Source organism: Metabacillus indicus LMG 22858 (assembly GCF_000708755.2).
GTDB classification, from domain to species: domain Bacteria; phylum Bacillota; class Bacilli; order Bacillales; family Bacillaceae; genus Bacillus_P; species Bacillus_P indicus.
Genome location: NZ_JGVU02000005.1, coordinates 173,015 through 230,685, shown reverse-complemented (window position 1 = coordinate 230,685; position 57,671 = coordinate 173,015). Strand labels below are relative to the sequence as shown.

Genomic DNA, 57,671 nt, shown 5'->3' with positions numbered 1-57,671 from the left:
CACGGCTTTCTTCCTGTTTTCTCAAGCTTCAATTCCGGCAAAAGCCGACGGCATTCCGCAGCTTATCATCATCAACAAAAGCACCAATAAACTGGCCTTTTTTGACAATGGAAAGCTCATACGCGTCTTTCATGTCGCTACCGGCAGAGACAATTCCTTTACGCCGGAAGGGACCTTTCCAATTGTCAATAAGATCAAAAACCGCCCTTACTACAAAGAGAACATTCCAGGAGGAGACAGCCGCAATCCTTTAGGCGACAGGTGGCTCGGCCTCAGGGCACTTGGGACGGAGGGCACCACTTACGCCATTCACGGCAATAACAACGCAAACTCCATCGGAACCTATGCCAGTGCAGGCTGCATCCGCATGCACAATGAAGAAATCCGTTATCTCTTTGACCAGGTTCAAACCGGCACATCTGTTATTATTCTGCACTCCACTCACTCCTTTGAAGCAATCGCCGCAGCAAACAACTATCCAAATTCCCTGCCTGCAGATTCACCTCCTGCAGATGATGAAAAGGCGCCGGCTGAGAAACCTGTGCCAAAACCGAAGCCTGCTCCAAAGCCGGAGCCAAAACCGGAACCAAAACCCGAGCCTGCCCCCGAAGACCCTCTCTCATGCATCAAAAGCAAGCTGCAGGGCCGCATATACTTCCCTGACATTCATGTAAAAATGGATGTATCATGTTCTGCTCAAGCCGGCGGGTCCTAATCGCCGGCTTTTTGCATGGAGAAATGACAGACACGCTTACAGCCATTCCTCCAACATGGCTAACCTTTTTTGAAATTGTTATAATAGGAGAGAAGATACGCTTAATCACCCGGATGGAGGTACACATACTTATGACAATGAAAAAAGCCCTAACGTTCGCCGGATCAGACAGCAGCGGCGGTGCCGGCATTCAGGCAGATTTAAAAACCTTTCAGGAGCGCGGCGTTTACGGAATGACAGCGTTGACCGTAGTAGTTGCGATGGACCCTGCAAACGAGTGGCATCACCAGGTATTCCCTGTGGAGCTTGAAACCATTAAAGCTCAGGCAGCCACAATTGTGGAAGGCATCGGCGTTGACGCCATGAAAACCGGCATGCTCCCTACAGTTGATATTATCAAGCTTGCGGCCGATACGATAAAGAAATACGATGTGCAAAATGTTGTTGTGGATCCTGTTATGGTCTGCAAAGGAGCAGACGAAGTGCTTTATCCTGACCTGGCGGATGCCCTCAGAGAGATTCTGACTCCGCTTGCGACAGTCGTCACGCCAAATTTATTTGAAGCAGGACAACTGAGCGGAATTGGTACAATTACAACTGTTGATCAAATGAAAGAAGCAGCTGTAAAGATTTTTGACCTGGGCCCGAAATTCGTCCTTGTAAAAGGCGGCGGCAAACTGGATCATGAAAAAGCAGTGGACGTGCTCTACGACGGAAAAGAATTTCAGATTCTTGAAGGCGAGCGCATTGACACATCTTACACGCACGGAGCAGGCTGCACATACTCGGCAGCGATTGCGGCTGAACTTGCAAAAGGAGCTTCCGTTAAAGAAGCCATCTACACAGCAAAAGAGTTCATCACGGCAGCCATCCGTCATTCCTTCCCTCTGAATGAATACGTAGGACCGACAAATCATGCTGCATTGCGTTTGCATGGAGATAAGTAATTTATGAAAAAATCACCCGGCGGATGCCGGGTGATTTTGTTTTGGACGTTGTGCTGTCCTCTGTGCCGCCAGCGCGACTTTGTTATGCCCTTTATCTCAGCCGTGCTTTATTATAGGGTTCCATTTTTACTTTTTGGTGCACCATATTTCAGCTGCATCACTTTATAGGGCACCATTTTCACCTTTTGCTACTCCATATTTCAGCCGCACAAATTATAGGGAACCATTTTTACTTTTTGCTGCCCCATATTTCAGCTGTGCCACTTTATAGGGCACCATTTTTACTTTTTGCTGCCCCATATTTCAGCTGCGCCACTTTACAGGGCACCATTTTCCTTTTTTGCTGCCCCATAACCCAGCCGCACCTGATTACAGGGCTCCAATTCCATCAAAAACCTGTCACCCGAGTTCATCACAGCTCCCACTTCTTCAAATCAAAAGCCGCCTCTCCCTCTGCAGAGACCACGATGCTTTTTTCATCCGGTTCCGGGAAAAATCTTGCTGTGAACACTTCTTCTCCGTCATTGATAAAGACTTCAATGGATGAGGTGTCAACAAATACATGAATGTTAGATAGGTGCTCCAGCCGGCACTGTCTTGATTCCGGCTGTCCGTCAGCATAGCTTGTGCGGGTCAGCGTAAAGACTTTCTCCTCACTGGAATAGTGAAGAGTCGCATTGTTCTTAATGGAAACGGAAAGGCCGGATCTGACTTCCAGGTTCTCAAGCTTCAGTTCAAAAACAGTTCCAGCCGTCTGGTGCTTCTCTCCCGCCTGCAGCCTGATGCCAGGCACTGACTCTTCTGTTTTCCTCAATGCCTCCAGCTCTTCGACCGGCTGCTGAACAAGTTTCTCTCCACGCATCGACAATTTCCTCGGAAATGTCATGTTGTGTATCCACTTATGCGGGATGGTTGGATGTTTGTCTTCCGCTTGATCCGGCACGCTCATCCAGGCGAACAGCAGGCGTCTGCCTTTCTCGTCTTCTGTTGTTTGCGGTGCATAGAAGTCAAAGCCTCTGTCAAGCTCGGCGAAGTCACCGTGCGTCAGTTTTGCCGATTCATAATCCATTTCCCCGGAGAAGTAGCCGGACTGGTAAACATTCTGATACAGCATTCCCTGCGGCTTAAGGCCTTGAGGCGAGACGATGAGAATGTCTTTGCCGTCAAGATGAAACAGGTCGGGGCATTCCCACATATAGCCGAATTCACCCAGCTGCTCTGTATGAGAACCCGCCACGTCGCCTAAATAGGTCCACTTCATAAGATCCTCAGAAGAGAAGATGGCTGTACGGCCTTTGAGTTCAGTTGTCTGGGCACCGACAACCATGTACCACTTTCCATCATGCTCCCACACTTTTGGATCGCGGAAATGAGCGGTATAGCCTTCAGGAAGCTCAGCTACAACGCCTTTTTTCTCAAAATGAAGACCATCCTCAGATACGGCCAGGCATTGATAGGTCTCTCGCTCCCCGTTCTCATCCTTTACATTTCCTGTATAAAAAAGATGCATTTTATCGAAAGCGTCCACTGCACTGCCTGAATAGCAGCCGTTCTTTTCATACCATTCACTCGGAGCGAGTGCAATCGGTTCGTGCTTCCAGTTCACAAGATCCTGAGATGTGTAATGTCCCCAGAATTTAGCACCATGCCCTGTCTTAAACGGCATCCACTGATAAAAAAGATGATAGACACCCTTCCACTGTATGAAGCCGTTCGGATCATTCAGCAGACCGACCGGCGGCATAATGTGGTGCTTAAGGCGATACGGATCGCTTTCAACCATTTCTCTATTCATTTCCGCTTCCAAATAGGCGGCTTCTTTCAGTTCAGCGTCCCGCTTTGTCATATCGCTTCAGCTCCTTATCTCTTTTTCAGAATGTTTTCCACTTCGCCAAGAGTCGGCAAAGCGGTCATAGCACCTTTTACAGATGCAGCAAGGCCGCCCGATACACTGGCAAATCGGCCGATTCGCTTCAGTTCATCCGCAGCCAGCTCACCCGGATGCGTTTCAAGCTCGTGCAGCTGATAAAGGATGCCCGATACGAAGGCGTCTCCTGCACCTGTCGTATCGACTGCATTCACCCTCATCGCGTCGATTTTGACTGCCCCATTCTTTGTAAATGCATAGCTGCCTTCGCTTCCCATAGTGATAAACAGCAGCGGAATGTTATAAGCAGCCAGTTTCTCTACACCTTTTTCAATGTCAGATTCACCTGTCAAAAATTCAAGTTCTTCCTCTGATATTTTGATCAGATCCGCCTTGCCGAACATAGATAAAATCGTTTCTTTGGCTGTCTCTCCGTTTTCCCACAGGCTGAGCCTCAGATTGGGATCGTAGGAAACAATCATTCCGTTCTCCCGTGCAAGTTCGACCGCCTTGACTGTCGCACTTTTTGAAGGCCCGCTTATCATCGAAATCGATCCGTAGTGAAGAATTTTGCTTTCAGCAAACAGGGACACATCTAAATTCTCTTCATGCAAAAACCGGTCTGCGCTCGGATCAATGTAGAAATCGAAGGACCGCTCGCCACCTTCTGCGAGCGTAATGAAGACAGCCCCCGTTTTCGCTTCTTTTGTCAGAAACATATGGTCTGTATTCACACCCAATGACTGAAGCGTTTCCTTTAAAAAAGTTCCAAGCACATCATCCCCGACTTTGCCGAGGAAAGAGGAAGGCGCACCCAGTCTTGCAAGTCCGACTGCTACATTTGCCGGAGCACCTCCTGGGCTTTTCTGATACACAAGGTTTTCAGAATCAACCGGTATAAAATCAATCAGCGCTTCTCCAAGACTGATTATTCCTTTTTTCATCGCACTCAAACCTTTCTGTTTTGAAAGGAAAAACAGGCAAGGTTACGGACCCTGCCTGATTTTCTTTTCCTTACTCATTCTTCTTTTAAACCCAAAATCCTACTTCTTCTCTTCCTCTTTTATGCCAAGAAGCATCGTGGCAATAAAGGCACCTGCAACCGCAATGGCAAAACCGATGAGGTAGTTCACGACGGCAGCCGTTCCAAACGGCGCCACAATGGCAATCATCGGGATTCCTGTGAGTCCGTAAGCATTTGCTGCCACATTCGTGAAAACAACATAAGCACCGCCAAGTGCTCCGCCGATCATTCCCCCGATGAATGGATTGCGGTAGCGCAGATTCACCCCGAATATAACAGGCTCTGTAATGCCAAGGAAGGAAGAAAAGGCACCTGGAAGGGCAATTTCTTTCGTTTTCGCTCTCTTCGTCATGAAGAAAACAGCAAGACCCGCTCCTCCCTGCGCTACGTTCGCCATCGACCAGATCGGGAGCAGGTAGTTTTTGCCGAGGTCAGCAAGCAAACCTGCTTCTATAGCATGGAAGCTGTGATGAACGCCCGTTAAAACAATGAGAGAATACGTTCCGCCAAAAATCAGTCCGGCAAGGAAGCCTGCCGTGTCATACACATATGTGAGAGCTGCTGTAATCCCTGACCCCAGCCCGCGTCCAAGAGGGCCGATGGCAATCAGTGCGATAAAACCTGTCGAAATGATGGTAAGGAACGGAGTGATAAGCAAATCAATTGAGTTTGGCACCACTTTTCGCAGTCCTTTTTCAATTTTGCTCATCACGTAAACAGCCAGCAGGATAGGAATAACAGTTCCCTGGTACCCGAGCATCGCAATGTCCATGCCTGCAAAATTCAAGTAATCTGGTTTAGCTTCTGCAAGTCCCCACGGATTTAATAGTGACGGGTGAGTCAAAATCCCGCCGATTACGGCCCCAAGGTACGGATTTGCCCCAAACTCTTTTGAAGCACTTACACCGATCAGGATTGGCAGAATGATGAAGGCTGCACTCGAGAACATATCAAGAAGCACAATGAAGGCACTGTCAGCGCTCACCCATTCGAACGCTTTCATCATGCCAAGAAGCCCCATTAACAGACCGCTTGCGACAATCGCCGGAATAATCGGCACGAAGATATTTGAAAGGGTTTTGGCAAACCGGGCAAAAGGATTCATCTTCTGTTTAACAGCATCGGAATGCGAGACATTCTCTGTTTCCTGAACGCCTAAATGCGGCTGAAGCTGTTCGTACACCTTGTTGACATTGCCTGTTCCAAAGATAATCTGAAATTGTCCGGAGCTTGCAAATGCTCCTTTTACTCCTTCAAGCTCTTCAATTTCCCCTTTATCAGCCTTGCTGTCATCCTGCAGGACCAGACGAAGACGTGTCGCACAGTGTGTTGCACTGATAATATTGTCTTTCCCGCCAAGGAGCGGAACCAACTTTTCAGCAGTATCTTTATAATTCATACCTTTCTCCTCCTTTTTTAAATAGAAAAAGACCTAAAACTTATAAAGGTATCATAGACAGAGTGTCTCCAATGATCTCTTTACAAATTTTAGGTCTTGCCTGCATAACCAGTCACAATCCCGGATATGAAGTTAAGTAATACGCTTTCATTGTAGGGGATGAAAACGCTCCGGTCAAGAAAAAACTATTCGCTCAGCCTCTGAATATGGAGAGTAATATATCCCATTTCAGATTCTGGAAACTGCATGCCGTATTCCTTTTTCAAATAGTCCGCTATTTTCTCAGAACATGCATAGGCGAAGCTGTAGGTTTTCTGAATCATCTGCAGCATCTCCCGGTCCATCACGTGGAAATCTTCGTTCTGCTCAAGCCGGTTTAAAGCAAATCTCAAATGCGTCAGCAGGCGCTGATAAGATATGGAATCCTTGCTCAAGCTCACACCAAAGTGGCGTTCAATCATATCAATTGATTCCTGGATAATGGCCGTATGCCTGATTGTCACTTTCATGTCTGCAGCGTCCAGTTTGGCTGTATGAATGTGGAGTGCTATGTGGCCCGCTTCATCCTCAGGGAGGGAGATTCCAAGCTTTTCTTCTGCCCGTTTAATCGCCCACTGTCCGATTTCAAATTCATTTCTATACAGCACTTTAATTTCGCTCAGCAGCTTATTCTGAATGGCATAGCCATTTTGAATCCGTTCGACTGCAAATGATAAGTGGTCCGTCAGGGCAATGTGGATATGATTGCTCAGCGGAGACATCAATCGGCCTTCTGCGTAGCTGATAATCTCTTCGGCAAGCTCGATGTGCTCTTCCGGAACCATCTGCAGCAGCTGCTGGAACTTTTCATTTTCTTCCTTCATCACAAAGATCTTCTCCACTTTGCTTTTTGGAATGATGTCATTTTTCTTTTTTTGAAAAGCTATTCCCGGTCCCATGACAATTTTCTCCTGGTCCCCGTCCCGGACGACAGCAGCATTATTGTTCAAAACTTTGTAGATTCTCACGTGACACGACCCTCTCCTGCTAATAGTCTCTTTATCATGACAAAAATGACGAAAAATCTCAAATTTCATCATTCTGTGTAAATATCTTGTAAACGTTTTTAAAATATTTGTCAAATTATAAGATATTCACACGATCTTCCACACTTCGACACAAGTTATCAACAGAAGTTATCAACATATCCACAATTTCTATCCACATTTTGTGTGGGTACAACTGTTCGCCACTATATATATAGAGTCCCAAACTTTATTCACAGGGGTGTTGATAACCTAAATTACTATTGTGAATGATTTAAAATTGATGCAAATCAGAGCTGTTTGTGCACATCTCTCAAAATCCAAAAAGGCACAAAAAAAGGGGCTCCTATGACAGGAATACCCCTCCGTACACAAGCGCACCTGCAATCACGTAAGCAGGATGCACCTTCCATTTTTCCAAAAGCAGCAGGCTGATGATAAACAGAAAAAGCGTATGCCAAATGCCAGATCCTTTCGCAGAGTTATCCAAAAACTGATACGTCATCACTCCAAGCATGACGGCGATGACAGGTCTGACAACCGCTGAAAGACGCTTTACCTGAGGAGATTCTTTGTATTTCATCAGGATGTTTAAAAGGAACAGCATAAGAATCAGCGAAGGGGCAATGGTGGCAAACAGCCCGACTGCTGCACCAAGCCATCCTCCCTGCTGATAACCGATCAGGCCGGCCATTTTTGTGGCAATGGGACCGGGCAGCGCATTGCCGATCGCCAGTGTTTCACTGAATTCATTCACCGATTGCCATTCGTAGCGGTCGACCACTTCCTTTTCTATTAACGGAATGGAAGCAGGGCCCCCGCCGTATCCGAGGATGCCGGGCAGGAAGAAGGCAAGAAAGATGTGAACATAAATCATGATGGCATCCCCTTTTGATCCGATTTCCGCCGGGGTTTATATAAAACCGCCCAAAGAAGAAGCGCACCGATAATGATACCTGGATGAATATGAAGAAATTCCATGAGGATCAAAGCTGACCCCATAAGCAGAATGGTCTTAAACATCCCGAATGACTGGGAGGATTTTTTTGAAAAGTCCCAAGTAAGTGTCAGGAGCATCACAGCTACAACCGGCAAAACGGCCTGCGACATTCCCCTCACCCACGCCTCTTCTTTATAGGCGTTCAGTGTTGAAAGCAGGAGTATCATCAATATAACTGTCGGCAGGGCTGTGGCAAGGACCGCATTCAGCATGCCGGCCACCCCTCCGACACGGTACCCGATATAACCGGCCATTTTCGTGGCAATCGGTCCGGGAAGTGTGTTGCCGAGGGCCAGAACATCTGAAAACTCGTCGTCATCCATCCATTTAAATGTACTGACCACTTCCTTGTGAACAAGCGGAATTGTGGATGGGCCTCCGCCAAATCCGAGCATGCCGGACCTGAAGAAGGCGATAAATAAATTCCGCTGCAGGATCAGCGGCGTCTCTTTTACCACGATGCAACGACCCCGTCTGCTCTGGATTCTGTTCCGCCGGACAGCACGCCCGTTTCAGGATCTCTCCATATAATCTGTCCGCGCCCAAAAGCTCCTTTATCAACAGCAACCTGGATTTGGTGGCCTTTTCTCGTGAGAGCCTGCGCAAGATGGGAAGGAAAATGCGGCTCTACAAGCACCTTTTTCCCCTCCATCCACTGCCAGCGCGGTGCATCAAGTGCAGCCTGCGGATGAAGACCAAAGTCGATTGTATTCATGACAACCTGCATATGCCCCTGCGGCTGCATATAGCCCCCCATTACACCAAAGGGACCAACCGCGTCATTCCCTTTCGTCAAAAACCCTGGAATAATCGTATGATACGTCTTTTTACCCGGCTTCAGGGCATTTGGGTGTGTTTCATCAAGGGAAAAATCATGCCCGCGGTTCTGCATTGAAATGCCGGTCCCCGGAATGACCACTCCTGAGCCGAATCCCATATAGTTGCTCTGAATAAACGAGACCATGTTTCCTTCTCCGTCTGCAGCGGCCAAATAAACGGTTCCGCCTTTGACAGGCTCATAGGCGGAAGGCTCCACAGCATGCTCTTTGATCTCGGCTCGGCGCTGCTCTCCGTAAGCATCACTGAGCAGTTCTTCTGTCGTGATTTTCATCTCTTTCGGGTCGGTTATGTATGCTTTTCCATCTGTAAACGCAAGCTTCATGGCCTCTATTTGTTTATGATAGGTTTCAAGGCTGTCTTTTTCGCGAATATCAAATCCTTTTACAATATTTAAACCAAGGAGCGCGACAAGACCCTGTCCGTTAGGCGGGATTTCCCAGACATCATAGCCCTTGTAGCGGACGGAAATCGGATCTACCCACTCAGCTTCATAGGAAGCGAGATCCTCTTTTGACAAGTATCCGCCCTGCTCCCCAATAAACGAACTGATTTTATCCGCCAGATTTCCCCGGTAAAAGCTTTCTCCTTCTGTTTCGGCTATTTCCTTCAGTGTGGCAGCATGCCCAGGCGAGCGCCATACTTCTCCAATTTTCGGAGCACGGTGATCAGGTGCAAACGTCTCGAACCACGCTTCAAATTCGGGACCGGAAAGGGTACGCTTGAATTTCTCATAAGCCAGTGACCAGTATTTCCCGAGAATCGGTGTGAGCGGATATCCTTCTTCCGCATAGCTGATTGCAGGTGCCAGCACTTCCTGCAAGGGCAGTCTTCCAAATCTCTTTGACAGCTTCGCCCAGGCGGACGGGGCACCGGGAACGGTAATCGGGGTCACCCCATAGACAGGCATTTCAGTATGTCCCTTTGCTTTAACGGCTTTGATGGAGAGGGAAGAAGGCGCAGGACCGCTTGCGTTTAACCCGTACAAACTGCCATTCGTCCAGACAAGAGCGAAGGCATCTCCGCCAATCCCGTTTGATGTCGGTTCAAGGACCGTGAGTGCTGCCGCTGTCGCAATAGCCGCGTCAATGGCATTTCCTCCTTTTTTCAATATATCGAGCCCGGCCTGTGCAGCAAGAGGCTGCGAAGTGGCAACCATGCCTTTTTTTGAAAAAACCGTTTGCCTTTCAGACGGGTATGGATGATACAGATAATCAAACTGCATAAGTAACCTCTCCTTATTTGACATTGCATATTATGTCGTTTCTCTAAAGTATATCTGAAAACGTCAAATATTCAATCTATTAAGCCTTTCCGTACCATCCACTATAATTCGTTTTTAAGTTCCATTTTCTGCGTTTCACGTGAAACAATCTTCAGCAAAATGATCCTTTTTTACACATAAAAATCCGGCAGGAATCTGCCGGATTTGATTATTTCGATAGTATTTTTACAAATTCTTTCGCTGTGTTGACGCTTGACTGCGGATTTTGTCCGGTCACAAGCTTGCCGTCTACTTCTGTATGGTCTGTGAATTTCGGTGCTCTGATAAATTCGGCTCCAAGATCAACTAATTTTGATTCAAGCAAAAAGGGCATATACTGATCGAGCTTTGTGTCTACTTCTTCCTCGTCTGTAAATCCTGTCAGCCGCTTTCCTTCTACTAAAGGCTTTCCGTTTGAAAGAACGGGTCCGACAAGTCCTGCAGGTCCGTGGCATACGGCACCGATTGCTTTATCAGATTCAGCAAAATGCACCAGGAGCTCCTGCAGTTTTTTGTTATCCGGGAAATCAAACATCGTACCATGGCCTCCAGGGAGGAAAATCCCGTCATACTCTTCGCCGTTTACTTCATCGAGATGGACCGTTTGCTTCAAAATCTGTCTTGCTTCCTGCCACTGATCCTCATTCACGCCCTCTAAGCTGTTCGGGTCAAGCGGAACGTTCCCGCCTTTCGGACTCGCCGCTGTCACTTCATATCCGTTTGAAGTAAACTCTTCATACGGCTCTGCAAATTCAGAAAGCCAAAGGCCTGTTTTATGATCATCGGTTATTTTATCTGCTGTTGTCACGACTGTAAGAATTTTTTTTGCCATATTTACCGCTCCTTTTAAAAGTGTCATTCGCAGTAAGTTTTCCCGGCTTATCTTTTATTAAACCCTTTTGTTTCCGTAAACTCTTTCATGTACATTCTCGTCGGCTTGGAAAGCATGGAAGCCATTTGACCTGTCCATGTATCGCTGCGCTTGCCCGAAGTCCGCTCGCGGTAATACTCCGAAATAAGCTCGTTATACTCTTTGAGCTCTTTTTTATAGACAGCTTCATCCGTTTCATACACATCTTCATGATAAACATGCTCAAAGTGAATTCTCGGTTTTTTGTCCGGATTTTGAGCCGGATATCCCACAGCGACTCCAAATAGCGGCATCACTCTTTCAGGGGTTTTGAGGAGCTCCGACACTTCCCTGAGGCTGTTTCTCAAGCCTCCGATGTAGACGGCTCCAAGCCCCATCGACTCAGCAGCGATGACGGCATTTTGAGCTGCAAGAGCGGCATCAATGACAGCGACCATGAACTTTTCTGTACTTTCAAGGGATTCGTCAATAGTGACGCCTTCCATTTCAGCAAGCACATCATGCCGGTGTAAATCCGCGCAAAAGACAAAGAAATGTCCGTTCTCTTCCACATATGGCTGATTGCCCGCAAGCTCTGCAAGCTTTTTCTTCATTTCCGGATTTTTGACCCCAATAATAGAATAAGCCTGGATGAAGCTTGATGTGGATGCAGCCTGAGCGCTTTCAACAATCATCCGGATCTGTTCGCGGCTTAACGCTCTGTCTTCAAATTTTCTGATTGACCTGTGTGACAGCAGGGTTTCAATGGTCTGGTTCATTGTATCCCTCTCCTTTTTGTTCGTTTTTCTTATCTTACCTAAGTTTCACCTTTTTTGCAGATATTAGGCTTAATGAGTACTTTTAAAGGGTAAAAAAAGGAGAAAATACAGGAAATTTGCTGAAAGGCATTGGCTTTTCTGCCTGTTTGCATTAAAATAACACAGGTTACATAAATATGTACTTTTACGTAAGGAGCATCCAAATTGACTTCACAGACAAAAAACAACCTTAAATTCATTCTTCCTTCCCTGTTGGGAATTCTTTTATTTATGGTACCGATCAGCTATAAAGGCGAAGTAACCATTCCAATAGCCATTTTCTCTGGCATGCTGCAGAAGGCGCTTGGCCCTTCGCTTCCGGCCATTATGACCGTCATCATCATTCTTACACTTATTGGGACACTTGCAGCCAAATGGATGAAACCGGACTTTGTTGCAAAGAGCCCGTTCTTTACAGCCTTGTTTGATGTCCCGGTTATCTGGGTGATTGCACGCGTACTTGGCGCCATTTTCGCCGTGCTTACGCTCTTTAAGGCAGGCCCGGAATGGATCTGGTCTGAAAATACCGGAGGCCTTCTGCTGAATGATCTGCTTCCGATTTTGTTTTCCGTTTTCTTTTTTGCAGGGTTGCTTCTGCCTTTGCTGTTAAACTTCGGGCTGCTTGAACTTTTCGGTTCATTGCTCGCTAAATTTATGAGACCTGTTTTTAAGCTTCCCGGCAGATCTTCTGTCGATTGTGTTGCTTCCTGGCTTGGAGACGGAACCATCGGCGTTCTGCTGACAAGCAAGCAGTATGAAGAAGGCTTTTACACAAAGCGGGAAGCCGCTGTCATCGGGACGAGCTTTTCAGTTGTTTCCATTACATTCAGCCTTGTCGTCATTTCGCAGGTTAACCTTGGCCATCTGTTTGTGCCCTTTTATTTGACTGTAACTTTAGCAGGCGTGATTGCCGCTCTTGTACTTCCGAGAATACCTCCGCTTTCTTTAAAAGCAGATACGTATTACCACGGACAGGAGGAGCAAATTTCAGAAGCGGTGCCTGAGGGCTATACGCCATTCAGCTGGGGCTATAAACAAGCTTTGAAAAGGGCTGAAAAAAACACAAGTACAGCTTCTTTTTTCCAGGACGGGGCAAAAAACATTCTGGATATGTGGATGGGTGTAGCACCGATTGTTATGGCTCTTGGCACCGTTGCGCTGGTCGTTGCTGAATATACGCCTGTTTTTGACTGGCTTGGCATGCCGTTTATCCCGCTGCTCGAACTGATGCAGATCCCTGAAGCACAGGAAGCATCCAAAACACTTGTTGTCGGATTTGCCGACATGTTCCTTCCAACTGTTCTTGCTGCCGATATCACTAGTGAGATGACTCGTTTCATTATTGCCTGTGTATCTGTCACACAGCTTATCTATATGTCGGAAGTGGGCGGGCTGCTGCTCGGATCTAAAATTCCGGTTTCCTTCAAGGATCTCGTGATTATCTTCCTGCTTCGAACACTGATTACATTGCCGGTGATTGTGGGTATTGCTCATATTTTATTTTAAAAACGTTAAAAGACCGTCTGGGATCTCCAGACGGTCTTTTGCTGTTTATCAGCCATCTTATACAGTCAGCGCCATTTTCTCAAGCTCCGCCTTCAGCACCTTCGCAATTTCAAGCATGCCGTATCTGCCGGCCTCTGCCTCTGCGTCTCCATTGTAATTTGTGTTGGTATTAATATCATACGTGTAGATCTCGCCGTCTGCATCGCGGATGAATTCAATGCCTGCCACTTTAACGTTATTTGCTTTCAGCATCGATTCATATTTAGATATGATTTCTTCATTCACGTCATCAACAATCTGGAACTTTGGTTTGGCAGGCGCTTCCTCTCCGACCGGGCAGAAAAGATCTCCAATCTGGCAGGCGTCCGCCGGGCAAAGCTCAAAGCCTTCTGACGTGTCTACACGCACAGCATACAGGAATTTGCCGTTTACAAATTCACAGCGGGTAATATACGGATCAGGCGCCTGAATGTATTCCTGTATAAGAGTAATGCCATCAACCGGCTCCTCGAAATCCGGGCCATTTACATACTGCTTTAGTCCTTCAATGGAATGGAAAAGCTGAACACCAAGACCTTTGCCTGCCCGGTTATGCTTCGTAATGAAAGGTTTTCCCTCAAGTTGGGCCGCTGCGTCTAAGACAGCCTCTTTCCCAACGGCAGCTGTTGTTTTTGGCGTTTTAATGCCGTGTTCATTTAAGGTCATATACTGTGCAACCTTGCTTACTTCAAGCTGGATAGCCCGGCTGCCGTTATAGACTTTGCGGCCATGACGCTCAAGCCAGTACAGAACAGAAGCTGCAAGTTCCGGTGCATACCTGTGCCCTCTTGTGTGTGAAGAGGCGCTCATACGATTATAGAAGATCCCTTCAGGCGGTGCTTCAGACAGGTTCACAAGCCCCTGATCGAGGTGCCATTCCTCATATGGAACATTCAGTTCGTTAAGTCTTTTCGTCAAATGATCTGTCCACTCTGTATTTTCATGAATAATATACACTTTGCTCATTACACATATCCCCCATCCTGATGCACTTAAATTAGCCTAATCCTACTATATCCATCAATTATCTGTCAATTTAAAATACCCTGTCAGTTACTGGCATGGACAAAGAACAGGTTCTTATGCGGGCCGTCCAAAATAGAATAAGAGTAAGATCTTTAATTTTTGAAAATTTAATTAAAAGAAATAGTTAGAAACACTGGAATTTTAACCCTGATGTGATATACTAATTGTAACAAAACGTTCACAAAGTATTTTCTTGTTTGTCACATTTTCAAATATGTAAGCGTTGACAATAATCTAAAACGGGAGTTGTTAAACATGGATGTATTCTTCGTCTATTTGCTCATTGTAAGTGCTACGCCGCTCTTCTTGTGGGATCAGCGAAAAAGCCTGGCGCTCCTTCATATACCGTTCATCTTAATGCTGTGGGTTTACTTCGGAATGTTTGCCACAATGGAGCTTGCCATGCCGCTTCACATTATCGGGGGTTCCCTCTTCCTGGTTAACCTGGTGTTCGCCCATGTTGCAGCCTACTTGATTTACGCTAAGCCGATCTTAAAGCGCAAAGCCGATCCTAAAAGCAATTTGGATATCATCAAATAAAAAATCCCGGACACCAAAGTCCGGGATTTTTTCTGTTTATTAATGATCGTTCATTACCCATACAGATCCAAGAACTGTTACAACGGCAACAAAGATCGCGAATGCTGTATTGACAACCTGTACGTTTCCGCTTTCTGATTCCGTCATGTGCATGAACATGAAGAGCTGAATGCCAGCTTGAAGGAATGCGAGAGTGAAAACAACAGCTATTTTAATAGATAATGAAAAGTCAGTATATAATCCAATCCAAAGTGCGACGATTGTCAGTACAATCGAGGAGATAAACCCAATCACGTGACTCCACGGAAAGTGGTTATGATCCCCTGCTGTTTTTTGCTGATTAGTGGCCATGCGGACTTAATCCTCCCATCATAAGGAGCAGGTATACTCCCGAAAAGATGAAAATCCAGACAACATCAAGGAAATGCCAGTAAAGACTTGAGATGAACAGCTTGGCTGACGTTTGAGGAGTTAATCCTCTTTTCTTTACTTGCATCAAGATGAAACTGATCCAGAATATCCCGATGGTGACGTGAAGTCCATGGGTTCCTGCAAGAACAAAGAATGCTGACCACATTGCACTTGACTGCAATGTAGCACCATGGTGAACATACTCTACAAACTCATATATTTCGTAACCGACAAATCCAAGTCCAAGGGCCAATGTGATGATTGTCCACATGATGACGCCTTTTTGGTTGTGGCGGCGCAACTCGTGAATTGCAAGGCCACATGTGAAACTGCTTGTAAGCAACAGGAACGTCATGATCAAGACGCCTTCAATCTTAAACAGATCAGTCGGCAGCGGGCCGTCTGCTGTCATCGGCGCAAGAACGAAGTAAGTCGCAAACAGCGTTGCAAACAGGGCAATTTCAGCACCAAGGAAGATCCAGAAGCCAAGAATATTCAACCTTCCTATTTCAGATTGATATTCAAGAGGCACATTCGGATCATGTTCTTCATGATGATGTGCATGTTCCATCATTCACGCCTCCTTTACACAGATATTTTTTGTTCTGTTTCTTTAATTTCTTCAACACTTACATAGTAGCCATGATCTTCTTCAAACGAGCGAAGGATCATGCAGGCAAAGATTCCGATTAAACCGGCAATGGCAGGAATCCACCATTCAAAGACAAGAGCGAAACCGCTGATTCCAAAGAACATGGACATGATGAACGGTCTGCCTGAGTAGTTAGGCATGTGAATCGGCTTGTACTCAACTTCTTTTTTCTTGCCTGTTTCTTTTTCTTCCATTTTCATTTGCCAGAATGCATCAAGACCCTTTACCTCAGGTGTAACCGCAAAGTTGTAGTGAGGCGGAATCATTGTAGTTGTAGACCATTCAAGCGTACGTCCGTCCCAAGCATCTCCAGTTTGCTCGCGTGGAGAGTAGCGGAAGCTGTAGTAGATGTTGTATACAAGAACAACGAATCCAAGGGCCATTCCAATTGCACCAATGGATGCTACCACGTTAAGCCCCGTCCATCCGTCTGCAGCGCCATACGTTGAAATACGGCGTGGCATGCCGGCGAGTCCAAGGAAGTACATTGGGAAGAAACAGATGTTAAAACCGATTGTGAACAGCCAGAAGCTGACTTTCCCGATTTTTTCGTTTAGTTTGTGTCCGAACATCTTCGGATACCAGAAAATCAGACCTGCGAAACATGCGAACACGGTTCCGGCGATCAATACGTAATGGAAGTGAGCAATCAGGAAGTACGTATTGTGGTACTGATAGTCTGCTGCTGCCATCGCAAGCATAACCCCTGTTACCCCGCCGATGACGAAGTTAGGAATAAACGCAAGTGACCAGAGCATTGGTACAGTAAATCTGATTCTTCCTTTGTAAAGCGTGAAGAGCCAGTTGAATATTTTAACACCCGTCGGTATGGCGATCGCCATTGTTGTGATGGAGAAGAACGAGTTAACAAGTGCTCCTGAACCCATCGTGAAGAAATGGTGAACCCAAACGACGAAACTTAGACCAGAGATTGCAACGATGGAGACAACCATCGCTTTGTAGCCGAACAATGTTTTACGTGCAAACGTTGAGATGATTTCTGAGAAAATCCCGAACGCAGGCAGGATAACGATGTAAACCTCAGGATGGCCCCAAATCCAGAACAAGTTCGCCCAAAGCATTGGCATACCGCCATTTTCAAGGGTGAAGAAAGCTGTTCCGAACAGCCTGTCAAATGACATCAGCGCAAGCGCAACTGTCAGTACAGGGAAAGCGAACACGATAATCAAACAAGTGATTAAAGATGTCCAAGTGAACATCGGCATGCGCATAAGCGTCATACCAGGCGCACGCATCTTCAAGATCGTGACCATGAAGTTAATACCTGTCAGGAGTGTACCGATACCGGCAACCTGAAGGCCAAGAAGGTAGTAGTTCTGTCCAGGTCCGGGACTTGCCTCGTTGCCTGCGAGAGGCGTGTAGCTCGTCCAGCCTGCATCAGGTGATCCGCCGATAACAAATGAAATGTTAAACAGCATCGCACCGACAAAGAATGTCCAGAAACTTAATGAGTTAAGATACGGATAAGCAACGTCGCGCGCTCCAATTTGCAGAGGAACAACAACGTTCATTAGACCAATCAAAAACGGCATCGCCATGAAGATAATCATGATCGTTCCGTGAGTCGTGAAGATTTCATTGTAATGCTGCGAATTCAGAAACTCTGAATCTGGCAATGTCAGCTGGGCGCGCATTAAGAGAGCATCTACTCCCCCGCGGAACAGCATCAGAATGGCAGCAATGATATACATTATTCCAAGCTTCTTATGGTCGACAGTCGTAATCCAGTCTGTCCAGAGCCATTTCCACTTTTTAAAGTAGGTAAGGCCTGCCACAATGGCGATGGATGTAAGCAGTATTGAGATTTGGGCGCCGAGTATAAGCGGGTCGCCCATTACAATAAATTCATCCCATTTCATAGTTGATGTTTCCTCCCTTCTCAGTGAGAATGTTCTTCTTCAGTCTTTTCGTCTGACTGATGCTCAGAATGATCTGCACCCTCATGTTCAGAATGTTCTGAACCATGTCCTGTGTGACCTTCTGATTTTTGAGTATGATCAATGTTCATTTCTTTATTTGGATCGATTTTCTCCAAGTGCTCAACTTCATCGTGCTTGTGAAGCTCATAACCGGACTGTTCGCGGACTCTCACTGCATATTCAGAGTCTGTTGAATGGTCCACCCACTCAAGGTGAGTGTTGGAGAATGTCATTTCTCCAGTTGTTCCAGGAATCATAAGCTGATCATACTGATCCTGCGTAAGCTCAGGTGCAGAACCTTTTGTTTCTTCAGCCCATTTCTCAAACTCTTCTTCAGGCATGGCTTCTACATCGAATGTATGTCTTTCAAAGCCTTTACCCGTAAAGTTCGCGTTGCGTCCTGCATACGTTCCAGGCTCATCTGCCTGCAGGTATAGCTTAGTCTGCATGCCGGACATCGCATATTTCTGTCCTCCAAGCTGCGGAATCCAGAAAGCTGTCATTGTATCAGCAGAAGTAAGCTTGAACAGGACAGCACGGTCTTCAGGAATGTTTAAGTAGTTAACAGTCTCAATTCCCTCTTCTTCATAAGAGAAAATCCATTTCCAGTCAACCGATGTTGCATGTATAACCAGAGGCTCCTTATCTCTAGATGATTCAGGCGGCTCTTCAAGTGCATAAATAGTTTGAACGGTCGGAACAGACAGAGCAATTACGATCAGAATCGGAATAACTGTCCAGACAATCTCTAAGAATTTGCTGCCTTCCATTTCAGGCGGCTCATATTCAAGGTTGTCTTTTCGCTCACGGTATTTAATGACAATGAGGGTAAACAGAACAAACACAACAGCTATAATGAAAAGCATAAAACCTATCGACAAAAGAATAAGGTCACTTTGTGCAGCTGCAACAGGTCCTTTCGGATCCAGGATCACATAGTTGCTGCATCCGCCCAGAAAAAAGACAGAGAGTAATAGACCTAACGCATAAAACGGTTTAAACAGCTTGAACACCAGGTTCACCTTCCTTCCTAATTAATGGCATGACTATTATGCATGCTTTTTGCAAAAAAAGCACGTTTAAATTATGGCAGAAAAACGATGTTTTCGTTTTCTTTTCCTCTATATGCTAGCAGAGCAGGCTTCATCATGTGAGTACCCTTCATCAAATGTCACGAACATTTCATCAGTCGTTCAAACAAATGTCACATTTTCATCATACTTTAGTCATATTTATTCCAGTCCTTTCTTTTAATGGAATTGAAAGTGTTTTTATTAAAAATTTTTCTTTTTAAGGATAAATAAGTAAAGAGAGCATCAAACCTCTTTTTACCCTTGCCGCAGAAGGGGTAAACTCTGTAATATGTTCAAACTCTCAGACTTTTTATCTAGTTTGGGAAGGGGTATTTTTAAAACTGAAAGAGCATTGGCGGATTCCAAAAGTTGGGTAATTCAGCATACCCCGTAAGGCATTTACTTACCCTCTCATATCGTTTTACAGTTTTGCAGGGTACAATTCCACCGGTTGCTTACCCTCCCAGATCGTTTTACAGTTTTGCAGGGTATGATTCTAGCATTTGTTTACCCTCCCATATCGTTTTACGGTTTGCCAGGGTACGATTCAGGCATTTGCTTACCCTCCCAGATCGTTTTACGGTTTGCCAGGGTACGATTCTCGCTTTTGCTTACCCTCGCTTATCGTTTTTCGGTTTCCGAGGGTAAGCAAACCACCGCTCACACCCCTTCCCCGCTCATAAAAAGCAGCCCCGGATTTCCGGGACTGCTGCATGTCAGTCAAACTTCAGCTTGGACAGGGCATCTGCCAGAGCGGGGTTTGATAATTCATCATTCTGTTTTTTCATGTAGTTTGCGACTTCTTTTTTGGACACTTTTGTGTTCTGGGTTTTCTTTTTGCGTTCCGTAAAGGAGGAGAGCTTTTCGCGGTGGCCGCATTTGCACAGGAAGAACTGCCCGTCTCCCTCGCCGCGAAGCTCGAGCTTTTTATGGCATACTGGGCATCTGGCATTGGTTGTGCGCGCGATACCTTTTCTGTAGCCGCACTCCCTGTCCTGACACACGTGCATTTTCCCTTTTTTGCCGTTCACTTCAAGAAGAAGCTTGCCGCACTCAGGGCATTTTTTGCCGACGAGGTTATCGTGCTTAAAGGTTTTGCTGCTGTTTTTCACTTCCTGGACAACCGCTTTTGCATAGCCCCTCATCTCCTGGACGAAGGCCTGCTTTGCAAGCTTGCCTTTGGCGATTTGTGTAAGCTTTTGTTCCCACTCCGCTGTGAGGGCAGGCGATTTCAAGTCTTCCGGCACAAGCTCGAGAAGCTGTTTTCCCTTGGAAGTGACGAAAAGTTCTTTTCCTTTTTTCTCAACTAAGAAGCTGTTGAACAGCTTTTCAATAATGTCAGCCCGGGTTGCCACGGTCCCAAGACCGCCGGTTTCGCCGATGACTTTCTTTAGATCTGCATTCCCGGACATATATTTTGCCGGATTTTCCATCGCTGAAAGCAGGGAAGCTTCATTGAAGCGGGAAGGAGGCTTTGTTTCTCCTTTCGTCTGAACAAGTGACTGAACGCTCAGCACGTCACCTTTGTTCAGAACCGGAAGCTGCTGCTCTGAAAGGCCGTCCTTCTCGTCTTCCTCTTCATACTCATACACTTCTTTCCACCCTTGAGAGAGGACCGCTTTTCCTTTCGCAAGGAAGGTCTCATCTCCAATCCTGCACGTGAGCGATGTTTGCTCATATTCAAAAGCCGGGGAGAGAACGGCAAGGAACCGCTTGACGACTAAATCGTAAATTTTTCTCTCTTTGTCGCTGAAGGCAGATGAAATAACCGTTTCTTCCGTTGGAATAATGGCGTGGTGATCAGAAACCTTGCTGTCATCCACAAATGACGAATTCGCCTTGATTGGCTTTTGGAGAATCTTCATCGCTGCTTTAGCATATGGTTTTACTCCGCAGGCTTTTACCCGTTCTGCAAGTGTATCGACAAGGTCTGAACTTAAAAAGCGCGAATCTGTTCTTGGATAGGTCAGCACTTTATGCTGTTCATAGAGCTTTTGCATGATGGACAGCGTTTCTTTAGCCGAGTAGCCGAACCGCTTATTCGCGTCCCTCTGAAGCTCTGTCAGATCATACAGGGCGGGAGAAAACGTCTTTTTGCGCGCTTTGTCCGCAGACACTATGACAGCATCTTTCCCTGAAAGCCCCTTTGATAAAGCGGCCACTTTCTCCTGTTGAAAGGATTTGATATCCTTCGTTTTTGCATCCTGCCAGACGAGATGCAGCCCCTCTTTTGTCTGGGCTTTCAGGCCATAGTATGTTTTCGGCTGAAACTGCCTAATTTCTTCTTCGCGCGCTGCAATAATGGCAAGCGTCGGTGTCTGAACCCGACCTGATGAGAGCTGGGCATTGTGCTTTGTAGTGAGCGCACGGGTCGCATTCATCCCGACGATCCAGTCCGCCTCCGCTCTTGCTTCAGCTGAATGGAAAAGAGGCTCATAGTCTTTTCCATTTTTCAGCTTTTTGAACCCTTCATTAATGGCTTTATCCGTCACAGATGATATCCACAGCCTTTTAATCGGTTTATGGACATGTGCTTTTTCAATAATCCAGCGTGCGACAAGCTCGCCTTCCCGTCCGGCGTCAGTCGCGATGACGATTTCTGTTACGTCCTTGCGATTTAATACGGCTTTTACCGCATGAAATTGCTTGCTTGTCTTTTTTATCACAACGAGTTTCAGCTCGTTTGGAAGCATCGGCAAATCTTCCATCTTCCACGTTTTGTAGGAATCACTGTACGCTTCAGGATCTGCGTGTGTAACAAGATGGCCTAGAGCCCATGTCACAATGTATTTGCTGCCTTCAAAATACCCGTTGCCTTTTTTTCCGCACTGTAACACTCTTGCAAGGTCCCTTCCGACAGAAGGCTTTTCTGCAAGTACTGCAATTTTTCCCATAGTCACATTCCTCACTTTCATTCGATAGTATATCGTATCACATCTTCACACTGAAGGTTTTGTACCACTCTGGCTCGCACTGGTCAAAATCTGAATGGTCTGCTGCAATCATGTTGAGCCTTGAGAGCATCTCATCCATCAGATGCGGCGTTTCTCTTTTCGTCCAGACAACGGCTGAAAAGATGCTCATTGCTGCATAGACACTGTACAGCGCCCAAAAATCATGCGGAATGCCGTCTTTAAAGTAACCGTCAATCTGTCCTGCCGAAAAGGGAACACTTACTTCCCTGCTGAACAGGGCCACTTTATAGAAATCATGATATGGATCACCAAAATCATGGCGGTTAAAGTCAATGCAGCCCGCATATTTCCTGTCTTTCACAATCAGATTTGCGGGATGAAAATCATCGTGCTGAAAAGTGCGCGGACGGCCTTTGAGCAAGTGAAGATGTTGATCAATAAATTGACCGGCACGGTCACCATACTCAAGCTGGATGTCGAGCCCAACATATGCGTCCGCATATCGCTGATGCTTGGCAGAAGCGGCCTCATACCATGTGTGAGGCGACGGCGGCGCCGGGATTGCATGCAGAGCATGCAGCTCAAGGCCGGCCTTAAAGCCAATCTCGTACTGCTCGCTGACAGTAAGCCCGGGAAGTACGTCCAAAGCTTCTTCACCCTCAATATAACGGACGATCATATAGCAGATATTCAAAGATTCAATGATCCCGAAATCAACAGGGCCTGATGACTGAACACCGCGTTTTTCAGCTTCTTTTAGCATTTCATATTCTTTAAGCTTAGAAGCCTGCTGATTCAAATCTGCCGTGCGAATGACATATTTCTTCCCGTCTTCGTCCACTGCAAGATACTTATTATCATATGAGAACCCTTTTTCTATTTGATTTATGGTTTTGAAGCTGTCAAAATAGCTTTCTAAATCTCGTTCCATACCCATCCCCCTGTCCTGAAAAAAACAAGATTTCTCTCATATGTTACCATATTCAGAGACAGGAGGCTGTTTAGCACGAACACTGAAAGTGAGGTTCAGTCATGCACGCTGAAGTACAGAATTACTTTTCAAAAGCAAATATTAACCACCTGGCAGATATGGTTCTGCTGCGCAAGAAGATACTTGCTGCCCTTCCGTTTGCGGAGGAGGGCTTTCAATACGGATTTCCGGTCTATTCGCTTTCGGGCGAACCTGCTGCAGGCTTTGCAAGCCGGGAAAAAGGTCTGATGTTTTATTTAATGGATCCCGGAATCGTTGCCCCATACCATGAAGACCTTGCAACGAGAATTACAGGAAAAACCTGCATCATCCTGAAAGAAAACTCTGATACGCCTAAAAGCATTATCCTCGACTGCATTGACCGCATGCTCGCGGACGTAAGAAGCAAACACCTTTCCTAGCTGCGGCACCGCAGTTTTTTTCCCGTTTTCAGACAACATAGTGCCATAATGTTCCGCTTCTGCGGTATAGCTTAAACAACCCGGATTTAGTATGATGGTAGAATGAAACGTTTAGAAAGCAGCGGAGGGTTAAAAAGAACATGAGTTTACTTACAATTGATAAATTAGGCCATACGTTTGGCGACCGTACTTTATTTAAAGATGTATCCTTCAGGCTTCTGCCGGGTGAGCATGTAGGCCTTGTCGGAGCGAACGGCGTGGGGAAATCGACGCTGATGAACATCCTGACAAAAGAATTGATCCATGACACAGGAAAAGTCGAGTGGACACCCGGTGTTCACTACGGATACCTTGATCAGCATACTGTCCTTTCAAAAGGGAAGACGATCAGAGACGTTTTACGGGACGCATTCCTGCCCCTGTATAAAAAGGAAGAAGAGTTAAACGAAGTCATCGCGAAGATGGGAGATGCCTCTCCTGAAGAGCTTGAAGATCTTCTTGAAAAGATGGGGGAAATTCAGGATCACCTGGACGCAGGAGGCTTTTACTCGCTTGATATGAAGGTTGAGGAAGCGGCACGCGGGCTCGGCCTCGATGCCATCGGACTCGACCGCGACGTATCAGCCCTGAGCGGCGGGCAGCGGACGAAGGTTCTCCTTGCAAAGCTGCTGCTTGAACAGCCTGAAGTGCTTCTTCTGGATGAGCCGACGAACTACCTTGATGTTGAGCATATTAACTGGCTCAGCAATTACTTGAGAGAATATCCTCATGCATTCCTTTTGATTTCGCATGATACGGAATTCATGAACGGGATTGTTGATGTCATTTTCCATCTTGAGTTCTCAAAGCTGACGCGCTACACAGCAACTTATGAAAAATTCCTGGAGCTTGCGGAAATCAACAAGAACCAGCACATTAACGCGTATGAGAAACAGAAGGATTTCATTAAAAAACAGGAGGATTTCATCGCTAAAAACAAGGCACGCTATTCCACAACCGGACGTGCAAAAAGCCGCCAAAAGCAGCTTGACCGCATGGAGCGGATTGACCGCCCTGAGACAGCGATGAAACCGACATTTGAATTTAAAGAATCCCGCGGAAGCAGCCGTTATGTCTTTGAAGGAAAAGACGTCGAAATCGGCTATACGCAGCCACTGCTTCCAAAACTTACGATGACGATCGAACGCGGGGAAAAAATCGCAATCGTCGGCTGCAACGGGGTCGGAAAATCCACCCTGCTTAAAACAATTTTAGGAAAAATCAAGCCTCTTGGCGGGTCGATCCAGCTTGGAGACTTCCTTTATCCTTCTTACTTTGAGCAGGAAGTAAAAGCGGAAAACATTACGCCGATTGACGACGTGTGGAGTGCTTTCCCTGGCCTTGACCAGCATCAGGTTCGGGCGATGCTCGCACGTGTCGGCCTGAAAAATGAACACATTTCCCGTCCGCTTAATCAGCTGAGCGGAGGCGAACAAGCAAAGGTGCGCCTGTGCAAACTGCTTCAGAACGAATCAAACTGGCTGCTGTTTGACGAGCCTACGAACCACTTGGACGTAACAGCGAAAGAAGAGCTGAAACGAGCCATTAAAGCATACAAAGGGACCGTTGTCCTTGTCTGCCATGAACCTGACTTTTATGAAGACTGGGTCACAAAGGTCTGGAATGTAGAAGAATGGGCGGAGCAGTCTCAGTCATAAGAACAAAAGCGGAAGCGCCAAGACCCGCTCCGATAGGCAGATAAGAATCCGGCAGAAAAGTCCGGTTTTGACTTTTTTGCCGGATTTGTTCTGACAGAGGATCTAGGCGCTGGAGCTGGACGAGGATAAATTTGTTATATTATTCAAGCCTATTACTTTTATCATTTACTTAGCAGCAAAAAATCCGGCACATCGGTGTGCCGGATTTTTTGTTATTAATGACTTTCAACGTTACACCTTCACAGACTCCTGCACAGCTGCCTTCGGGTGGACATCAAGGCTTCCTGTATACTCAACCGTTCCGATTTCACAGTTTTCACCAATTGAAATATCCTTTCCCCTGACAAGCTTGGCTTTTGTATTCTGAAGGCGGATTGTATCTCCTTCAATAACCTCTGTTTGAAGATAAGGGTCTGAATTCAGAAAACGAAACAGGCGGCGGAACAGGCTAAATGATTTTTCGACACTCACAGTGATCGTTTCACCGCCAATTTCTTTCACTTTTGAATAGTGATCCATGCAAATCTCGATCTGATCCGCACTGAGCAGTCCGCCGATATGAATCACTCCGCTTGAACGGAAGCTCTCTGCTTCACAGTCTTTTGATGCACTCAGCAGTCCCGTTACTTCCACACGCTCTGCTTGAATCTTTCCCATCACTTTTGCAGACCCGTTCACTTTAAATTCCCCGGCCGTCAATTCTTTCAGCATTTTTGCAGATCCGTTCACCGTAAATTCTTCTGCAGAAACCGTTTCTTCAAACTTTGTGCTGCCGTTGACTTTGAGCAGTTTTGTTTCGATCTTCCCCTTTAACGTTGAAGATCCGGAGATTTTAATCTGCTCTGCAAGAACAGATCCTTCCACTTTACCGGAACCGTCAATTTTCAGGCTTTCACATTCAACGTCCCCATGGATCTTTCCGCTTCCGCTGATGGATACATCCTCATACTGTCCGCCGCCTGCAGAACCGGATCCATTTATTTTTAAATCATGCCGTTTCGTTGCCTGTTCCATTTTTCCCATCCCCTTATTATTAAATGGTCGAAAGCCGTTTTTTCAACTGATTAACCTTGTCTTCCAAATTGATCCTCACAAGTATTTCCGCTTCCGCAATGACCTCAGAAGGCGGGCTGATGATCACCCATATGGTGACCCCGTTCTTTTGAAATCCAACCAGTTCACTTGTTTTATGCTCAGCTTCCCTGTACCTGCCCGCCAAAAATCCAAGCATTTCTCTGCACTGATCATCATTGAGCTTTACCCGGAGGTCTTCTGCGAGCGAAAGAAAAAGAATGGAGTGGAAATCATAGCTTTCACCCCTGAAAAGATCACCAAATGCGTTCAATGTCTGGGGCTTCAGAAACTTCACGAGCAGATCTTCCTTCATCGTCACTTCCGCAGGCTTCGGTGAAAAAAACGCCGACAATTCGTCAAGGGAATATTCATCTTTCATTCCTTTTATCGCTTCCACACGTTCAAGAATCTTCTCTTTCGGGAAAAATGTCTCCTGGCCGGTGTAGCTTGATTTCTTTATAAACCATTCTTCAGGAATGATGTTTTTCCTCTTCCATCTGTAAAGCTGGCCATAAGAAATTCCGGTTTCATCAAGCAGTTCTTTTTTTGAAATAACCTCTTGTTCCAAGTCAATCCTCCTTTCGTAAAACATTGTTACGTTGTCTAGTTTGAATGTAACATAACATTGTTACGCTGTAAATATATTTTTGGTTTTTTTTGTAAGGATTTTGTTTTCTTGTGGCCAATGTTGTTCCAAATCGTAACCGGCCATTTCAAAAAAAAATAACGGAATCCGTATCTGGATTCCGTTAAATCATAGCTGTCCTAAGAGCCTGCTCAGACAAACTTATCAAATCATTGTCTTTTTGGTCGATTCCGTAGAGCAAAAGCAGGGATAGTGTATAGATTCCTTTAAACCTCGCAAGTTCTGCAGTTGCGGAGCTCACGTTACCGTATATCTCAAAAAACACCTTTCTTGCATAGGGAGTGAAAAATCCGTAAACCGCCGAGAGATCAACTGCCGGATGCCCGATATGAAGATCTCCCCAATCAATCACTCCTGTAAGGGAACCTTCTTCGTCTACGAGAACATTGCGTATGTGCAGGTCCCCGTGCACCAGGCAATTGGAGCTGTCCTGTTTCAATGGCTTCCGTTTTTCCACATATGTTTTCAGCTGCTTTACAATTGGACTTTCCGGAAGGAGATCACTCAGCTTAGCTGCCGTCTCCCTCAACATTGAGATGCGCTTGTTCATATCAAGTCTTCCAAATGTGTCCGGCTCAGCACCGGATTTTTCGGCTGTCTCAACAGGGATGCCGTGCAATGCTTTTAAGAAATACGCGAGCTTTTGCGCATTCTGGTTTTGCTGTTCCCCATTCCATTTAACCGGTGTTTTTCCAGGCACATGCCTGTAGCCAAGGTATGGCCATTTATAGCCGCATCCGGGGCTTCCGCTGAATAAGGGAACTGGAACAGCCATTCCAAGATCGGGAAGAAGAGGGAGCACGCCCTCCTCTGTCTTCAGCAGGTCAACCGCTGTTTCTCTCCGCGGAAACCGGAAAACGTACTGGCCGTTCACTTTGAACACCGTATTGTCAAATCCATACCCCAGCAGCTCGGCATGAACCGGATGCAGCTCGGGAAAATCCTTTGATATGAGCTTTTCTGCCTGATCGGCTGTAACAGTCTGGTCCGGTGACCATGGATTGGCCATCGTTATCTCCTCGTTTTAAAACGGCGCGGCTGTTCTCTTTTTTCTTTTTCAGGACGATACACCTGATCTTTGTTTTTCGGCTGTGAGGTGTATTCAGAGGAAGGAATGTCAATCACTTGCCTTGGCAGCTTCATGCCAATGCCCTTTTCAACCGTATTCAGGTCGTCCATATCTTTTGGAGCGGCGAATGTAATCGCCATGCCGTCTTCTCCGGCACGTCCTGTTCTGCCGATGCGGTGGATATAGGTTTCTGCATCCTGGGGCATATCATAGTTGTAGACGTGAGTGATTCCTTCTACGTCAATTCCGCGTGCGGCAACATCTGTTGCGACCAGATATTGAATTTTAGCTTCTCTGAAAAGCTTCATGACTTTTTCTCTTTTCGCCTGAGAAAGATCTCCGTGAAGCTCTTCTGCTTCATATTTCCGGGCTTTCATCGCATCAATCAGTCTGTCGGCCCTTATCTTTGTCCGGCAGAAAATAATGGCAAGGAAGGGCTGCTGCTCGTCAAGAAAGCGGAACAGGGCTGCCTGTTTGGCTCTGTCATTCGTTTCAATCACAAGCTGATTGATTTTTTCGACCGTAACCTTCTTTTCCTGCACCGTGATTTCTTTCGGGTTCGACATGTATTGTCTGGAAAGTTCTTTCACTTTTGGCGTGATCGTGGCTGAGAAAAGCATCGTCTGGCGGGACTGGAAGGTTTGGGATACGATGTCTTCGATATCTTTATGGAAGCCTGCGAGCAGCATTTGATCCGCTTCATCAATGACAAGCATGGAAACGCCGGACAGATCGATGGTCTCTCTGCGGATGTGGTCGAGAATTCTGCCAGGCGTTGCAACTGCAATATGAATGCCGCGGCCAAGCTTTTTTATCTGCCTCTCAACATCCTGTCCTCCGTAAACGGCGAGGATTCCGAATCCTCCAAGTCTGTCTGTCAGCTTCTTAATTTCCGCCGTTATTTGAATGGCAAGCTCTCTTGTCGGGGCAAGAATGAGTGCCTGCAGTTCATTCCGCTCCACCTCTATTTTTTCAAGAATTGGAAGGACGAATGCAAGGGTTTTTCCCGTTCCTGTTTGTGCTTTTGCAATAAGATCCAATCCTTCGAGTGCAGCAGGAATTGTCTTCTCCTGTATAGGTGTAGGTGCTGAAATTCCCTGGCGTTTAAGGGCGGCAGCTGTTTTTTCTGAGATTCCTAATTCTGAAAACGTCATTCTAATTTAGTTTCCTCTCTATTCTCCGTCTTTTCTTAGATTCTTATTGTACACTTCCGGACTGGTAAATAAAACAGCAGCTATTTCCCAGAAAATATCAGGATCTTTTCACAGCTTTCATTTTCAGCCCGTTCTTTACACGCAATGAAACAAGCGGTTCAGGCTGAAGCTCTTCGTCCGGAGAAGTGAGCTTAAGCTTGTATTTCCTTAAAACAGTGGCAGAGATTAAGACAGCCTCCATCATGGCGAACTGGCTGCCGATGCACCCCCTTGATCCTCCTCCAAATGGAAAAAAGCCGTACAGGGGAATTTCTTCTCCGCTGTCTTTTGAAAATCTGCCTGGATTAAATGTTTCAGGGTCCCTGAATAACGCCGGATTCCGGTGCATTACATACGGACTGATGAGAAAGATTGATCCTTTTTGAAAATGGTTTCCTGCAATTTCAACATCCGTTTTTGCTTCACGCAGGATAATCCAAGCCGCAGGATAGAGCCTGAGCGTTTCCTGCACGACCTGCTGCGTGTAGGGAAGGGCCTTCATTGATTCAAAAGTCAGCTGTCCCGCATCCTTTATTTCTGCCAGCATCTTTTCTTCCACTTGCGGATGCTTGGCCAGGACAGCAAAAATCCACGTCAGCACGTTTGCGGTCGTTTCATGGCCGGCTATTAAGATCGTGACAATTTGGTCTCTCAGCTCTGTTCTTGTCAGCGGCTCTCCCTTTTCATCCGCTGCCTGAAAGAGGAGGCTCAGCAAATGGCCGCTGCCCTGATTTTTCGCGCCCTTTTCAATAAGCAGGTCCGCGAGTTCATCAAGGGTTTTTACACCGCGTTTATATTTTCGGTTTTGCGCAGTGGGAAGAAAATCGGGCGGGGAAAAAGGTGTAAGAAGAGATTGGGCCGTTTTCTCAATGATATCGCTTACCGCTGATGCCACAGGATTTGTCTCGTTACTGAGCCTTTCTCCAAACATGGTCTGAACGATAATCCGAAGAGTCAGATTCATCATGTCCTCATGAATGGATCTTGTTTCACCATCCCTGTAAGAAGAAAGCAGTTCTTCCGTCATGGAAACGGCTGTATCTGCATATTCAGCGACTTTCCGTTTATGAAAAGACGGCTGCATGAGCTTTCGCTGACGCTTGTGCACTTCTCCTTCACTCGTCAAAACACCGTTTCCAAGCGTTTTTCCCAGCGTTTTTGAAGAAGAGCCTTTTACAAAAGCCTCCTCTTTTAACGTCAGGATCTGTTTGACAGCTTCTCTTGAATGAATGATATAGGATGTATTTTTTGACTTGGGGTTAATGGCGACAATTTCTCCGAGAGTATGTGTCCTGTATAAAAATTCAAGGGGATCTTTGCGAAATTTGAGGTAGTTCTGCAGCTGGGTTCCAGGTATTTTAGCAATCATCGGAAAATCCTCCTAATTGATTGATTATATGACCAGTATACAGCAGAACGCTGCATGCACGAGAGAAAGAAGCGTCCCCAAGAGAGAGTTCTATTGTTCTCTGTGAAAAGGTAGTATAATATGAATGAATGATTAAAAAGGAGGATGTCCCATGTCCGAGAAAAAAATGACCCTTCAAGAGGCGATCAAACAAAAGCTTGAAAGCAAGAAGCAGGCACAGGCAAACGGCCAGGCTGGCGCTAAAGGTTCAAACCAGACCAAGAGCATGAAAAGCCAGGTGTCAAAGAAAACAAATAATCAGCGCAGAAGAATGGGCGTCTGATGAACGGCCAGAACAGGGAACACGTTAAGCCCGGCATGTCCGTTCAAATTGTCTTAAAGCAGGACCAGCGAAGCGGCAAGCTTACGCCTGGTATCGTAAAAGACATTTTGACAAATTCCCCCTTTCACCCTCACGGCATTAAGGTAAGACTTCAGGATGGACAAGTTGGAAGAGTCAAGTCAATTGATGCTCAATAATTTCCATTGCTGCAGCGGCATGTTTTCATTGAACTTTCATCATCCCTCACTCATAAACAGCACTCCTCAATGAAATAAATGCTCTTTCTCATGCTAAAAAAGCTAACCTCTGAAGGTTAGCTTTTTTATTTGTTCATTTTTTCCAAAAACCCGCCAATCAGATCGTCTGCCGTTTCCTCTTTCTCTTCTTTCTCAGAGGAGGCTGCTGTTTCCTGAAGGGCTTTTTCCCAGTCAAAATCATCGAGGCCCTGATTTGCATCAAAGTCTTCTTCATGTTCTGGATCTGAGTCCAGACGAGCACTCGGTACTTCCTGCAAATAGAGCGCCTCGTCAATATCCAGCGATTTGCTCGTAAAGGAGGCAAGCAGGGAAGCGGCTCTTACCGGATCTGCAAGGATCTGATAAACAATGCTTCCAAGCAGCGCTTCAGAATGTTCATGCTTTATCCAGTCTCTTTGAGCTTTGCTGAGCTTTTGCGGAATGGGGATGGTGATGCTTTCTTTGTCTTTGACAAAAGAATCACTGACGCCCTGTGTGACGAATTCCGCAATCTTGCTTGAGAAATTCCTTTTTTCTGTCTCTTTCAGCTTCTGCAGCTGTTTGATAATATGCTCAGGGGTATCTGAGGGGATACGGAATGTGATTGCCTGTCCCCTCTGAATACCTGATGAACCGCCCTTATTCATATGACCACCCTATTTATTTGGCAGTAGCTGCTTTTTTATCTTCACTGCTTTTATCTTTGTTTTCCTTGCGGTAAAAATCAAAAATCAGCTTGTAATAAGCATTTGCCATCATCCAGATGCTTTCATTTTCATCTTCAAAGAAGTCGATATTGTAGCCGTCAAGATTGTTGTTCAGCGTTTTAAGGTAATCTTTCAGCACAACAGCTCCTCCGCCGACAAAGTAGCAGATCTCAGTCTGAGAGTTCTTTTGCCATACATTGCGCAAGTGACGGTACTGCTTTTTGGCAAGGTCAAGAAGGATGCGGTCTGTGATGTCATGGACGCTTGTGCGGCTTCCTCTTACATAAATGTGGTTGCGGTCCTGTTTTTTCGTAATAATCTCGACTACATCACGGCGGCTGTCTAGCTCTACACCGTGCTTAGTGCGGATTTCCTCACGGATCGCTTCAAGAGATTCAACAACACCAAGATTAAAGCCCTGTGCTTTGTCGTCATCCACGTTGCGGTTTTTAATAACAGCGATATCTGTTGATAATCCGCCGATATCCTGAATGATGATGCGCTTGTCGATCAGGTCTTTATTAATGATGTTTAGATCTTTATCCATCACCAGGTTAATGTAGGCAGCAAATCCTTCAGGATAAACTTTCACTTCATCAAACTTGATGTTGACTTTTAAGCCCTGATATTTAGGTGTGATTAAAAATTCAACCTGATGCACATTTCCAAGAAGCTTTGAACGGTAGCCCACATCTTTTCCTTCTTTTGCTTCTCTAAGCGGAAGGCCGGTTCCCAGCGTGTAGTTGGCATCAATCACTTTATTGTTTCTGCGGAACACTTTTTCATTTTCAGGTTTCACGGCATCAAGAGCAATAGAAGCAAAGAGCATAACAAGAGTCTGGTCTTCTTCTGATTTGCTGCTTCCTGGATCAAGCTCAGAAGCATTGTCGCTTTTTGTCGCAAGAGAACCCACGCGGTAAATCGCATTGTTATCTTTCAGGGCAGGGGAGTGCACTCTAATATGAATGCCGTCCAGCGGGTCTTTGCTGTCCAGTTCTTCAATTCCAATAACAGGGCGGTCTTCAATATCCCTTGCGATCACGTTTGGTATGTATAGTTGAGATTCGTATTTTCCAAAGATTGCTTTTACGGCATCATTGCCGACATCAATTGCTGCAATTCTAGATTTCGTCATATCAGTCATTCCTTTCCTTTCATGAATTAGTATAAAAATCCAATCACTTAAAGAGTATTAAAGTTTACTAGATTCGTCAATAGAAGAAGGGCGATTACAAAAATGTATACATGTAAACAAATCTGTCTACAAACGTATACAAATTCGTATACAACCACCACAATTTGTAAACATCCCTATACATCAACATGCGTACGCATTTGTACACTTGTAAACATTATTTGTATACAATAGATTACATTTTGTTTACAAGTAAACGAATAGTGTATACATGTAAACACTAAAGAATGGGTGCTGAAAAACTGTTCAAATAAACGGGTGCGCACACAGTCGGATTTCAGCGAAACATGCTGCCAAAAAAACAGGATTTTACCAGGTTGCTGTCGAAATAAACAGATTCAAGAAGAAAAAGGAGAGCGAATATGCCGTCAACATTTCCATTGATTGAAACGGACCGGCTCAGACTGAGAAGCATCGATCAATCTGACGCTGAACAAATCTATCAAACCTTTTCAAAAGAGGAAGTAACAAGGTATTACGGGATGAATGTCTTTAAAACAAAAGAGGAAGCAGAGGCCCTGATACACAGCTTCAAGCTTGGCTACCAGTCAAACAGGCTCATACGCTGGGGAATTGAGTTAAAAGACTCCGGCACATTGATAGGCACATGCGGGTATCATTCCCTGTCCCCAAAATACAAGCGCGCTGAAATAGGCTACGAGATCTCACGTGATTACTGGAGAATGGGCTACAGCATAGAGGCTATAAAGGCTATTTTGTCCTTTGGCTTTGAAAAAATGGGACTGATTCGCGTTGGGGCTGTAGTCATGATTGAAAATACCCCTTCCAGAAGCGTTCTTCAAAAGCTTGGGTTTAAAGAGGAAGGAAGACTGAGAGATTATATTATCCAGGACGATAAACCCTATGACGTGATCATGCATTCCATCCTGAAAGAAGAATGGCAAAAAAGCGGATTCCAATAAGAATACCGCTTTTTCACAATGGCTTTATTTCTGACTGGGGCGGCTGTTCAAACCACCCGCGCCGAATCATCAGCTGTGTGCCATCTTCCGTAAAGAGCATAATATCTTTCATGATCAGCAGATAATGGGCCCCTACATCCCTTCTCATCGACAAAGATAAACTCCTTCCAATCAGTGATATGGCAGCGCCTGTTGATGCTGTAATCATGAACATAATCAGCTTTTCAGAAAACGGACATACCTCTGAATCCGTCACCTCAAGCGATACTGGAATCGTTCCCAAATGGCCTTCTTTCTTCAGCAGAAGATTAAAGACATCCACCTGTTTTTCAGCGAACTTCTTCGCCCTTATTAAGTAGTTTTTAATTTCTTTGTCTTTCATGCATTGAAGGAAGCCCTTAAGCAGCAGAATACCGATATAATTGCGCTCGATAATAAAAAACGCTTCGCCAAGTTCATACGAATTAAGCGGTCTTCTTTCACCAAACCAGCCGGTCAAATAGGAGTTGTTTTCAACATAATGCACGCTGTCTGGATAGGTCATTTTCGGAGGGCGGTCATAAATCCCCTTAGAAAGCATTAAATCGACGGACATTTTATACAAACCTGTTACCTTCTGCTGCACTTGTATAAAAAACGCAAGCAGATCAGTTCTGGCAACATTCGTAATGAGTGTTGAGACGCTGACAAGAGTAAGCTGGCTTGTACGGTACACATAACTCAGCGCGTACAGATCTGTATATAAGGGAGGGGCAGACAAATCCACGTCTGCATCTGAAAAACCGTCTGGAACAGGATAGTTTTCACCCTCTAAAAAGCGTTTTACCGTTTCCAGATTAGATGCTGAAAGCTGCATCGCTTCTTTAACTAATGGGGCAATCTCCTCGTCCTCCATATGGACCATAAAATGCTTTAAAAAGCATAAAGATGCACTTTCCTGCATATACGTGGTCCACAAAGCGGAGATTTCAGGAGCTGTTAAGTTAATGTTGTGATGAGCCATGTGCAGTAATCTCCCTGTACCGGATTTTCTATTACTATTTCGTAAGAGCATTTATTTTATGCGAAAATAAAACCGGTCTAAAAAGACCGGCTCACCGTTTTTCTATAAACACCACTTTTAAATAATTGCCTTCTTTGTACTCTTTGATCGTCTTAAAATCATCAGGAAGAGAATATTCCTCAAGTACCCTGTAAGACTCGCCCCTCTCCTTAAAGGCAGCATCAATAAAGCCCTTAAACTTTTTCATAGAAAATGTACTGCAGTTTGTCGAAGCAACGATGACACCCTTATCTGAGGTCAGTTCGACAGCATCCTTCAGCAAGTCTTTATAGTCCTTAGCCGCACTGAAGGTAACCTTTTTTGACCTTGCAAAGCTTGGCGGGTCAAGAACCACCATATCGAACTTCAGCTTTTTCTTCACGGCATACTTGAAATAGTGAAACACATCTTCCACGATGATGTCCTGTGCTTCATAGTCGATGCCATTGATGCTGAACTGCTCGATTGTTTTGCTCATGCTGCGGTTCGCCAGGTCTACGCTTGTTGTTTTAACAGCTCCTCCAAGTGCTGCATAAACAGAAAAAGCACCCGTATAAGAAAAGAGGTTCAGCATTGTTCTTCCTTGTGCATACTTGTCTCTGATGGCTTTTCTGACCTCTCTCTGATCCAAAAAGACACCCACCATGGCTCCGTCGTTCAAATACACGGCAAACTTAACGCCATTTTCCTTCACAATCAGAGGAAACTCAGGCTGTTCCCCTTCCACATAGCTGTCTTCATCCACCACTTGGCCCTTTGTATCAAATCTTTTTTTCTGATAGATGCCTGCAGGTTCAGCGTACTTTTTCAGGGCATCCAGGATGGCTGTCCGGAACTGATAGATGCCTTTGCTGTACCATGTCAGCAAATAATAGCCGTTAAAGACATCAATCGTTAATCCGCCTATACCGTCACCCTCACCGTTAAACACGCGAAAAGCTGTTGTATCCGTGCTTTCGAACAGCTGCTTTCTGTAAGAGAGGGCGGTTTTTAGTTTTTCATCAAAAAAGGCCTGATCAATGGGTTCACCTTCTTTATGAGTCAGGATCCAGCCGGCTCCTTTATTCTGCCTGCCATAATAGCCCAAGCCAATAAATTGACGCTGCTCATCAAGGAGCCTGATCAATTCCCCTTCTTCTTTCAGAGCGGAGGGATTTACAAGAGCATCTTTAGGGATAAGCGGGCTGCCGCTTTTCATTTCATTTGCGTATTTTCGTTTGATCAAAATGGTTTTTTCCATGTCATGTTCCGTCCAATCTTTTGTGAATTCTTTTACCCATACTACATGAAACTCAGGTCACTTGCCAGAATGCCCAAAGAAGGCCCCTGAAAAGAATTTTTAAACAAAATGTTTCTTTTTGAAAAAGCCGGGGAATAACAACGAATAGAAACAGCAATACACAAAACCACACTGAAAGGATGAATGAAAATGGGCATTATTTTATACTTAATCGTCGGCGGTTTAATCGGCTGGCTGGCAGGAATTATTTTAGGGAAAAACGTTCCGGGAGGCATTATCGGAAACATCATTGCTGGTATTATCGGAGCATGGATCGGCGGAGAGCTTCTTGGTTCATTCGGCCCTTCATTAGCAGGAATTGCAATTATTCCGGCATTGCTTGGAGCAATCATCTTCGTATTCTTGTTAAGCCTTGTTCTTCGCTCAATGCGCAAAACAGCATAATAAGAGAACTGGCATCCGCTGACTGCGGGTGCTTTTTCTATGGAAAAAAGCATAAATAAAAGGCCCTGCTGTGCAGGGCCTCACATGTATTAATAAGTTGTGCGTCTTCCTTTGCGCTTGTTCAGCATCTTTTTCACAATCGGATAGACGATAGGTGCATATTTAATTGCTTTTCTAATTAAATTCTTCAAATCGATCTCCTCCTCTTTCTGTTTAGTTTCCCACTTTGGCTTTTTAATAAACGCTTCAGCCCTCAAAGTAGAGGTGGTAGTGATTTCTGCAGCCCGGGTTAAAGTCCGATTTGCAGGAAGGGCATTCATACCCGCTCTCCATGTATTCCTTAATGGTGAGTTCGGACCGGCAGTTTCCGCAGAAGATCGCTTTCGCATCGAATTCTTCTTTGTTCCACACCTCATGAGCATGACCTGACAGCTCCCTGTGACACTCAAAGCAGGCATAATAGGTCCCGCAGCATTTAAATTTTATCGCAATGATATCTTTTTCAGTTGAGTAGTGGCTGCATCTTGTGTTGCGGTCAAGACCAACACCCTTAATCTTCATGTATGCTTCACGCTCCTCAGAATGGCTTGCAGGGGGTTTTAGTTGATTACGCGGGTCTTTTTACTTGCCAAGGAAAAATGACTCAAGAGGGTACCCTGCAGCGCTCTATGGAATAAGCACAATTTTTCCTGTGCTTTTTCTGCTTTCAAGGAGACGGTGAGCATCAGCACCTTTGTTTAATGGGAAGATGGAGGGATCTTCCATAGCAAGTGATCCGGAGGTAATCCATTGAAACAGTTTGTTCGACCGTTTTAGACGTTCATCCCGAGAAGTAAGGACGTTCCAGAGGTCTCCTCCGGTCAGCGTTTTTGAGGTATCCATCAGCATTCTCGGGTCGATGTGAACAGGATCTCCTCCTGCCATGCCGTAGAAAACTACTGTGCCTCCTGTTCTCACTGCCTTAAAGCTGTCCATAATGGTGGACCCGACTGATTCATAAACAACGTCAGCACCTCTCCCATTTGTTGCGTCCAAAATTTCCTGTACCCAATGATCACTGTATAAAAAGGCATCTCGGGCTCCCATTCTTTTAGCAACCGCTGCTTTTTCAGGGGTCGAAACAAGCGCTATTGCCTTTCCGCCGAGTATACGAATCATTTGGGTAAGAAGCTGGCCTACACCTCCTGCAGCTGCATGTACGACGCAAACATCTCCTTCTTGAATGGCATAGCTGTCTGAGGTCAAATAGTGAGCTGTCAGTCCCTGCAGCAAAACACTTGCTGCTGTTTCAAAAGAAATATCTTCCGGCAGCGGAATGACTTTATCTGAAGGAGCGGCAGTCAGTTCTGCGTTTGAATAAGGAACATCGGCAAAGCCGACACGGTCACCTTTTCTTATATGGGTAATGTTAGAGCCGGCTTCCTCTACAATTCCTGCTCCTTCATAGCCAAGAATAAAAGGCGGGGAGCCTTCTAAGTGGTAATTTCCTTTTCTGCGGTAAACATCTGCAAAATTTAAGCCGACAGCCTTCATTCGTATGAGTACTTCGTCAGGGCCAATGACCGGTGCCTCAACATCTGCCATCTTGAGAACCTCTGGTCCGCCGAATTGATTGAATACTAATGCCTTCATAGGGTCAATCCTCTCTGTTCAACTGTTTTCTACAGTGTACCAAATTCTGAAGCCATAAAAAAAGACAGCCGTATCACCGGCTGCCTTCAATAGCGTCTGCTTTTTTGCTTTGAGTCATTTTAGGAATCAGAATTCCGATAATAAGCAATACCCCCACTGCAATCAAAAGGATATAAGTCATCAGCAGTCCTGTGTTCCCGCTTTGCTGCTGTTCTTCTTCGGTGCTGATTGTCCCTGACGCCTGATCTGTGCTTTCCGAGAACAGCCCCATTTGCTCCGCTTTGGATTTAATGGTGTTATTCTCTTTTGTATATTGAGTGAAAAGGCGGTCTTTCAGTTCATTCGCAGCATCTCTTCCGGGTTTTTGAAAGGTTAAGTCTTTTTGTTCTTCCGGAATTTCTTCTCTTTTTTCAAAAAGAGCCTTTTCATGAAGATACTCGGTGTTTTCCTTGCGCTCTTTTTCCTCATAGACGTTCGGGTCAAGCTGATTGAGATCTGTCTCAGCAAGTGCTGATGCCCCGCCTGATAAGACAAGGGCAAGCAGCAGAATCGAAGCTGAAAGTGTTCTACATGTCATGCGCATGATCCTGATCAGCCTGTTCATTTGTGTTTTTAAACGCATTGACGACAAACGGCAGAATGGTCAGAACAAGGATGATGCCTGCGAGTACCAATATCCCTTGTGTAAACAGGTTTTGAGCATCGTATTGGATTGATATATACACTTTTGACATCGGATCTTCGTAGTTGAAATTCGGCGCAGCCAGTGCAAGCAGCGGGCTTACAAAGAATGCGACAAGTCCTACGCTTGCAACCCATCCTAAGAAGTTGCTGAACAAGAAAGCCGTCCGGACAACCGTTGAGGCTGCGAATACAAGCAGGATGGTGAAGATGGACCACTGAATTGCCCGTTCATTCGTCAAGGTGTAAATATTTAGACCAAATACACTGATAATCAGCCCTACAAGGAGGTTCAGAAGTGTAAACATAGAACCTCTGACAAGCATCGGAGCCGTTTTGAAATAGTTGCTGAAGTAGCCGATCAGCAGACTGCTGATCAAGATAATGACCAAGATCACGACAGGAGGAACAGCTTTCGCCTGCGCTGCCGGTGCATCTCCGCTGATTTGAAGCGGATTTGCAAGGTGTTCGTACACATAGCCGTTATTCTGTCCGTCTACAAATGTGTTGCCGAGGATGCTGAACACATCATCCCTTACAAGCTGGGTAGACGCTACGTTTGTTGCCCATTTTTCATTCAGGACATCTGCTTCAGACTGAACCTGATTCACTTTTTGCTGGAGGTCGTCCGTACTGCTTACAACCGTATCCTGTCTCTCGCCAAGTGAATTCACAAGCTCTGTCATCATTGCAATTTCCTGTCCAATCGTTTGCTGATTAGAAACAAGAGTTGTCCCGTCCGAGTTTTCAAGAGGCAGTCTTGAAGTCGTATCGCCTGATTCCTGAACCTGGCTTAGAACCTTTGCTGCGCTCTCTTCCATCGCAGTCAGCTCTTCAAGGATGGCTGATTGCTGCGTCTCAAGCTCTGCACTGTACTCGTCCATGAAAGCAAGAGCGGATGCCTGGAGGTCTTCCATTTGCTTTTCTGCCTCGGGAAGTTCCTGATTCAGTTTATCCCAGGCTCCCTGCTCCTCTGAATTGATGGACAGGATGGTATTGACTTTCGTCTTTTGCCATTCATCTGAAAGGACGGCATCTTTAGCCGGCACTGAAGGGTTGTTTAATCTCGAAACGGCTGCTTCATATTGAGCAAGAACCGTGTGATAGCTTAATACTTCATTCATTGAACCGTTTTTGATTGGTTCATTAAATACTCCTTCAAGCTTTTGTTTTCTTTCAGCCGGCAGGGCGTCTAAAATCGTCTGCTCCTGGGACCGGATTGCTGCTGAGCCTGAATTTACGTTATCGTTCAGTTTTTTCAGGCGTTCTTCAAGTGCAGTAATCTGCTCCTTGAGCAGCTGGTTCTCATTTAAAAGCTCTGTATTTTTAGCAATAAGGGCATTGTAAAGCTCTAAAAGCTTGTCATACTCGCCTTTCCATGAGTTCTCATTCTCTTTAGCCTGTATGGCCTGTTCGACTTCAACTAGCTGAGCTGAAAGGCCGTCTAATTGGCCGATGACCTCATCCACTTGAAGGGGTCTAGGCTCAGGCACTGTTTCAAGAAGGGCTTTCAGACTTTTCAGCTGTTCAGATATGGCAAGAATTTTAGCCCGCTCTTCTTCCATATTGGCCGTGTTTCCTTCACCCGGCCCGCCTGGCTGCGGCGTTTCTCCGCCATCGCCCGGAGGCTGTTCTCCTCCGTCGCCCGGTTCTTCTTCAGAACTCCCGCTGATTGCCTGTCTTAGAGGAACAAGCTCTCCTTCAAGACGGTTCAGCGTATCCTGATTTTCTTTCAAGATAAACATGTCCACATAATCGTTGTGAACTGCTGCAAGTTCTCTTTCCTGACGCTCTGTCTGGCTGAGTCTTACATTTCCGAGGTTTTCGGCTGCTGCCTGATTTTGATCAAGCTTCTGCTGCATAGTCGTCATATCAGAAGCAAGCTTGTCTCCTTCAGCCAAAAAAGCAGCCTGAGCCGCATCCTGCCTTTGATCAACATCAGATGTACCGCCCTGGATGCTGTTCAGGCTCTCCTCTTGAGCCAGCGTCAGAAGCTGCTGCTGGTCTTCTTGATACGCTTGGTATCTCTCGACATATTCAACGAAAGCAGCAAGGCTTTTTTCAAATTGTTCAGCAGAATTCCTGCGGTCAGGATTCTCTTTTTCCGCCTGCTCAATAGTTGACTTCAGCTGCTCAAGCATTTGCTTTTGCTGCGTCAGTTCTCCGGCCAAATCTTTTGAGCTTGGTTTGTAAAAATTAAGCATGGCATTTTGAAAGGCGATTTCTTTCTCAAGAATACGGTCAAATTCCTGACGCACATTTTCCATATCCTGAGAAACGTAGCTCCAGTAGAGAGATGACATTTGCTTGTTTACACGGTTTGTCGCGTCTTCAAGCTCGCGGAGCACTCTCTGTCTGTTTTCAGCATTCAGCTGGTTTTGAACAGTATATTCAAATTCCGCTTTTGAAGGCTGCTGCTGATCATAGGTCAGAATGTTAGTTGAAAAGTTGGACGGGATGTAAATAACGGCATCATATTCTCCGTTTTTCAATCCGTTGACAGCAGCGCTTCGTCCAAGAATCGTCCACTTATATTGTGACTCATCATCAAGGATTGCCGCGACTTCTTTTCCGAACTGTACGGGCTCAGAATCGGACTTTTCTTCCTCTTCCACTTTCTCTGCTCCCGTATCTTCGTTGACAACGGCAATATTCCGGGTCGCGTTTTCTCTCACTTCAAGAGGGTTGTCCCCGATAAACTGAAAGAAAAGCGCGGGTACTGCCAAAATCAGCAGCACCGCAGCAATCATTTTTATCGTATGTTTTCGTTGATCTGTCATGTGTAGATCTTCCTTTCAATGGCGCAAAGAGGAATTTGAATTTTCGTTTCTTTGCCGTTTTCCACATAGTATCCAAATCCAGGGTGTATTTCGCTCTCTTTTCTGCTGTATGGCAGAGTGTACAGCGTTTGCTCTGATTTTTTCATAAGGATCAGAGCCTGTCTGATTTGCTTGATTTCCGTCGTAAATGAATCAAATCCTTTTGTCAGTTCATTGTTGTTGCCGGAAATAATGACGTTAAAGCCAAGATGGCTGTAGTTTTTCATAAAGCGTGACAGCCTTTCCTGAAGCATGCTGTCAAGCGACTGCTGAAACCTTGCATATCCGTCGACAACGAGCATGACAGGCGAGAAGGCCAGATTGTTTACCGCCCCTTGCTGGATCGCTGTCAAATAAGTGCTTTCCCTCTCTTTGAACAGTTCTTCTGAAGCATCCAGCCATGCTGTAATCTGCTCTTTTGTATCAAGGTAGGATATCTTGTCCTCTGTGGCATAACTTGAAAGCCCGCGGTCAATCGAATCAAAGACCCCGATTGAATCCGTTGCCTGCAGAAGAGCCGTATTAAGCACAACTTTGAGAACATTGGTTTTGCCTTTTTGCGTCTGGCCAATAATGACGCAGTGCTTCGTTTTAGCCAGATTGATGCTGACAGGCTGGACATGCTCCTCGTCCAGTCCGATTGGAATGACTCCTGTTTTTTGAGAGCCGTCTGTAAATTGAGTGAAATTGACCATAGAAAGCTCTGCAGGAAGCATAGGAATCGGGCGCGGAAGTTTCGCTCCGCTGTATTTCTCTTTGAGCATGCTGATGTCTTCCTTGATGGCATCAAGAAGCTCATAATCATCCCTGCCGTCAGCAGGAAGGAACATTTGCGAGAAGAATACTGACTCTTTTTTGATAATGGCCCTGCCCGGAACAGGCTCTGGGGCAAACGGAATTTTGCCCACTGCCATATAGGTTTCGGTCGTATCCATCAGGAAGTGCAGGATCTTGGTCTTCATGCTGTTCATCAGCGACTGGCGCATCGATTGAACTCTCGTAGCCGTGAAGATCATATAAATGCCGAGTGACTGGCCGTCACGCGCAAACTGGATCAGCTGCGCCTCGAGCTCCTGCATTTCTTCCTTGACCAGATCAAAATTATCAATGGTGATGTACATAAGAGGCAGTTTATGGCTGCTCAGGGAGTTGTACATCTTGATGCTGCTGACTTCCTGCTGCTGGAACAGCTGCTTTCTGCGCGAAATCTCATCGCGCACGATCCGCATGAACTTATCGATTTTAAGCTCCTGATCAAGCTGGAAATAGTCGGCTGTATGCGGCAGCTGTCTGAGCGGCAGAAGCGTTCCATTGCCGTAGTCAATCACATAGAAGTGCGCTTCCTCAGGGCTCAGCTTTGAGGCAATGCTCATTAGAAGAAGCATCACGGTGTGTGATTTGCCGTAGCCTGATGAACCGAAAATGGCCACGTTGCCGTCGTCCATCAGCTGATACGCAACTGGTGTCTGACTTTGCTTTTCAGGCTCATCCACAAGCCCAATGAAGATTTCATGCTGATCCTCTGCGCCGTACTGATGGCGCGAGATTCTTGCTTCGAGTGGAGGCAGCCACGGGCTTCTGAGCTTTTTGATGCCCATTTGATGCTGCAGCGCCTCAATTTTATCGACGATCACTTCAATTTCAGACTCAGAATCCTTCTTGCTTTGCTCAGCAGACTGGAGGTTTGAAAGCGGCTGAAGACCTAAATCCGTTACGATCGCCACCTCATCCTCTGATTCAGATGTTTCCTCGAGATAAGGCGCTCCTGACCATGCAGACTGGAACAGCTCGTACACTTCGTTGTTTCCGACCTGCAAATAGCCGCGGCCTGTAATCGTAATGGAGGCTGCATCTGCATTTTTCAGGATCTCTTTACTGTCGCTTGCATCCTGAACTTTCAGCGCCACGCGGAACCTTGCGTTGCTCCAGATTTGATCATCAATGACCCCGCCCGGTTTTTGGGTTGCGAGGATCAGATGGACACCGAGGCTTCGGCCGATACGGGCTGCACTGACAAGCTCACGGATAAAATCAGGCTCTTCGCTTTTCAGCTCGGCAAATTCGTCTGAGATTAAAAATAAGTGCGGCAGCGGTTCTTCCGCCTGATTGCGTTTGTAAAGCGTCGTGTAGTCGTTGATGTGATTGACCTGATACTGATCAAACAGCCTCTGGCGGCGCTTCAGCTCGCTCTTGATGGAAGCAAGAGCACGTGCGCTGAAATTTTTGCTGCCTTCTATATTTGTAATCGTTCCAAGCAAGTGCGGCATATTTTTAAATGGCTGGGCCATGCCGCCTCCTTTATAGTCAATAAGCAGAAATGCCACTTCATGCGGATGGAAATGAACCGCAAGAGACAGGATGTAAGTCTGAAGGAATTCACTTTTCCCTGAACCGGTCGTTCCGGCAAGCAGTCCGTGCGGTCCATGGGCTTTTTCATGAAGATTCAATTCGACGACATCTTCTTTTCCTTTAAGTCCTACCGGAACCGCCAGGGATTTTGCTGATTCTCTCGTCAGCCAGTTCTGCTCAATCGGAAGCTCGTCCACTTCTTTGACATTCACCATTTCAAGGAAGGACACGCTTTTCGGAATGGAATTCGTCATGCCGATCTGGTGGTCCAGTGTTCTCAGCATCCTTGCAAATGACTCATTGCCTTCCCTGTCATGCGAATCGAGCCTGAACGGAATGGAGGCTGCTTTTTTCTCCTGAATGAGAATATCGCCTTCCTGATCGTTCACATAGCGGACAAGCGTATGAATGTTATCCGAAAGACTTTCTTTCGCCTCAGCCGCAAAAATAACCGAAATCCCGAGATGAGAGAATTCACCCTCAAGATATTCCAGGATGACATGGTCTGAGATAAGCTGCTGATTGGTGATGACGAAAATCAGGTGCGGGGCAAATCTTGTTTTTTCATTTTTCTCTTCCAGATCGCGCTCTCTCAGGATCTCATAAATGGATGTGAGCAGCTGATCCCTTGTCTGTTCGTTGTAGATCATGCCCTTGGCATAGGCATGAGGCAGCTGAAAATGCGGGAGCCATTTCATCCACTCCCATGTTTTGTACTCTTTTTCGTTGAAAATAAAGACGAAGCGAACATCATGGTAGCTCTGGGAAAAAGCGAGTTGTCCGATCAGCTGGTGAAGCTCCTTTTTGATAACCGCTTCCTTCCCGATCAGGCCCATTGCTCCCTGTGAAAGATCCACACTGACAGGCACATCGCGCACCTCTTTGTAAACTTTCTCCATTTGCTGGGACTGCTCAAGCAGATCATCTACTTCGCGGTTGGCCATATCGTTTGAGCTCAGTGAAATTTCATAGCTGGATTTAACGGTTCCCGTTCCGATACGGAGCTCCAAAAAGTCCGTGCTCTCAGGCGTTCTTTCCCAAATCCGGTCAGAAAGCTGCTGTGTCATGTACTTCATCTGCTCAAACGACGGGAAATGAAACGAGAGAACCTGGCGCTGCTTTTCAGAAACTTCCTGAAGCTCGTGCCGCTTTGACTCCAAATATTGCGTGTAGACGCGAAGTCTGCGTTCCTGACGTCTTTTCGTCGTGCTTTTGTCTCTGAAATACTGCGCGGTTGACGTGATCAGGGTCATCACGAACATCACCATCGAAATGATGATGAAGATCCCCCGCGGCGCAACAAGCGCCACAATTCCCATTGCAATCATCATGACAAGAGGAGGAAGGATGATCAGCCACAGGCTGCGCGAGTGATCATCGCTCTCCTGGGAAGGAAAGGTGAGATTCACTTTATCCTTCGGCAATTCATAAATCATCCGCGGCGTTCTGCGGTACACTGGATATTTTTTGCTCATTTCAGAGCGCGGTTTTTCTGTTTTCGGAAGAGAAGACTGAAAGGCTTCAAAGCTTGTCACCTGAAGAAGATCCTCCTCCAGAAGACGCACCGTCATAAACGGCCAGAAGAGAAGGTCACCTGTCTCAAGCGGCGTGATGCTGTCGATTTTCCGGCCGTTCAAATAGACCGTTTCATCACCCGGCTCGACCTTCCAGCTGCCGTTTGTCCTGACCAGGCTCAGCTTGTTTTTTCCAAGCGCCGCTGACTGGCTTTCTTTGAAAATGTGAGCATCTCTGCCAACTGCCGAGAACGAAACCTCTTTCTTTGAACCTACGAATCTTGTCTCTGAAACTTCTTCTGCTGCTGTGAAAAACACCGTCAGCTTTTCTCCGTTATCCTCAAATACAACCGGTTCATCAGGGGAAGCCGCGCCAATCTCCCGGTCTTCCTGAAGAATGGACAGACCACTCTTATTGTCCTGTTTCACAAGCTTAAGCGGACCGGATGAAAACGGAAAATTTCTGATCGTCAATGTATGCTGGATATCAGGACCGATTGTAACCGGCCTGAATGATTCATCGTTCAGCTGAAGCTGCTGATAGGAATCCCCGTGGAAAACCCATAACGTACTCATGATTTCACCTCCTGTTGCTATGATCAGTTAGAGCCGGAACCTGCAGGCTTTTCTGCAGGAGCCTTTGCTTTTGCAGCTTCCTCTTTTGCTTTTGCCTCCTGTGCAGCCTGCTGTTCTTCTGCTTCCTTCTGCTGCTCTACCTGTTCCTGTGCCTGCTGTTCTTCTTCAAGCTTTGCTTCTTCTTCTTTCTTTTGAGCTTCCTGCTCTTCTTCGTACTGCTCTATTTCAGCTCGTATCTTTTCAAGCTGCTGCTGTTTTTCCTCGCTGTCCAGTTCACTGTCAGCTTTAATTTGCTCTTCATATTTGATCAAACCGAAAATGATTAAATCCCGTTCTTCAAGGTTTCTTGCAAGGTCAAGGGCTTCTTTAGCTTCACCTCTTCCGACATGAATCCAGTACTCAAGGTACTGGGGATCGGACTGCAGCGTCACCCGGTTTTTCAGCATTTCCTTCTGATCCTCTGTCAGCGATTCGTTCACAACATAAGAGGATGCGAGCTGATACTTAACGACAAGCGGCATCTCATCGATGCTGTAGCCTTCAAGTGTGCTGACAACCTCACTGAAGTTGTTGCCCAAGTAATGTTCATTGCTCGCGACAAACGCTTCCTGTTTAGGATTCAGGGAAAAAAGGGAATAAGCTGTATAAGCAAGGGCTGGTACAAGCAGGATCAGAAAGCCCAGTGCAACATACCGCGTCATCTTCCACTTTTTCTGTGGGATAGTCACAAGTGCTGCATTTCGTCTGTCTATTTCCTTCATGTTTTTTTCAATCAGCTCAAGGAGCTGTTCATATGTATCTGCTGAAAGAATCTCTTTCGGAACAGGCGGTACATCTAACGTTTCGTTAAATTTCAAATACTGCTCGAACGAATATTTCGAATCCACTGCAGCCGCCACGGACGCTTTAACCTCCCGCAGCAGCTGTGCGCTGTCCTGTTCATAAGGAGGAATGCTCTCCATGACGCCGTAGTGGAGAAAGTACGGGGTAAAGCTCTGGTCAAAAAGAAGATTCTCGGGACAAACAATGAGATGAATCCGTGAAAGCGAGTGATTTTTTACCTTTTTTACCAGCTGATAGGAAAAATTCCACTTGCTTCGTTCATCTTTTTTATTTAAACTGGAAAAACCCAAATAAGTCTTAGGCGGCTGAACATGAACCCTCAATTCATCTTCAGCCAGTGTCACATCACGCTTAATAGACGGGTCCATTTCTTTGATCATTTCAATCTCTGATACGTGATCAAGCTTTACTTTTTCTGTTTGAAAGACGAATGTATAGCCGTCTTTCTCTTTTTCGATGACAGCATCAAGCTGCTGCTCCAAATATGCCGGTTTTTTTTCTGACATTGAGAATGACTCCTTCATAGGATTTCAAATCGGTCTCCTGTTGTAATTCCGCATTCTACAAGCTTATGGTTGCCTGATAGGACAATTTGCTTATTGGGAACGCGCACCCAGTACCCTTCTCGAGGTGGGTCAGAAATGCATTTTGCCTGCCACACAATATCCACTGCTTTTTTCACAGAGTGATAGTTCGACAGCCTCAGATCAAATGTCTCTCCTGTATAATGCTTCAAATCTATCGTCACTTCTATATACATGCCTTTTCACCTCAAAAATGAAGAAGCGCCTTCATCTAAAATAGAATCGGCGCTCCTTTTTAGCACTTCACTAAATTGTCTTTCAGATGCTATTAGCCGCGGATTTGGCCAGCAATGTTTGCATCCGCTTCTTGAAGAGCGTGTGCTGTTTTGTCCAATTGTCTTGAGATATCTTCTACAAGATTCTGCATTTGCACGAAAGAAGGCTTAAGCTCCTCGTATTGGTCTCTGAAAGCGTTGCTCGCTTCCCCTTCCCACATAGCCTGTAGCTGACCGATCATGCTGTCAAGACGGCCGATAAGAAGTCCAAGTTCTCCACCCTCGTTGCTGTAGCGTTTTGACATATCGACAAGTTCTGCTGGTGTTACGCGAATAATTCCTGACATCATTATCTCTCCTTTTACATGAATTTACATTAATTGTATAAACAAAGACCATAGAGGTCAATTGTTACTTGGGTGATACTAGTAAAATGGTACAAACTATCTACTAATATGTAAGAGAGGAAAAAAATCTCACTACTAGTAAAATCTATTTATAAATACCCACTATTAAATGGATAATAAACCTATTATAAGGAAAAAATTTAATAAAAATTCCAGTTTATAGTTGGTAAGTCCTTTGTACTTTCTGATACTTAATGTCTCATTTAGTGAAATATGGTGTCGGATTAGCTTACTGGTTCTTTTTTATCATAGCGGATCGTTACGCTCTGAGTGCGGATTTCTTCTATTAAAGAAGTGTATTGGTTCGAAAGCATGTGATTCATATAGGTATACTGATTGACAGCATGTTCGTTCTCCCGCTGAAGCTGACTCAGCTCTTTAAACACTTCATCAATGAACAGGGCGGAGCTGCCTGCGAGTTCATTTGTGATATATGAAGTCAGAGCTGCATCTTCAGAAGCGATTTGGTTCAGCTGGGCATTGATATGCTCTGCTTTGCCGGGATGTTCCGAAATCGAATCAAACCGGTGCCTTTTAAAGACCTGGTTCATCAAAATAACCCCTTTCTATCTCAGCTCAAAAATGGCGGCAATATCCTTTTCTTCATTAAACATTTTCTCAATCGACGTCTTAATGGAAGTCACAAGCCTTCTTCCTTTATCAAACTGATACTGAAAATGATGCACAGCTTCCTCCATGCGGTCAGCAAATGCAGGAGGTAGAGGCGGAATGTGCTCATGGACCTGAATGCTGCTGATCTCTGAGTCCTCAAGGTTAAACACACTTCTGAAAGCGCGGGGGTTTGTCTCCATATCCTGAATCTGACTCAGGAGATGTCTTTTTCTCGTCTCAAAATCATCAAGAAATACGGCATCATAAGCAGCCTGATATCGCTTAAGTGATTCCTCCCGGTCTTCATAGCTGTCCATCCCCCTCTGATAAATACGTACCGAAGAGGAAAGATTCACTTCAATTTTCTTCCCGTCTGCACCCGTCTTATAAAGAATAAGATTTCCGCCTTCATAGCGCCTTCCTTTTTTCGCAAGCGCGTTTGAAACCTGCTGCAGGCTGTGGCCCTCGACAGCTGCCCCGAAATCAAGCTTCGCTCTGTCAATGGCAGCAAAGATCTTGTCGAACCTGTCCTTTAACCCGTTGATCTTAGAATCGATTGCTTCAAACTGTTCCTTAATATCCTTGATGTTTTCAAAGAACGTAAAGGGATTGAGAGTAAGCAGGTCCTCCATCGTGCTCATGCTCATCAAATCTGTTATCATCGAACGGATTTCAATCACATCACTCTCCATACCCGCGAGCTCACCCTCAATGACCGAAATCTCCTCGCTCGTTAAATCCGTGAAAATGCTGAGAATGACCGGTATGTTCTCAGCAAGCACAGGCAGCTGCTCGATGAAATCTCTTAAACTCACAGCCATCTCATCAAACTTCTTCATCGTCTCCCAGGCAGAATCCAGCGTATCAACAGGATTATCCGTGATGCTGAAGCCCTCCCACTCGTCCTTTAAATCCTGCAGCAAGACAAGATCAATTCCCGTCATCGCCTTAATCAGTCCGTCGTAGCCTCCTGCCTTGTACGCAGGGGCATACTTCACAAGAAACTTCTGCATCTCATACAGATCCTCATCCGAAAGATTCGCAATCCGCTCCCTGATACTCTCAAAATTAGGATTCGAATCCAGCATAGTCCGGCTCCCCAAATCCAAAAATCCGCGCAGCTCAGAAGCAGCAAAGAGCATATCCTCCTCATTCGTGAGGTGGTGGATGTTCTTGCCTTGTTCTTTGTAGTAGGATTCGGCGAAGGCTTTTAGGTCTTTTGGGGGGATGGTGTAGATTTGGTCTATAGATGAACTATCTATATTAAATTCTTCCTCTATACTTTTTCTGAATTTCCTATCTATTGTAGCCAACTGATATGCACTTGGAGGGGCGTCATTTATTGCATAAACATCTTTAAAATTTCCGACTGATATGTGTAACATTTGAATGAGGTTTCCGCCCAGAGAATGTCCTATGCCATACTTAATTAGATCAACATCTTTTAAATCAATTTTTACATTTTTATTCCTCATTAATTTTATCTCTTTATCTATCATCTTGTTGATTTCTCTTGTCACTTTCGAATCGAATTGTACTGCTGAATCAAACTGACTTTGATTAACACCTGTATAAATTCCCATAGCATTGTAAATCCAATCAAGTGGAGTACTATCGTTTTTTTCTTTGTTTTCACTTCCTCTAGTTATTGTGTAAGATTCATTTATTCCATTTTCGATATCATAAAAATGAATTATCGTACCATCAAAACCTGAATCTAGGGAATCAGGGCTTTTAAAGTCATCAGAGTGATACAGAACAATGTTTTTAGGAGGGTTCTTACCAGTCTCCTCAATATAAATACGTCTTATGTCTTCTTCAGTAATACGTTTTTTATCTTTGCCTCCGTATTCCAGTTCAGCAATTCTACTCCTCATTAAATCTGAAAATAGTATTTGATTATCATCCACTATCAATTCACCTCGGATTTAACCATTTCATTTAAATTTTATGGAATTAACTACTTCCATTAACCTTTGCTCCAGCTTGTCAGCATCTACATCACACTCTGTTTCACCATTAGAACAACTACTGTCAAACGTCAATCTTATTAATTGATCTGTATTGTTTGCCTTAATTAGTGCTATATAATAAAACAGACCTTTTTCGTTATTATTCTCTCTAGCGTAATAGACTATATTTGTACCATTATCGATTTCTTTGAATTCCCCTTTATAGCCAGAAGTTATAGATAATTGATCTAGATGTACATCTATATCATTTATGTTTGGACTCTTTTCGTACGTTAATTTTATATAGTATGAATTATTAATATCGCTAATTTTTTCTCCTAGATTTAATGTTTCGTACTTATTTTCATGTAATTCGTAATCGCTTTTAGATACTTTGGCGTTCTCAGGAAACAACATCGTATAGCCCTTAGTCTTTGACTCAAATGTATAATATCCCTCTTCTGTTTCCTCCGCTGATTTTATAAATTCTCTGGTAAACTCATCTTTAAAAGCTTCTGTCTCAGGCATATATTGTTGTTCTACTTTACCGTTATCCTTTTCTTTAGTCATTCCGCAGCCTCCCGTAAATGCAAGCATAGTCGTTAAAAACAGCAGTAGTACTTTTTTCATTGTGTGTGGCTCCTCTCCGGAGATGAAATATGATAAGTGCTTGAAATTGCTTAGAACCTTATTCATAAACCTGACGTTTACTTCTGTTTAATTGTTTCATCCTTTATTTAAAGATAAGTGATTTCACAATCTTCTCAAAGCTTTCATTTCTATTTTTTGAATCGAGTCCGCAGGGTTTTTCTTCATCTGTACAGCCTCCGTTGAAATTGAATGAAATTGCTTTATTTGTTTTCTTATCTTTTATATAAGCTAAGTGAGTAACAACATTTTTCCCATAATTCATTTCTTCTTTAGATGCATGATAAACATCAAATTCTTTACCAGCTTCTTTCCTATACTCACCTGTATACCCAGCCATATCAGATAATACATTTAATTTTCCAGTAATATTTTTTGTCGTCTTTTTATCTTCGAAAATGACTTTTATGTAGTAGGAATAATTCTCTTCCTCCTTGTCTTCGCCAATTGAAAATGCTTCAAAGGAATCTCCGTTGACCTCGTATTCTATATCTGAGATGACTGCACGCACGGGGAAAAGCATCGAGTACGCTTCTGTTCTTGACTCAAATGTATAAAAGCCTTCTTCTGTTTCTTTATTTGATTTCATAAATCCCCGAGTGAATTCATCTTTAAATGCTTCTGTATCAGGGATCGATTCTTGATTCATTTTTTCCCTTTCCGAACCGGAACTTAACCCGCATCCGCCTGTAAAAGCTAATAAGATAATGAGATATAACAATGTCATTTGTTTCAATAGCATGTCTCCTGTTTAATATTGACAGCAGAATCGCAGGCTTGAATTTTTTCTGCTGCCACCTTTGAAATTTAGATAAACGTAATAGATTCCGTTACTCTTTTTATTCTATCTTTTATTACAGAAGGTGATGGGTGACACGATTTTGGTTCATCAATGCATCTTCCAGAAAATACAAAGCGGATACCCTTATCTGATTTATTGGATACGATATAAGCATTATAAAAATACAGCCCGCTCTCACGATCTTTATATTCCCCGTAATAGATGGTCTTATCTTCAAGTTTATAAGGTGTATACTCACCGCTGTATCCTGTTGAAATTGACAGCTGCTTAGTATACAACGAAGTGTTTTTAGTATGAGGGCTTTCTTCAAAATTGATTGTGATAAAATACGTTACGTTCTCTTGATCTATTTTTTCCGCAAAACTGAGTGCCTCATAATCGGTGTCAACCTGTTCGTAATCCCCCATAGATATTTTCCCGTTTTCAGGAAAAAGCATCGTATACCCCTTCGTCTTTGACTCAAACGTATAGTATCCTTCTTCTGTTTCCTCCGTTGATTTCATAAATTCTCTGGTAAATTCATCTTTGAACGCTCGAGTTTCAGGAAAAGAATCCTGATTTTCTCTTCCGCTTCCCTGTTCGCTATTCATTCCGCAGCCGCCTGTTACAGCTAGTAAAACAAGAATATACACCTGTAAAATTCTCTTCAAAATGTCGGCTCCCGTCATGACAAATAAGTTCCTATATGAATCCTTACTCAACAAACTCGATAGAATAAAGTATCTTATTAATCCGTTCTTCTGTTTTTTTCGTTATCCGCTCACAGCTTTTCTCTTCAACAATACAGTTGCTTACATAGGAGAAGCGAATAGCTTTATTAGAAGCGGTGGATTTTACATAAACCAAAAGGTAATAATAATCTTTATTTTTAGGACCATCATCTGAAAGGTAGATGACTTTATCTCCTTTTTCTATTTTCTTATATTCCCCTTCATAATCAGTACCGCTGGAAAGCAACTTTAATTTCGTATCAATTTCATCCGTGATTTCATTATCTTCATAGATTAACCGAATAAAGTATGAGATTTTCTCACTCAATAGTTCTTCTCCGAAGGATAAGCTTTCAAGTTTATCTTGCTCTGCCGAATAGTCACCTACTGATACTGTAGCATTTTTGGGAAACAAGATTGTATAGCCTTTCGTCTTTGACTCGAACGTATAGTATCCATCTTCTGTTTCCTCCTTTGACTTCATAAAATTTCTAGTAAACTCATCTTTAAAAGCTTCAGTATCCGGTATAGATTCTTGACTTGACACGCATCCGCTTGTAACTCCAAGCACAATCGCTAACAGCAGTATTACCCTTTTCACTTTGCGCGGCTCCTCTCAGTAGATGAAATACAATGTGTATCATTAAATGTATGAGCAGATTTATAAGCAGAAAAATTACTCTTTAAATTTGATTGAATTAAGTATCTGATTAATCCGTTCTTCTGTTTTTTCCGTTATCAGCTCACAGCTTTTCTCTTCAACAATGCAATTACTAAAATAAGTGAATCGAACAGCTTGATCAGATGCAGCGGATTTGATATAAGCCAAATAGTAGTAATACTCCGGATTTCCAGACCCATCATCCGACGAATAAATCATATAGTCCCCTTGTACTACTTTCTTATAATCACCTTTATACTCAACACCGTTGGAGAGCAGTTTTAATTTCGTATCGATATCCCTTGTACTGCTGTTGTCTTCGTAGCTCAACTTAATAAAATATGAAATTTTTTCATCAATTCGTTTTTCACCGAAAGATAAACTCTCAAATTGATCTTTCACAGCCTCATAATCACCTGTTGATACAATAGCATCCTTGGGAAACAAGATTGTATATCCCTTCGTCTTTGACTCAAACGTATAGTATCCTTCTTCTGTTTCCTCCGTTGATTTCATGAATTCTCTAGTAAACTCATCTTTAAAAGCTTCTGTCTCAGGCAAAGATTCTTGATTTGCTTTCCCGTTCTTACTTTCTTTACTCATTCCGCAGCCGCCTGCAAAGAGAAATAAAAGAATGAAGAATAGCATGATTCTTTTTTCCATTAAGATATGGCCCCTGTCAGAAGAATTAGTTTTTCTTCACTTTAATTAATAAAAGCAATTGATTCCATTAAGTCAATCGTATTCATTTTTTCTTTGGTTACATCAATCTTGCATGTCATTTCTGTTTTCAAACAGCTGACAGCGTTTGTGAAGCTTACAGCCTGGTCACTGTCAGCCGATTTTGCATATCCGAAGATTTCGTAGAACGTTGTCTCACCATTTTTGGATTTGCTGGTTTTTTCAGCGTAATAGATTGTTTTGTCAGTGAGTTCTTCTTTGAGGTATTCGCCACTGTAATTCACGCTGTCTGAAATCAATGATAAATTTGCTTCTATTTCAGCTGTAACGGGCTGATTCTCGTAGGTCAAAACCATTGAAAACGTCGTATTTTCATCTTTGTCATCAGCACCGAAGAGCATATTTTCAAAGTTTTTTCCTTCTATTTCATAAAACACCTGGTTTAAAGTAGCGTTTTCGGGAAAATTCATTGTAAAACTATCCGTTTTTGATTTGAATAAGTAGAATCCTTTTTGTGGTTTAGTGTCGGGATCAATAAAACTACTTGTAAACTCATCCCTTATTGCATCATTTCCTTGCTGGGGTTTCTGTGCTGTTTCAACGTTTTTGCGGTCTTCTCCTGATTGACATCCGCTTGTAATCACCAGCAGAATCAGACATAGGAATATGGCTCTAATCAAAATAACGGCTCCTGTCAGTAACGGATCTGCATATCATTTAAACTTTAGTGATTCTGCAATTCTTTTTATTTTTTCTTTTTCTCCTGGACCGGGTAATTCGCACGAAGTTCCTTTATCTAAACACCTGCTATGGTAGTTAAGGCTTACTGCTTTATTTGATCCATCAGATGTTACATAGGCTGCATACGAATAATAACCATCCTCTTCATTTCTTTTTTCTCCAAAGTATATTGTCTTTTCACCGCTTGTGTATTCTTTGTAGTCTCCTTCATAACCTGACACATCTGAGAGAATTCCAAGATTTATTTGAATATCATCTGTATCTGAACTGTCTTCAAAATTTACCGTCATAAAGTATGAAATGTTCTCTTTATGTACCTTTTCACTGTAGCTTAGAGCCTCATATGAACTTTTAATCTGTTCATAATCCATAGTAGAGATTTCTGCGTTGACCGGGAACAGCATTGTATACCCCTTGGTTTTTGACTTAAAGGTGTAAAATCCATCTTCTGTTTCCTCCGTTGATTTCATAAATTCTCTGGTAAACTCATCTTTGAACGCTCTAGTTTCAGGTAAAGATTCCTGATTTACTCTTTCGTTTCCCTGTTCGCTATTCATTCCGCAGCCGCCTGTTACAGCTAGGAAAATAAGGATGTAAAACTGTACGATTCTCTTCAAAATTTTTGCTCCTGTCATGATAAAAGGTTCTATAAGATCACTTACTCAACAAACTCAATAGAATCAAGAATCTTATTAATCCGTTCTTCTGATTTATCAGTCATTAGCTCACAGCTTTTTTCTTCAACATTGCAGTTACTCATATAAGTGAAGCGAATAGCTTTATTAGAAGCAGTGGATTTTACATAAGCCAAAAGGTAATAATAATCTTTATTTTTTGGACCATCATCTGAAAGGTAGATAGCTTTATCTCCTTTTTCTATTTTCTTATATTCTCCTTCATAATCAGTACCGCTGGAGAGCAACTTTAATTTCGTATCGATCTCATCTGTGATTTCATTGTCCTCGTAGTTCAACTTTATATAATAAGAAATCTTCTCATCCACTAATTTCTCCCCGAAGGATAAACTCTCCAGTTTATCTTGCTCTGCATAATAGTTACCTATTGATACAATAGCATCCCGGGGGAACAAGATTGTATAGCCTTTCGTCTTTGACTCGAACGTATAGTATCCTTCTTCTGTTTCCTCCGTTGATTTCATAAATTCTCTGGTAAACTCATCATGAAAAGCTTCTGTCTCAGGCATAGAAGCCTGATTTACTTTTCCGTTGCCATCATTTCCTATACTGATTCCGCAGCCGCCTGTAAATGCAAGCAGGCAAATCAATAGAAGCTGAATGTTTATTCTCAAAACAATTACTCCTGTCGAGGTGTTTTTATACTAGAACTGAATCGACTTCATCATCAGCAGTGCTCTTTCCTCTTCAACTTGTTCATTAATCTCGCATGGTTTATCTGCTTTTCTGCATGTCGTCTCATAAAAAAAGTGCAGTCCTTCTTGATCCTTTTGCGACTGAATATAGCCGAAATAACCGTAGAACATCACCTTCTTGCCTGTTTCATTATGGGTGAGTTCTTTGTTGCCTTTACCATAATAAATAACATTGTCCCCAGTTCTGATCTCTTTTAATTCCGACTCGTATCCAGTGTGCTCAGTCATTAATTCAAGGTTGTATTCAATATCTTTGGTGGAGGGCTTATCCTCATATGTAACCGTGTAATATCTTGATAAATTTTCCTCATCGATACTTTCACCAAAATTAAACGTTTCAAAATAATCATCTTGATAATTATGGGCTGCAGATGAGATCGTTGCATGTACAGGGAACAGCATTGTGTATCCTTTTGTCTTTGACACAAAGGTGTAGTACCCTTCTTTTAACTCATCAGATGACTTGATAAATTCCCGTGTGAAATCGTCTTTGAATGCTTCTGTTTCTGGAGTCTGCTCTGGATTCGTTTTTTCACTTTCTGAACCACTGCTCATTCCGCAGCCGCCTGTAAAAATAAAGAAAGAAATGATGAACAGCATTGTTGTTTTTCTCATCACAATAAGGCTCCTGTCAAAAAATAGTGAGCTGATCTGCATGTCATTTCAACTCAACTGACTCTACGATTCTTTTTATTTTTTCTTTTTCGCTTAACCCAGGTAATTCACAAGAATTGCCGTCGTCTAAACAATTGCTGTTGTAAGTAAGACTTACTGCTTTATTAGATATATCTGATTTTATATAGGCTATATATAAATAATAACCATCCTCTTCATTTCGTTTTTCTCCAAAGTATATTGTCTTGTCAGCGTTTGTGTATTTTTTGTAGTCACCTTCATAACCTGACACATCTGAGAGAATTCCAAGATTTATCTGAATATCATCTGTATCTGAACTGTTTTCAAAATTTACCGTCATAAAATATGAAATGTTCTCATCATCTACATCTTCACTATAGCTCAGAGCCTCATATGCAGTTTTAATCTGTTCATAATCCATAGTCGAGATTGTCGCATTTACTGGAAACAGCATTGTATACCCATTCGTCTTCGACTCAAATGTGTAGTACCCGTCTTCCGTTTCTTCTGCCGAAGCCATGAATCCCCGGGTAAATTCATTTTTGAATGCTTCGGTATCCGGCAGTCGCTCCCTAGGCAGAGAATCCTTGCTGCAGCTGGAGGAAATAAGAAGCAGGCAGGTAAGGATAAGGGTTATTATTCCTCTCAAATGGTGTCAGACTCCTTTGCTATTCTCATTTCTCCAGAAAGTCTATTGAAGATAAAATGGTGTCTTTCTCTTTTTCAAACGCAGCATGATCAAATTCACATGCCTCTTCCAGACAGGTCCCTTCAAATATGAAAGTGATTCCCATGGACTTCACAGGGTGTTTGATGTAAAT

The 57,671-nt window shown here is 44.3% G+C and carries 56 protein-coding genes (2 of these 56 running past the window's edge); 10 read left to right on the top strand and 46 right to left on the bottom strand.

The genetic code is table 11. From position 1 onward, the window contains the following. Both AZ46_RS13990 and AZ46_RS13985 read left to right on the top strand, forming a co-directional pair. Positions 1–715, top strand: partial view of a L,D-transpeptidase gene (locus AZ46_RS13990; protein WP_051827356.1) — the 3' portion only. It extends 26 nt beyond the left edge of the window; 715 of the gene's 741 nt are visible here — the last part of the coding sequence; the start codon falls outside the window, past its left edge; the stop codon is at positions 713–715. A gap of 131 nt (positions 716–846) precedes the next feature. Then, positions 847–1,662 carry a bifunctional hydroxymethylpyrimidine kinase/phosphomethylpyrimidine kinase gene (locus AZ46_RS13985; protein ID WP_029283198.1) on the top strand — a complete coding sequence of 272 codons (816 nt, stop codon included), beginning with the start codon at positions 847–849 and terminating at the stop codon, positions 1,660–1,662. Positions 1,663–2,074: 412 nt separating this feature from the next. Here AZ46_RS13985 and AZ46_RS13980 read toward each other — a convergent pair whose 3' ends face one another. From AZ46_RS13980 to nfsA, 9 genes are all read right to left on the bottom strand, one after another. After that, entirely contained in the window at positions 2,075–3,508 is a 1,434-nt protein-coding gene (locus AZ46_RS13980) for a glycoside hydrolase family 32 protein (protein ID WP_029283196.1), read from the bottom strand. 14 nt (positions 3,509–3,522) lie between these two features. Further along, positions 3,523–4,473, bottom strand: coding sequence for an aminoimidazole riboside kinase (locus tag AZ46_RS13975; RefSeq protein ID WP_029283194.1), 951 nt, complete (start codon positions 4,471–4,473; stop codon positions 3,523–3,525). A gap of 99 nt (positions 4,474–4,572) precedes the next feature. Next, a complete protein-coding gene (locus AZ46_RS13970; RefSeq protein ID WP_029283193.1) occupies positions 4,573–5,952 on the bottom strand; it encodes a sucrose-specific PTS transporter subunit IIBC in 1,380 nt (459 codons plus the stop codon). A 185-nt stretch (positions 5,953–6,137) separates the two neighbouring features. After that, the gene (locus AZ46_RS13965; protein ID WP_029283191.1) at positions 6,138–6,959 is read right to left on the bottom strand and encodes a PRD domain-containing protein; all 822 of its coding nucleotides are present in this window, start codon (positions 6,957–6,959) and stop codon (positions 6,138–6,140) included. A gap of 364 nt (positions 6,960–7,323) precedes the next feature. Beyond that, complete coding sequence (locus AZ46_RS13960; protein WP_029283189.1) at positions 7,324–7,854, bottom strand: chromate transporter; 531 nt, start codon at positions 7,852–7,854, stop codon at positions 7,324–7,326. After that, positions 7,851–8,414: a chromate transporter gene (locus AZ46_RS13955; RefSeq protein ID WP_029283187.1), complete on the bottom strand. Its 564-nt coding sequence runs from the start codon at positions 8,412–8,414 to the stop codon at positions 7,851–7,853. Before AZ46_RS13955 ends, AZ46_RS13960 begins: the two co-directional genes overlap by 4 nt. Positions 8,415–8,428: 14 nt before the next feature. Next, entirely contained in the window at positions 8,429–10,039 is a 1,611-nt protein-coding gene (locus AZ46_RS13950; RefSeq protein WP_029283185.1) for a gamma-glutamyltransferase family protein, read from the bottom strand. 208 nt (positions 10,040–10,247) lie between these two features. After that, positions 10,248–10,910 (bottom strand): type 1 glutamine amidotransferase domain-containing protein, encoded by a 663-nt coding sequence (locus AZ46_RS13945; RefSeq protein WP_029283183.1) that lies wholly within the window; start codon positions 10,908–10,910, stop codon positions 10,248–10,250. Positions 10,911–10,957: 47 nt separating this feature from the next. After that, positions 10,958–11,707, bottom strand: coding sequence for an oxygen-insensitive NADPH nitroreductase (gene nfsA, locus AZ46_RS13940; RefSeq protein ID WP_029283181.1), 750 nt, complete (start codon positions 11,705–11,707; stop codon positions 10,958–10,960). A gap of 270 nt (positions 11,708–11,977) precedes the next feature. Here nfsA and AZ46_RS13935 point away from each other — a divergent pair, with 270 nt between their 5' ends. Then, positions 11,978–13,252 carry a YjiH family protein gene (locus AZ46_RS13935; RefSeq protein ID WP_081414229.1) on the top strand — a complete coding sequence of 425 codons (1,275 nt, stop codon included), beginning with the start codon at positions 11,978–11,980 and terminating at the stop codon, positions 13,250–13,252. A 57-nt stretch (positions 13,253–13,309) separates the two neighbouring features. Here the strand turns inward: AZ46_RS13935 and AZ46_RS13930 are convergent, their stop codons facing one another. Continuing rightward, positions 13,310–14,257: an ATP-grasp domain-containing protein gene (locus tag AZ46_RS13930; RefSeq protein WP_029283177.1), complete on the bottom strand. Its 948-nt coding sequence runs from the start codon at positions 14,255–14,257 to the stop codon at positions 13,310–13,312. 315 nt (positions 14,258–14,572) lie between these two features. On the opposite strand from AZ46_RS13930, the gene AZ46_RS13925 reads away from it, so the two are divergent. Continuing rightward, positions 14,573–14,857 (top strand): spore morphogenesis/germination protein YwcE, encoded by a 285-nt coding sequence (locus AZ46_RS13925; protein ID WP_029283175.1) that lies wholly within the window; start codon positions 14,573–14,575, stop codon positions 14,855–14,857. A 39-nt stretch (positions 14,858–14,896) separates the two neighbouring features. Here AZ46_RS13925 and qoxD read toward each other — a convergent pair whose 3' ends face one another. From qoxD to AZ46_RS13895, 6 genes are all read right to left on the bottom strand, one after another. Further along, positions 14,897–15,208: a cytochrome aa3 quinol oxidase subunit IV gene (qoxD, locus tag AZ46_RS13920; RefSeq protein ID WP_029283173.1), complete on the bottom strand. Its 312-nt coding sequence runs from the start codon at positions 15,206–15,208 to the stop codon at positions 14,897–14,899. Beyond that, positions 15,198–15,839 (bottom strand): cytochrome aa3 quinol oxidase subunit III, encoded by a 642-nt coding sequence (qoxC, locus tag AZ46_RS13915; protein ID WP_029283171.1) that lies wholly within the window; start codon positions 15,837–15,839, stop codon positions 15,198–15,200. The genes qoxD and qoxC overlap by 11 nt, the downstream gene beginning before the upstream one ends. Positions 15,840–15,853: 14 nt before the next feature. After that, a complete protein-coding gene (gene qoxB / locus AZ46_RS13910; RefSeq protein ID WP_029283169.1) occupies positions 15,854–17,800 on the bottom strand; it encodes a cytochrome aa3 quinol oxidase subunit I in 1,947 nt (648 codons plus the stop codon). Positions 17,801–17,820: 20 nt separating this feature from the next. Then, positions 17,821–18,873: a cytochrome aa3 quinol oxidase subunit II gene (gene qoxA / locus AZ46_RS13905; protein WP_081414221.1), complete on the bottom strand. Its 1,053-nt coding sequence runs from the start codon at positions 18,871–18,873 to the stop codon at positions 17,821–17,823. A 776-nt stretch (positions 18,874–19,649) separates the two neighbouring features. Beyond that, a complete protein-coding gene (locus AZ46_RS13900; RefSeq protein WP_029283165.1) occupies positions 19,650–21,827 on the bottom strand; it encodes a DNA topoisomerase III in 2,178 nt (725 codons plus the stop codon). A gap of 37 nt (positions 21,828–21,864) precedes the next feature. After that, positions 21,865–22,779: an aminoglycoside phosphotransferase family protein gene (locus tag AZ46_RS13895; RefSeq protein ID WP_051827355.1), complete on the bottom strand. Its 915-nt coding sequence runs from the start codon at positions 22,777–22,779 to the stop codon at positions 21,865–21,867. A gap of 101 nt (positions 22,780–22,880) precedes the next feature. Between AZ46_RS13895 and AZ46_RS13890 the strand changes: the two genes are divergently transcribed. Both AZ46_RS13890 and AZ46_RS13885 read left to right on the top strand, forming a co-directional pair. Beyond that, on the top strand, positions 22,881–23,240 hold the full coding sequence (locus AZ46_RS13890; RefSeq protein WP_029283161.1) for a DUF1801 domain-containing protein: 360 nt from the start codon (positions 22,881–22,883) through the stop codon (positions 23,238–23,240). Between the two features lie 140 nt (positions 23,241–23,380). Next, a complete protein-coding gene (locus AZ46_RS13885; protein ID WP_029283159.1) occupies positions 23,381–24,937 on the top strand; it encodes an ABC-F family ATP-binding cassette domain-containing protein in 1,557 nt (518 codons plus the stop codon). Between the two features lie 231 nt (positions 24,938–25,168). On the opposite strand, the gene AZ46_RS13880 is transcribed toward AZ46_RS13885, so the two are convergent. The 5 genes from AZ46_RS13880 to AZ46_RS13860 form a co-directional block, all read right to left on the bottom strand. Continuing rightward, positions 25,169–25,951, bottom strand: a complete 783-nt coding sequence (locus tag AZ46_RS13880) for a polymer-forming cytoskeletal protein (protein ID WP_029283156.1) — start codon at positions 25,949–25,951, stop codon at positions 25,169–25,171. A 19-nt stretch (positions 25,952–25,970) separates the two neighbouring features. Continuing rightward, on the bottom strand, positions 25,971–26,579 hold the full coding sequence (locus tag AZ46_RS13875) for a DUF4004 family protein (protein WP_029283154.1): 609 nt from the start codon (positions 26,577–26,579) through the stop codon (positions 25,971–25,973). A gap of 181 nt (positions 26,580–26,760) precedes the next feature. After that, on the bottom strand, positions 26,761–27,666 hold the full coding sequence (locus AZ46_RS21585; protein ID WP_029283153.1) for a phosphotransferase: 906 nt from the start codon (positions 27,664–27,666) through the stop codon (positions 26,761–26,763). A gap of 2 nt (positions 27,667–27,668) precedes the next feature. Further along, positions 27,669–28,880 carry a DEAD/DEAH box helicase gene (locus AZ46_RS13865; RefSeq protein ID WP_081870196.1) on the bottom strand — a complete coding sequence of 404 codons (1,212 nt, stop codon included), beginning with the start codon at positions 28,878–28,880 and terminating at the stop codon, positions 27,669–27,671. A gap of 97 nt (positions 28,881–28,977) precedes the next feature. Then, a complete protein-coding gene (locus AZ46_RS13860; protein ID WP_029283149.1) occupies positions 28,978–30,288 on the bottom strand; it encodes a cytochrome P450 in 1,311 nt (436 codons plus the stop codon). A gap of 151 nt (positions 30,289–30,439) precedes the next feature. Between AZ46_RS13860 and AZ46_RS22210 the strand changes: the two genes are divergently transcribed. Together AZ46_RS22210 and AZ46_RS13855 are read left to right on the top strand one after the other, a co-directional pair. Further along, a complete protein-coding gene (locus AZ46_RS22210) occupies positions 30,440–30,610 on the top strand; it encodes a hypothetical protein (RefSeq protein WP_168713773.1) in 171 nt (56 codons plus the stop codon). Then, positions 30,610–30,807 carry a YwbE family protein gene (locus AZ46_RS13855; RefSeq protein ID WP_029283146.1) on the top strand — a complete coding sequence of 66 codons (198 nt, stop codon included), beginning with the start codon at positions 30,610–30,612 and terminating at the stop codon, positions 30,805–30,807. The genes AZ46_RS22210 and AZ46_RS13855 overlap by 1 nt, the downstream gene beginning before the upstream one ends. Positions 30,808–30,932: 125 nt before the next feature. Here the strand turns inward: AZ46_RS13855 and AZ46_RS13850 are convergent, their stop codons facing one another. Continuing rightward, positions 30,933–31,493: a hypothetical protein gene (locus AZ46_RS13850; protein WP_029283144.1), complete on the bottom strand. Its 561-nt coding sequence runs from the start codon at positions 31,491–31,493 to the stop codon at positions 30,933–30,935. A 13-nt stretch (positions 31,494–31,506) separates the two neighbouring features. Next, positions 31,507–32,688 carry a ParM/StbA family protein gene (locus AZ46_RS13845; RefSeq protein ID WP_029283142.1) on the bottom strand — a complete coding sequence of 394 codons (1,182 nt, stop codon included), beginning with the start codon at positions 32,686–32,688 and terminating at the stop codon, positions 31,507–31,509. Between the two features lie 422 nt (positions 32,689–33,110). Between AZ46_RS13845 and AZ46_RS13840 the strand changes: the two genes are divergently transcribed. Then, positions 33,111–33,671, top strand: coding sequence for a GNAT family N-acetyltransferase (locus AZ46_RS13840; protein WP_029283140.1), 561 nt, complete (start codon positions 33,111–33,113; stop codon positions 33,669–33,671). Between the two features lie 13 nt (positions 33,672–33,684). Here AZ46_RS13840 and AZ46_RS13835 read toward each other — a convergent pair whose 3' ends face one another. Together AZ46_RS13835 and AZ46_RS13830 are read right to left on the bottom strand one after the other, a co-directional pair. Beyond that, a complete protein-coding gene (locus AZ46_RS13835) occupies positions 33,685–34,674 on the bottom strand; it encodes a DUF3231 family protein (protein ID WP_029283138.1) in 990 nt (329 codons plus the stop codon). Between the two features lie 91 nt (positions 34,675–34,765). Continuing rightward, positions 34,766–35,953 (bottom strand): class I SAM-dependent rRNA methyltransferase, encoded by a 1,188-nt coding sequence (locus tag AZ46_RS13830; RefSeq protein ID WP_029283136.1) that lies wholly within the window; start codon positions 35,951–35,953, stop codon positions 34,766–34,768. A 189-nt stretch (positions 35,954–36,142) separates the two neighbouring features. Between AZ46_RS13830 and AZ46_RS13825 the strand changes: the two genes are divergently transcribed. Then, positions 36,143–36,397, top strand: a complete 255-nt coding sequence (locus tag AZ46_RS13825) for a GlsB/YeaQ/YmgE family stress response membrane protein (RefSeq protein WP_029283135.1) — start codon at positions 36,143–36,145, stop codon at positions 36,395–36,397. 246 nt (positions 36,398–36,643) lie between these two features. Here AZ46_RS13825 and AZ46_RS13820 read toward each other — a convergent pair whose 3' ends face one another. The 21 genes from AZ46_RS13820 to AZ46_RS21015 form a co-directional block, all read right to left on the bottom strand. Then, complete coding sequence (locus AZ46_RS13820; protein WP_029283133.1) at positions 36,644–36,958, bottom strand: CHY zinc finger protein; 315 nt, start codon at positions 36,956–36,958, stop codon at positions 36,644–36,646. Positions 36,959–37,063: 105 nt separating this feature from the next. After that, a complete protein-coding gene (locus tag AZ46_RS13815; protein WP_029283131.1) occupies positions 37,064–38,029 on the bottom strand; it encodes a quinone oxidoreductase family protein in 966 nt (321 codons plus the stop codon). Between the two features lie 73 nt (positions 38,030–38,102). Beyond that, complete coding sequence (gene essA, locus AZ46_RS13810; RefSeq protein ID WP_051865561.1) at positions 38,103–38,606, bottom strand: type VII secretion protein EssA; 504 nt, start codon at positions 38,604–38,606, stop codon at positions 38,103–38,105. Continuing rightward, complete coding sequence (gene esaA, locus AZ46_RS13805; RefSeq protein ID WP_029283127.1) at positions 38,596–41,490, bottom strand: type VII secretion protein EsaA; 2,895 nt, start codon at positions 41,488–41,490, stop codon at positions 38,596–38,598. Before esaA ends, essA begins: the two co-directional genes overlap by 11 nt. Beyond that, a complete protein-coding gene (gene essC, locus AZ46_RS13800) occupies positions 41,487–45,968 on the bottom strand; it encodes a type VII secretion protein EssC (RefSeq protein WP_029283125.1) in 4,482 nt (1,493 codons plus the stop codon). The genes esaA and essC overlap by 4 nt, the downstream gene beginning before the upstream one ends. A gap of 23 nt (positions 45,969–45,991) precedes the next feature. After that, positions 45,992–47,317, bottom strand: a complete 1,326-nt coding sequence (gene essB / locus AZ46_RS13795; RefSeq protein ID WP_029283124.1) for a type VII secretion protein EssB — start codon at positions 47,315–47,317, stop codon at positions 45,992–45,994. Between the two features lie 14 nt (positions 47,318–47,331). After that, a complete protein-coding gene (gene yukD / locus AZ46_RS13790; protein ID WP_029283122.1) occupies positions 47,332–47,571 on the bottom strand; it encodes an ESX secretion system protein YukD in 240 nt (79 codons plus the stop codon). A 92-nt stretch (positions 47,572–47,663) separates the two neighbouring features. Then, on the bottom strand, positions 47,664–47,957 hold the full coding sequence (locus tag AZ46_RS13785; RefSeq protein WP_029283120.1) for a WXG100 family type VII secretion target: 294 nt from the start codon (positions 47,955–47,957) through the stop codon (positions 47,664–47,666). 284 nt (positions 47,958–48,241) lie between these two features. After that, on the bottom strand, positions 48,242–48,568 hold the full coding sequence (locus AZ46_RS13780) for a primosomal replication protein PriC (RefSeq protein ID WP_029283118.1): 327 nt from the start codon (positions 48,566–48,568) through the stop codon (positions 48,242–48,244). Positions 48,569–48,583: 15 nt separating this feature from the next. Continuing rightward, positions 48,584–50,506: a DUF6792 domain-containing protein gene (locus AZ46_RS13775; protein WP_328286782.1), complete on the bottom strand. Its 1,923-nt coding sequence runs from the start codon at positions 50,504–50,506 to the stop codon at positions 48,584–48,586. 60 nt (positions 50,507–50,566) lie between these two features. Continuing rightward, positions 50,567–51,211 carry a hypothetical protein gene (locus tag AZ46_RS13770; RefSeq protein WP_029283114.1) on the bottom strand — a complete coding sequence of 215 codons (645 nt, stop codon included), beginning with the start codon at positions 51,209–51,211 and terminating at the stop codon, positions 50,567–50,569. A 103-nt stretch (positions 51,212–51,314) separates the two neighbouring features. Then, complete coding sequence (locus tag AZ46_RS13765) at positions 51,315–51,965, bottom strand: hypothetical protein (protein ID WP_029283112.1); 651 nt, start codon at positions 51,963–51,965, stop codon at positions 51,315–51,317. A 71-nt stretch (positions 51,966–52,036) separates the two neighbouring features. Beyond that, entirely contained in the window at positions 52,037–52,681 is a 645-nt protein-coding gene (locus AZ46_RS13760; RefSeq protein WP_152554752.1) for a hypothetical protein, read from the bottom strand. A gap of 43 nt (positions 52,682–52,724) precedes the next feature. After that, on the bottom strand, positions 52,725–53,342 hold the full coding sequence (locus AZ46_RS13755) for a hypothetical protein (protein WP_051865557.1): 618 nt from the start codon (positions 53,340–53,342) through the stop codon (positions 52,725–52,727). A 75-nt stretch (positions 53,343–53,417) separates the two neighbouring features. Further along, positions 53,418–54,065: a hypothetical protein gene (locus AZ46_RS13750; protein WP_051865554.1), complete on the bottom strand. Its 648-nt coding sequence runs from the start codon at positions 54,063–54,065 to the stop codon at positions 53,418–53,420. A 41-nt stretch (positions 54,066–54,106) separates the two neighbouring features. Beyond that, a complete protein-coding gene (locus AZ46_RS13745) occupies positions 54,107–54,763 on the bottom strand; it encodes a hypothetical protein (protein ID WP_029283104.1) in 657 nt (218 codons plus the stop codon). A 33-nt stretch (positions 54,764–54,796) separates the two neighbouring features. Then, positions 54,797–55,441 (bottom strand): hypothetical protein, encoded by a 645-nt coding sequence (locus AZ46_RS13740; RefSeq protein WP_029283102.1) that lies wholly within the window; start codon positions 55,439–55,441, stop codon positions 54,797–54,799. Positions 55,442–55,482: 41 nt separating this feature from the next. Continuing rightward, a complete protein-coding gene (locus tag AZ46_RS13735) occupies positions 55,483–56,133 on the bottom strand; it encodes a hypothetical protein (protein WP_051865553.1) in 651 nt (216 codons plus the stop codon). A gap of 30 nt (positions 56,134–56,163) precedes the next feature. Next, on the bottom strand, positions 56,164–56,829 hold the full coding sequence (locus AZ46_RS13730; protein ID WP_029283099.1) for a hypothetical protein: 666 nt from the start codon (positions 56,827–56,829) through the stop codon (positions 56,164–56,166). A gap of 43 nt (positions 56,830–56,872) precedes the next feature. Further along, positions 56,873–57,499 (bottom strand): hypothetical protein, encoded by a 627-nt coding sequence (locus tag AZ46_RS13725; protein WP_051865550.1) that lies wholly within the window; start codon positions 57,497–57,499, stop codon positions 56,873–56,875. Positions 57,500–57,524: 25 nt separating this feature from the next. Further along, on the bottom strand, positions 57,525–57,671 hold the 3' portion of the coding sequence (locus AZ46_RS21015) for a hypothetical protein (RefSeq protein WP_051865548.1). The gene runs 456 nt beyond the window's last position; 147 of the gene's 603 nt are visible here — the last part of the coding sequence; its start codon lies off the right edge, out of view — the gene reads right to left on this strand; the stop codon is at positions 57,525–57,527.

Bases quoted from the DNA above. Each gene is read 5' to 3' on its own strand.
- AZ46_RS13985 (WP_029283198.1), top strand. From the start codon at position 847: ATGACAATGAAAAAAGCCCTAACGTTCGCCGGATCAGACAGCAGCGGC.
- AZ46_RS13980 (WP_029283196.1), bottom strand. From the start codon at position 3,508: ATGACAAAGCGGGACGCTGAACTGAAAGAAGCCGCCTATTTGGAAGCG.
- AZ46_RS13975 (WP_029283194.1), bottom strand. From the start codon at position 4,473: ATGAAAAAAGGAATAATCAGTCTTGGAGAAGCGCTGATTGATTTTATA.
- AZ46_RS13970 (WP_029283193.1), bottom strand. From the start codon at position 5,952: ATGAATTATAAAGATACTGCTGAAAAGTTGGTTCCGCTCCTTGGCGGG.
- AZ46_RS13960 (WP_029283189.1), bottom strand. From the start codon at position 7,854: ATGATTTATGTTCACATCTTTCTTGCCTTCTTCCTGCCCGGCATCCTC.
- AZ46_RS13950 (WP_029283185.1), bottom strand. From the start codon at position 10,039: ATGCAGTTTGATTATCTGTATCATCCATACCCGTCTGAAAGGCAAACG.
- AZ46_RS13945 (WP_029283183.1), bottom strand. From the start codon at position 10,910: ATGGCAAAAAAAATTCTTACAGTCGTGACAACAGCAGATAAAATAACC.
- nfsA (WP_029283181.1), bottom strand. From the start codon at position 11,707: ATGAACCAGACCATTGAAACCCTGCTGTCACACAGGTCAATCAGAAAA.
- AZ46_RS13935 (WP_081414229.1), top strand. From the start codon at position 11,978: ATGGTACCGATCAGCTATAAAGGCGAAGTAACCATTCCAATAGCCATT.
- AZ46_RS13930 (WP_029283177.1), bottom strand. From the start codon at position 14,257: ATGAGCAAAGTGTATATTATTCATGAAAATACAGAGTGGACAGATCAT.
- AZ46_RS13925 (WP_029283175.1), top strand. From the start codon at position 14,573: ATGGATGTATTCTTCGTCTATTTGCTCATTGTAAGTGCTACGCCGCTC.
- qoxD (WP_029283173.1), bottom strand. From the start codon at position 15,208: ATGGCCACTAATCAGCAAAAAACAGCAGGGGATCATAACCACTTTCCG.
- qoxC (WP_029283171.1), bottom strand. From the start codon at position 15,839: ATGGAACATGCACATCATCATGAAGAACATGATCCGAATGTGCCTCTT.
- qoxB (WP_029283169.1), bottom strand. From the start codon at position 17,800: ATGAAATGGGATGAATTTATTGTAATGGGCGACCCGCTTATACTCGGC.
- AZ46_RS13900 (WP_029283165.1), bottom strand. From the start codon at position 21,827: ATGGGAAAAATTGCAGTACTTGCAGAAAAGCCTTCTGTCGGAAGGGAC.
- AZ46_RS13895 (WP_051827355.1), bottom strand. From the start codon at position 22,779: ATGGAACGAGATTTAGAAAGCTATTTTGACAGCTTCAAAACCATAAAT.
- AZ46_RS13890 (WP_029283161.1), top strand. From the start codon at position 22,881: ATGCACGCTGAAGTACAGAATTACTTTTCAAAAGCAAATATTAACCAC.
- AZ46_RS13885 (WP_029283159.1), top strand. From the start codon at position 23,381: ATGAGTTTACTTACAATTGATAAATTAGGCCATACGTTTGGCGACCGT.
- AZ46_RS13880 (WP_029283156.1), bottom strand. From the start codon at position 25,951: ATGGAACAGGCAACGAAACGGCATGATTTAAAAATAAATGGATCCGGT.
- AZ46_RS21585 (WP_029283153.1), bottom strand. From the start codon at position 27,666: ATGGCCAATCCATGGTCACCGGACCAGACTGTTACAGCCGATCAGGCA.
- AZ46_RS13865 (WP_081870196.1), bottom strand. From the start codon at position 28,880: ATGACGTTTTCAGAATTAGGAATCTCAGAAAAAACAGCTGCCGCCCTT.
- AZ46_RS13860 (WP_029283149.1), bottom strand. From the start codon at position 30,288: ATGATTGCTAAAATACCTGGAACCCAGCTGCAGAACTACCTCAAATTT.
- AZ46_RS22210 (WP_168713773.1), top strand. From the start codon at position 30,440: ATGTCCGAGAAAAAAATGACCCTTCAAGAGGCGATCAAACAAAAGCTT.
- AZ46_RS13855 (WP_029283146.1), top strand. From the start codon at position 30,610: ATGAACGGCCAGAACAGGGAACACGTTAAGCCCGGCATGTCCGTTCAA.
- AZ46_RS13850 (WP_029283144.1), bottom strand. From the start codon at position 31,493: ATGAATAAGGGCGGTTCATCAGGTATTCAGAGGGGACAGGCAATCACA.
- AZ46_RS13845 (WP_029283142.1), bottom strand. From the start codon at position 32,688: ATGACGAAATCTAGAATTGCAGCAATTGATGTCGGCAATGATGCCGTA.
- AZ46_RS13840 (WP_029283140.1), top strand. From the start codon at position 33,111: ATGCCGTCAACATTTCCATTGATTGAAACGGACCGGCTCAGACTGAGA.
- AZ46_RS13835 (WP_029283138.1), bottom strand. From the start codon at position 34,674: ATGGCTCATCACAACATTAACTTAACAGCTCCTGAAATCTCCGCTTTG.
- AZ46_RS13830 (WP_029283136.1), bottom strand. From the start codon at position 35,953: ATGGAAAAAACCATTTTGATCAAACGAAAATACGCAAATGAAATGAAA.
- AZ46_RS13825 (WP_029283135.1), top strand. From the start codon at position 36,143: ATGGGCATTATTTTATACTTAATCGTCGGCGGTTTAATCGGCTGGCTG.
- AZ46_RS13820 (WP_029283133.1), bottom strand. From the start codon at position 36,958: ATGAAGATTAAGGGTGTTGGTCTTGACCGCAACACAAGATGCAGCCAC.
- AZ46_RS13815 (WP_029283131.1), bottom strand. From the start codon at position 38,029: ATGAAGGCATTAGTATTCAATCAATTCGGCGGACCAGAGGTTCTCAAG.
- essA (WP_051865561.1), bottom strand. From the start codon at position 38,606: ATGACATGTAGAACACTTTCAGCTTCGATTCTGCTGCTTGCCCTTGTC.
- esaA (WP_029283127.1), bottom strand. From the start codon at position 41,490: ATGACAGATCAACGAAAACATACGATAAAAATGATTGCTGCGGTGCTG.
- essC (WP_029283125.1), bottom strand. From the start codon at position 45,968: ATGAGTACGTTATGGGTTTTCCACGGGGATTCCTATCAGCAGCTTCAG.
- essB (WP_029283124.1), bottom strand. From the start codon at position 47,317: ATGTCAGAAAAAAAACCGGCATATTTGGAGCAGCAGCTTGATGCTGTC.
- yukD (WP_029283122.1), bottom strand. From the start codon at position 47,571: ATGTATATAGAAGTGACGATAGATTTGAAGCATTATACAGGAGAGACA.
- AZ46_RS13785 (WP_029283120.1), bottom strand. From the start codon at position 47,957: ATGTCAGGAATTATTCGCGTAACACCAGCAGAACTTGTCGATATGTCA.
- AZ46_RS13780 (WP_029283118.1), bottom strand. From the start codon at position 48,568: ATGAACCAGGTCTTTAAAAGGCACCGGTTTGATTCGATTTCGGAACAT.
- AZ46_RS13775 (WP_328286782.1), bottom strand. From the start codon at position 50,506: ATGAGGAGTAGAATTGCTGAACTGGAATACGGAGGCAAAGATAAAAAA.
- AZ46_RS13770 (WP_029283114.1), bottom strand. From the start codon at position 51,211: ATGAAAAAAGTACTACTGCTGTTTTTAACGACTATGCTTGCATTTACG.
- AZ46_RS13750 (WP_051865554.1), bottom strand. From the start codon at position 54,065: ATGGAAAAAAGAATCATGCTATTCTTCATTCTTTTATTTCTCTTTGCA.
- AZ46_RS13730 (WP_029283099.1), bottom strand. From the start codon at position 56,829: ATGAGAAAAACAACAATGCTGTTCATCATTTCTTTCTTTATTTTTACA.